The organism is Acinetobacter sp. COS3 (assembly GCF_000475335.1).
Taxonomy (GTDB): domain Bacteria; phylum Pseudomonadota; class Gammaproteobacteria; order Pseudomonadales; family Moraxellaceae; genus Acinetobacter; species Acinetobacter venetianus.
In genome coordinates, this window is sequence record NZ_AXCD01000001.1 from 115,343 (window position 1) to 173,013 (window position 57,671).

At 38.4% G+C, this 57,671-nt stretch carries 57 protein-coding genes and 3 tRNA genes (2 of these 60 running past the window's edge); 26 read left to right on the forward strand and 34 right to left on the reverse strand.

The window, feature by feature from the left end; translation table 11 throughout:
- Both IO68_RS17860 and IO68_RS17865 read left to right on the forward strand, forming a co-directional pair.
- On the forward strand, positions 1-961 hold the 3' portion of the coding sequence (locus IO68_RS17860; RefSeq protein WP_004880674.1) for a LysR family transcriptional regulator. 29 nt of this gene lie to the left of the window's left edge; the window shows 961 of its 990 coding nt (coding positions 30-990); its start codon lies beyond the left edge, outside the window; its stop codon occupies positions 959-961.
- A 154-nt stretch (positions 962-1,115) separates the two neighbouring features.
- The gene (locus IO68_RS17865) at positions 1,116-2,441 is read left to right on the forward strand and encodes a hemolysin family protein (RefSeq protein WP_023012392.1); all 1,326 of its coding nucleotides are present in this window, start codon (positions 1,116-1,118) and stop codon (positions 2,439-2,441) included.
- 30 nt (positions 2,442-2,471) lie between these two features.
- On the opposite strand, the gene IO68_RS17870 is transcribed toward IO68_RS17865, so the two are convergent.
- Both IO68_RS17870 and IO68_RS17875 read right to left on the reverse strand, forming a co-directional pair.
- Positions 2,472-2,735: a ribosomal protein L7/L12 gene (locus IO68_RS17870; RefSeq protein ID WP_004880678.1), complete on the reverse strand. Its 264-nt coding sequence runs from the start codon at positions 2,733-2,735 to the stop codon at positions 2,472-2,474.
- 61 nt (positions 2,736-2,796) lie between these two features.
- Positions 2,797-3,312, reverse strand: a complete 516-nt coding sequence (locus IO68_RS17875; protein ID WP_004880681.1) for a hypothetical protein — start codon at positions 3,310-3,312, stop codon at positions 2,797-2,799.
- Positions 3,313-3,541: 229 nt separating this feature from the next.
- On the opposite strand from IO68_RS17875, the gene IO68_RS17880 reads away from it, so the two are divergent.
- Positions 3,542-4,090, forward strand: a complete 549-nt coding sequence (locus IO68_RS17880; RefSeq protein ID WP_023012393.1) for a DUF2239 family protein — start codon at positions 3,542-3,544, stop codon at positions 4,088-4,090.
- Positions 4,091-4,139: 49 nt separating this feature from the next.
- On the opposite strand, the gene IO68_RS17885 is transcribed toward IO68_RS17880, so the two are convergent.
- The 6 genes from IO68_RS17885 to IO68_RS17910 form a co-directional block, all read right to left on the reverse strand.
- Positions 4,140-4,496: a hypothetical protein gene (locus tag IO68_RS17885; protein ID WP_023012394.1), complete on the reverse strand. Its 357-nt coding sequence runs from the start codon at positions 4,494-4,496 to the stop codon at positions 4,140-4,142.
- 91 nt (positions 4,497-4,587) lie between these two features.
- The gene (gene cysN, locus IO68_RS17890; protein ID WP_023012395.1) at positions 4,588-6,201 is read right to left on the reverse strand and encodes a sulfate adenylyltransferase subunit CysN; all 1,614 of its coding nucleotides are present in this window, start codon (positions 6,199-6,201) and stop codon (positions 4,588-4,590) included.
- A gap of 83 nt (positions 6,202-6,284) precedes the next feature.
- On the reverse strand, positions 6,285-7,193 hold the full coding sequence (gene cysD / locus IO68_RS17895) for a sulfate adenylyltransferase subunit CysD (RefSeq protein WP_004880687.1): 909 nt from the start codon (positions 7,191-7,193) through the stop codon (positions 6,285-6,287).
- A 317-nt stretch (positions 7,194-7,510) separates the two neighbouring features.
- Entirely contained in the window at positions 7,511-8,974 is a 1,464-nt protein-coding gene (locus IO68_RS17900) for a capsule assembly Wzi family protein (protein ID WP_023012396.1), read from the reverse strand.
- A gap of 151 nt (positions 8,975-9,125) precedes the next feature.
- Positions 9,126-10,652: a lysine--tRNA ligase gene (gene lysS / locus IO68_RS17905; RefSeq protein WP_023012397.1), complete on the reverse strand. Its 1,527-nt coding sequence runs from the start codon at positions 10,650-10,652 to the stop codon at positions 9,126-9,128.
- Between the two features lie 160 nt (positions 10,653-10,812).
- A complete protein-coding gene (locus IO68_RS17910; RefSeq protein WP_023012398.1) occupies positions 10,813-11,250 on the reverse strand; it encodes an SRPBCC family protein in 438 nt (145 codons plus the stop codon).
- Between the two features lie 348 nt (positions 11,251-11,598).
- Here IO68_RS17910 and rubA point away from each other — a divergent pair, with 348 nt between their 5' ends.
- The 4 genes from rubA (at position 11,599) to oxyR (ending at position 14,973) form a co-directional block, all read left to right on the forward strand.
- On the forward strand, positions 11,599-11,763 hold the full coding sequence (gene rubA, locus IO68_RS17915) for a rubredoxin RubA (RefSeq protein WP_004678010.1): 165 nt from the start codon (positions 11,599-11,601) through the stop codon (positions 11,761-11,763).
- Positions 11,764-11,845: 82 nt separating this feature from the next.
- A complete protein-coding gene (gene rubB / locus IO68_RS17920; RefSeq protein ID WP_004880696.1) occupies positions 11,846-13,027 on the forward strand; it encodes a rubredoxin reductase RubB in 1,182 nt (393 codons plus the stop codon).
- Positions 13,028-13,116: 89 nt separating this feature from the next.
- Entirely contained in the window at positions 13,117-14,061 is a 945-nt protein-coding gene (estB, locus tag IO68_RS17925; protein WP_004880698.1) for an esterase EstB, read from the forward strand.
- A 6-nt stretch (positions 14,062-14,067) separates the two neighbouring features.
- Complete coding sequence (gene oxyR, locus IO68_RS17930) at positions 14,068-14,973, forward strand: LysR family transcriptional regulator OxyR (RefSeq protein WP_004880701.1); 906 nt, start codon at positions 14,068-14,070, stop codon at positions 14,971-14,973.
- A 54-nt stretch (positions 14,974-15,027) separates the two neighbouring features.
- Here oxyR and dusB read toward each other — a convergent pair whose 3' ends face one another.
- Entirely contained in the window at positions 15,028-16,053 is a 1,026-nt protein-coding gene (dusB, locus tag IO68_RS17935; protein ID WP_004880703.1) for a tRNA dihydrouridine synthase DusB, read from the reverse strand.
- An 82-nt stretch (positions 16,054-16,135) separates the two neighbouring features.
- On the opposite strand from dusB, the gene IO68_RS17940 reads away from it, so the two are divergent.
- Both IO68_RS17940 and IO68_RS17945 read left to right on the forward strand, forming a co-directional pair.
- Positions 16,136-17,344, forward strand: coding sequence for a DUF1615 domain-containing protein (locus tag IO68_RS17940; protein WP_004880705.1), 1,209 nt, complete (start codon positions 16,136-16,138; stop codon positions 17,342-17,344).
- Positions 17,311-17,985, forward strand: a complete 675-nt coding sequence (locus IO68_RS17945) for an HAD family hydrolase (protein ID WP_023012399.1) — start codon at positions 17,311-17,313, stop codon at positions 17,983-17,985. Before IO68_RS17940 ends, IO68_RS17945 begins: the two co-directional genes overlap by 34 nt.
- A gap of 40 nt (positions 17,986-18,025) precedes the next feature.
- Here the strand turns inward: IO68_RS17945 and proB are convergent, their stop codons facing one another.
- The 5 genes from proB to IO68_RS17970 all read right to left on the reverse strand — a co-directional run bounded on the left by proB (position 18,026) and on the right by IO68_RS17970 (position 23,525).
- Positions 18,026-19,159 carry a glutamate 5-kinase gene (gene proB, locus IO68_RS17950; protein WP_004880712.1) on the reverse strand — a complete coding sequence of 378 codons (1,134 nt, stop codon included), beginning with the start codon at positions 19,157-19,159 and terminating at the stop codon, positions 18,026-18,028.
- 15 nt (positions 19,160-19,174) lie between these two features.
- Positions 19,175-20,392, reverse strand: a complete 1,218-nt coding sequence (gene cgtA, locus IO68_RS17955; RefSeq protein WP_007479946.1) for an Obg family GTPase CgtA — start codon at positions 20,390-20,392, stop codon at positions 19,175-19,177.
- A 113-nt stretch (positions 20,393-20,505) separates the two neighbouring features.
- Positions 20,506-21,186, reverse strand: a complete 681-nt coding sequence (locus tag IO68_RS17960) for a hypothetical protein (protein WP_004880717.1) — start codon at positions 21,184-21,186, stop codon at positions 20,506-20,508.
- Complete coding sequence (locus tag IO68_RS17965; RefSeq protein WP_023012400.1) at positions 21,186-21,929, reverse strand: hypothetical protein; 744 nt, start codon at positions 21,927-21,929, stop codon at positions 21,186-21,188. Before IO68_RS17965 ends, IO68_RS17960 begins: the two co-directional genes overlap by 1 nt.
- Positions 21,930-22,067: 138 nt before the next feature.
- Positions 22,068-23,525, reverse strand: coding sequence for a glyceraldehyde-3-phosphate dehydrogenase (locus IO68_RS17970; RefSeq protein ID WP_004880721.1), 1,458 nt, complete (start codon positions 23,523-23,525; stop codon positions 22,068-22,070).
- A gap of 382 nt (positions 23,526-23,907) precedes the next feature.
- On the opposite strand from IO68_RS17970, the gene IO68_RS17975 reads away from it, so the two are divergent.
- Positions 23,908-24,153, forward strand: a complete 246-nt coding sequence (locus tag IO68_RS17975; RefSeq protein ID WP_023012401.1) for a hypothetical protein — start codon at positions 23,908-23,910, stop codon at positions 24,151-24,153.
- A gap of 18 nt (positions 24,154-24,171) precedes the next feature.
- Here the strand turns inward: IO68_RS17975 and rarD are convergent, their stop codons facing one another.
- The 4 genes from rarD to IO68_RS17995 form a co-directional block, all read right to left on the reverse strand.
- Complete coding sequence (gene rarD / locus IO68_RS17980; protein ID WP_023012402.1) at positions 24,172-25,116, reverse strand: EamA family transporter RarD; 945 nt, start codon at positions 25,114-25,116, stop codon at positions 24,172-24,174.
- A gap of 104 nt (positions 25,117-25,220) precedes the next feature.
- Entirely contained in the window at positions 25,221-25,805 is a 585-nt protein-coding gene (locus IO68_RS17985) for a lipocalin family protein (RefSeq protein WP_007479933.1), read from the reverse strand.
- Between the two features lie 120 nt (positions 25,806-25,925).
- Positions 25,926-27,950 (reverse strand): excinuclease ABC subunit UvrB, encoded by a 2,025-nt coding sequence (gene uvrB / locus IO68_RS17990; protein ID WP_023012403.1) that lies wholly within the window; start codon positions 27,948-27,950, stop codon positions 25,926-25,928.
- 85 nt (positions 27,951-28,035) lie between these two features.
- Positions 28,036-28,728 carry an SDR family NAD(P)-dependent oxidoreductase gene (locus IO68_RS17995; RefSeq protein WP_023012404.1) on the reverse strand — a complete coding sequence of 231 codons (693 nt, stop codon included), beginning with the start codon at positions 28,726-28,728 and terminating at the stop codon, positions 28,036-28,038.
- A 223-nt stretch (positions 28,729-28,951) separates the two neighbouring features.
- Here IO68_RS17995 and IO68_RS18000 point away from each other — a divergent pair, with 223 nt between their 5' ends.
- A complete protein-coding gene (locus IO68_RS18000; protein ID WP_023012405.1) occupies positions 28,952-29,746 on the forward strand; it encodes a hypothetical protein in 795 nt (264 codons plus the stop codon).
- A 36-nt stretch (positions 29,747-29,782) separates the two neighbouring features.
- On the opposite strand, the gene IO68_RS18005 is transcribed toward IO68_RS18000, so the two are convergent.
- Positions 29,783-29,962: a hypothetical protein gene (locus tag IO68_RS18005; protein ID WP_004880736.1), complete on the reverse strand. Its 180-nt coding sequence runs from the start codon at positions 29,960-29,962 to the stop codon at positions 29,783-29,785.
- 199 nt (positions 29,963-30,161) lie between these two features.
- On the opposite strand from IO68_RS18005, the gene IO68_RS18010 reads away from it, so the two are divergent.
- The gene (locus IO68_RS18010; RefSeq protein ID WP_023012406.1) at positions 30,162-31,394 is read left to right on the forward strand and encodes a pyridoxal phosphate-dependent aminotransferase; all 1,233 of its coding nucleotides are present in this window, start codon (positions 30,162-30,164) and stop codon (positions 31,392-31,394) included.
- Positions 31,395-31,440: 46 nt separating this feature from the next.
- On the opposite strand, the gene IO68_RS18015 is transcribed toward IO68_RS18010, so the two are convergent.
- On the reverse strand, positions 31,441-31,866 hold the full coding sequence (locus tag IO68_RS18015; protein ID WP_004880740.1) for a hypothetical protein: 426 nt from the start codon (positions 31,864-31,866) through the stop codon (positions 31,441-31,443).
- Between the two features lie 234 nt (positions 31,867-32,100).
- Between IO68_RS18015 and IO68_RS18020 the strand changes: the two genes are divergently transcribed.
- From IO68_RS18020 to IO68_RS0116800, 3 genes are all read left to right on the forward strand, one after another.
- Positions 32,101-32,176: transfer RNA gene (locus IO68_RS18020), tRNA-Asn, on the forward strand.
- 170 nt (positions 32,177-32,346) lie between these two features.
- Positions 32,347-32,422, forward strand: a tRNA-Asn gene (locus IO68_RS18025).
- Positions 32,423-32,480: 58 nt separating this feature from the next.
- Complete coding sequence (locus IO68_RS0116800) at positions 32,481-32,921, forward strand: DUF2726 domain-containing protein (protein WP_031234638.1); 441 nt, start codon at positions 32,481-32,483, stop codon at positions 32,919-32,921.
- 9 nt (positions 32,922-32,930) lie between these two features.
- On the opposite strand, the gene IO68_RS18030 is transcribed toward IO68_RS0116800, so the two are convergent.
- The 5 genes from IO68_RS18030 to glnA form a co-directional block, all read right to left on the reverse strand.
- Entirely contained in the window at positions 32,931-33,140 is a 210-nt protein-coding gene (locus IO68_RS18030; protein ID WP_007479918.1) for a hypothetical protein, read from the reverse strand.
- Between the two features lie 108 nt (positions 33,141-33,248).
- Entirely contained in the window at positions 33,249-34,694 is a 1,446-nt protein-coding gene (locus tag IO68_RS18035; RefSeq protein WP_023012408.1) for an alpha/beta hydrolase family protein, read from the reverse strand.
- A gap of 111 nt (positions 34,695-34,805) precedes the next feature.
- Complete coding sequence (gene ubiA / locus IO68_RS18040) at positions 34,806-35,687, reverse strand: 4-hydroxybenzoate octaprenyltransferase (protein WP_023012409.1); 882 nt, start codon at positions 35,685-35,687, stop codon at positions 34,806-34,808.
- A 15-nt stretch (positions 35,688-35,702) separates the two neighbouring features.
- Positions 35,703-36,194, reverse strand: a complete 492-nt coding sequence (locus IO68_RS18045; RefSeq protein WP_019384948.1) for a chorismate--pyruvate lyase family protein — start codon at positions 36,192-36,194, stop codon at positions 35,703-35,705.
- A gap of 124 nt (positions 36,195-36,318) precedes the next feature.
- Positions 36,319-37,734 (reverse strand): type I glutamate--ammonia ligase, encoded by a 1,416-nt coding sequence (glnA, locus tag IO68_RS18050; protein WP_171054769.1) that lies wholly within the window; start codon positions 37,732-37,734, stop codon positions 36,319-36,321.
- Between the two features lie 610 nt (positions 37,735-38,344).
- Here glnA and IO68_RS18055 point away from each other — a divergent pair.
- Together IO68_RS18055 and IO68_RS18060 are read left to right on the forward strand one after the other, a co-directional pair.
- The gene (locus IO68_RS18055; protein WP_004880761.1) at positions 38,345-38,929 is read left to right on the forward strand and encodes an anthranilate synthase component II; all 585 of its coding nucleotides are present in this window, start codon (positions 38,345-38,347) and stop codon (positions 38,927-38,929) included.
- Positions 38,930-39,261: 332 nt separating this feature from the next.
- Complete coding sequence (locus IO68_RS18060; protein WP_023012410.1) at positions 39,262-40,623, forward strand: L-cystine transporter; 1,362 nt, start codon at positions 39,262-39,264, stop codon at positions 40,621-40,623.
- A 73-nt stretch (positions 40,624-40,696) separates the two neighbouring features.
- Here IO68_RS18060 and IO68_RS18065 read toward each other — a convergent pair whose 3' ends face one another.
- Positions 40,697-41,491: an MOSC domain-containing protein gene (locus tag IO68_RS18065; RefSeq protein WP_023012411.1), complete on the reverse strand. Its 795-nt coding sequence runs from the start codon at positions 41,489-41,491 to the stop codon at positions 40,697-40,699.
- A gap of 264 nt (positions 41,492-41,755) precedes the next feature.
- Here IO68_RS18065 and trpD point away from each other — a divergent pair, with 264 nt between their 5' ends.
- The 5 genes from trpD to IO68_RS18090 all read left to right on the forward strand — a co-directional run bounded on the left by trpD (position 41,756) and on the right by IO68_RS18090 (position 45,842).
- Positions 41,756-42,805, forward strand: coding sequence for an anthranilate phosphoribosyltransferase (trpD, locus tag IO68_RS18070; protein WP_081104360.1), 1,050 nt, complete (start codon positions 41,756-41,758; stop codon positions 42,803-42,805).
- Positions 42,806-42,814: 9 nt separating this feature from the next.
- Positions 42,815-43,621 (forward strand): indole-3-glycerol phosphate synthase TrpC, encoded by an 807-nt coding sequence (gene trpC / locus IO68_RS18075; RefSeq protein WP_023012413.1) that lies wholly within the window; start codon positions 42,815-42,817, stop codon positions 43,619-43,621.
- 376 nt (positions 43,622-43,997) lie between these two features.
- Complete coding sequence (locus IO68_RS18080; RefSeq protein ID WP_007482739.1) at positions 43,998-44,687, forward strand: Smr/MutS family protein; 690 nt, start codon at positions 43,998-44,000, stop codon at positions 44,685-44,687.
- 90 nt (positions 44,688-44,777) lie between these two features.
- Positions 44,778-45,326: a GTP cyclohydrolase I FolE gene (folE, locus tag IO68_RS18085; RefSeq protein WP_019384954.1), complete on the forward strand. Its 549-nt coding sequence runs from the start codon at positions 44,778-44,780 to the stop codon at positions 45,324-45,326.
- Positions 45,327-45,476: 150 nt separating this feature from the next.
- Positions 45,477-45,842, forward strand: a complete 366-nt coding sequence (locus IO68_RS18090) for a cupin domain-containing protein (protein WP_023012414.1) — start codon at positions 45,477-45,479, stop codon at positions 45,840-45,842.
- Between the two features lie 103 nt (positions 45,843-45,945).
- On the opposite strand, the gene IO68_RS18095 is transcribed toward IO68_RS18090, so the two are convergent.
- The 4 genes from IO68_RS18095 to hemE form a co-directional block, all read right to left on the reverse strand.
- Positions 45,946-47,826, reverse strand: a complete 1,881-nt coding sequence (locus IO68_RS18095) for a DUF4105 domain-containing protein (RefSeq protein WP_023012415.1) — start codon at positions 47,824-47,826, stop codon at positions 45,946-45,948.
- A gap of 154 nt (positions 47,827-47,980) precedes the next feature.
- A complete protein-coding gene (locus IO68_RS18100; RefSeq protein ID WP_023012416.1) occupies positions 47,981-48,451 on the reverse strand; it encodes a DUF3015 family protein in 471 nt (156 codons plus the stop codon).
- Between the two features lie 184 nt (positions 48,452-48,635).
- Positions 48,636-49,430: a DUF817 family protein gene (locus IO68_RS18105; RefSeq protein WP_023012417.1), complete on the reverse strand. Its 795-nt coding sequence runs from the start codon at positions 49,428-49,430 to the stop codon at positions 48,636-48,638.
- Between the two features lie 41 nt (positions 49,431-49,471).
- Complete coding sequence (gene hemE, locus IO68_RS18110) at positions 49,472-50,545, reverse strand: uroporphyrinogen decarboxylase (RefSeq protein ID WP_023012418.1); 1,074 nt, start codon at positions 50,543-50,545, stop codon at positions 49,472-49,474.
- 194 nt (positions 50,546-50,739) lie between these two features.
- On the opposite strand from hemE, the gene IO68_RS18115 reads away from it, so the two are divergent.
- Entirely contained in the window at positions 50,740-51,966 is a 1,227-nt protein-coding gene (locus IO68_RS18115) for a L,D-transpeptidase family protein (RefSeq protein ID WP_023012419.1), read from the forward strand.
- A gap of 51 nt (positions 51,967-52,017) precedes the next feature.
- Here the strand turns inward: IO68_RS18115 and IO68_RS18120 are convergent, their stop codons facing one another.
- A complete protein-coding gene (locus tag IO68_RS18120; protein ID WP_023012420.1) occupies positions 52,018-53,280 on the reverse strand; it encodes a diguanylate cyclase in 1,263 nt (420 codons plus the stop codon).
- Between the two features lie 162 nt (positions 53,281-53,442).
- Between IO68_RS18120 and pyrC the strand changes: the two genes are divergently transcribed.
- The 3 genes from pyrC to IO68_RS18135 all read left to right on the forward strand — a co-directional run bounded on the left by pyrC (position 53,443) and on the right by IO68_RS18135 (position 55,222).
- Complete coding sequence (gene pyrC / locus IO68_RS18125) at positions 53,443-54,477, forward strand: dihydroorotase (RefSeq protein ID WP_019384961.1); 1,035 nt, start codon at positions 53,443-53,445, stop codon at positions 54,475-54,477.
- Positions 54,462-55,127 carry a ribonuclease T gene (rnt, locus tag IO68_RS18130; RefSeq protein WP_026094137.1) on the forward strand — a complete coding sequence of 222 codons (666 nt, stop codon included), beginning with the start codon at positions 54,462-54,464 and terminating at the stop codon, positions 55,125-55,127. Before pyrC ends, rnt begins: the two co-directional genes overlap by 16 nt.
- A 19-nt stretch (positions 55,128-55,146) precedes the next feature.
- A tRNA-Glu gene (locus tag IO68_RS18135) sits at positions 55,147-55,222 on the forward strand.
- A gap of 64 nt (positions 55,223-55,286) precedes the next feature.
- Here IO68_RS18135 and IO68_RS18140 read toward each other — a convergent pair.
- The 3 genes from IO68_RS18140 to IO68_RS18150 form a co-directional block, all read right to left on the reverse strand.
- Entirely contained in the window at positions 55,287-55,835 is a 549-nt protein-coding gene (locus tag IO68_RS18140) for a DUF2726 domain-containing protein (protein WP_019384962.1), read from the reverse strand.
- Between the two features lie 147 nt (positions 55,836-55,982).
- A complete protein-coding gene (locus tag IO68_RS18145) occupies positions 55,983-57,227 on the reverse strand; it encodes an NADH:flavin oxidoreductase/NADH oxidase family protein (RefSeq protein ID WP_023012421.1) in 1,245 nt (414 codons plus the stop codon).
- A 111-nt stretch (positions 57,228-57,338) separates the two neighbouring features.
- Positions 57,339-57,671, reverse strand: partial view of a dipeptide ABC transporter ATP-binding protein gene (locus IO68_RS18150; RefSeq protein ID WP_023012422.1) — the 3' end only. The gene runs 1,251 nt beyond the window's last position; the window shows 333 of its 1,584 coding nt (coding positions 1,252-1,584); the start codon falls outside the window, past its right edge; the stop codon is at positions 57,339-57,341.

Here is a 57,671-nt window from a genome sequence, read left to right on the forward strand (position 1 = left end):
ATTAATTTATCTTGATGTACTTCTTCGGGAAAAAAATGTCACACGCGCAGCAGAACAATTAGGGGTTACTCAACCCGCGATGAGTAATATTTTACGTCGCTTGCGTAATTTGTTTAATGATCCCCTGCTTATTCGCTCATCTGAAGGCATGACGCCAACTGAACGTGCACTTGAATTACAACCTCGTATTCGTGATGCATTGTCAGACCTTTCCATGATTTTGGAACCGCGTACCGAATTTAGACCTTATACCAGTACTCGTGTGTTTCGTATCATGACTTCGGATTATGCCGAAGCTACCTTAGTGCCTCGCCTAGTCAAGGCATTGCGCTCGGAAGCGCCAAATGTCGTACTGGATTTCTTAACGCCGAGTGACGTGTCTTATCGAGATATGGAACAAGGTAAAGTTGATCTCGCCATTAACCGCTTTAATGAAATTCCGCAAAGTTTTCATCAAGTCCTAGTTTGGCGTGATAGCTTTAGTTGTATTTTGAATGACAAACATCCAGCAGTTACTCACTTAAATTTGAAAAGCTATTTAGATGCTCAACACATTTGGGTCTCTAAAACAGGTATGGGTGTTGGATTTGGTGTAAATCCAGATAAACAAGCAGGTTTAGGTTGGATTGATCAAGCACTAGAACGTATTGGCCAACGTCGTAAAATCTCTGTATTTACACGCCATTATCAAATGCCAGCGTTGTTGGCTCAAAATGTTGATTTGATTGCAACATTACCTACCCGAATGGCACGCTTACAAACACAGAATCCAAAACTTGTGATCAAAGATCCTCCATTTTATATTCCAGAATTTGAATTAAAAATGGCATGGTGTCCGTTGCTCCATCATCATCCTGCACATCGTTGGTTAAGACAATTAATCCTCTTTGTTGCAAGACAAATGATCGAAGAAGAGAATCGTGAGTTTTTTATAAATAATTCTCAATTTTCACAATACTAAAATATCCAATTGTAAAAACCCTTAGAATTTGTTGAAATATCAGCAAATTCTACTCCCTTCCGAATAGATTGTTACACTGCGGTAAGGATTTAGTTACCTCCGTACTTTTTTGTGTTACAACATATTCATAATAATGATGAACCACAGGTGATGTGTGAGTCTCTTCCAAAATATTATAGTAATTATTCTGCTGATTTCAGCGGCAGGTTTTTTATCACTTACAGAAATTGCATTAGCTGGCGCACGTAAAGTTAAATTAAAAATTTTAGCGGAATCTGGTGAAACTCGTGCTCAAAAAGTTTTAGATCTACAAGAGCAATCTGCTGATTTTTTCGCAGCATCTCAAATTGGTTTAAATGCTGTCGCAATCTTGGGTGGTATCCTCGGTGAGGCTGCGTTCCGTCCGTTTTTCGTTGAAATGATCAAACAGTTTTATGCAGGCCCTTGGCTAGAAACCATTGGTTTTGCACTGTCATTTACATTGGTAACATCACTCTTCATTTTATTTGCTGATCTCATGCCAAAACGCTTGGCAATGATCGCCCCTGAAAAAATTGCTATTAGTGTCATTGAACCTATTCAAGTTTTTATCAAAATTTGTAAGCCACTTGCATGGGGAATTAATGCAATTGCGAACCTGTTATTTCGTCTGTTTAAGGTTAATACAATTCGTGATGATAATATTACCTTTGATGATATTTCCGCGGTGATGGATGCAGGTGCTCAAGCTGGTGTTCTGCAAAAACAAGAACATCATTTTATTGAAAATGTATTTGAGCTTGAAGAAAGAACTGTTCCATCTAGTATGACAACACGTGAAAATGTTGTGTTCTTTACCTTGACCGAACCAGAGGAAAGCATCCGTCAAAAGCTTGCCGAATATCCTTATTCAAAGTTTTTAGTCTGTAACGAACATATTGATCAAGTGATTGGCTATGTCGATGCCAAAGATATTTTAATTCGTATTTTGAATAATCAATCATTTACCCAGTTAAATGAATCAACGATTCGTAATGTTCTGATCATTCCAGATACGTTGACTTTATCCGAGTTACTGGATCGTTTCCGTTCAACTAAAGAGAAATTCGCTGTTGTTATCAATGAATACGCTTTAGTTGTCGGTGTAATTACGCTGAGTGACATCATGATTACCGTGATGGGTGACTGGGTCACACCAATGGATGAAGAGCAACAGATCATTAAACGTGATAATCATTCGTGGCTAATTGATGGTAGTACGCCTATTGAAGATGTAAAACATGTTTTAGAAATCGAAGAATTCCCTGAAAATGAAAACTATGAAACCATCGCAGGTTTTATCATGTATCGTCTTCGCAAAATTCCTCGTCCAGCAGATGCTGTAGAATATGCTGGCTTTAAATTTGAGGTTGTCGATATTGATCATTATAAAATTGACCAATTGCTTGTTACTCAGATTTTACCGAGTCAAGAAACCGAAACAACACCCCCATCTGAATAAATAAAAAGCCCAATTAAATTGGGCTTTTTATTACTTCCATATCATCCAAGCGATAATCGCAATCAACAAGAACATAAACACAGCGAACTTAAGCCCACCCCGACTACGTTGCGCCAATTGTTCTTGTAAATGTGATTGTTCATTAGGATGATCATTTAAATATTGATCAACTAAATCTTTTGACTCTTTTAAACCAAGTCCTGTTTTTTCACGAGTTATTTTAATTGCCTCTATCAACTGCCCCGATCGCAATGCTTGTAACGCCTCTTGCGGTAATTCTAATTGTTGATTCATAAAGCCAACATCCTTGTTATTTTAATGATTTGATTTACATCATTCTAAACTTGAATAGAAATTAATTTCCACCATATAAAGCAATAAGCTGATCTAAAGTTGCTTGGTAGTGGATCGAAATGTCTTCAGCCAAAATTTTATAGGCATTATCAAACTGCACCATCGGCCAGCCTTCTTTCCAAAATGGAAAAATATTGTGTAAGCCTTCTGTCACAATTGCATCTTCACGCGTAATTGCCTGTGCAATTTGAGACAATACTTGTGCCGTTTCCGCACCATCAATCGCAAGATAATCAATACCACGTACTTTCAAGATACGAACACGATCTTTCTTATAACGTATTTTTTTCGCCTGCCCCGCATTTAATCCCAAAGCAAGGGTCACAGCTTCAACAAATTTCTCTTCGAAACTTGTATTTAGCGCTACTAAAGCTTGTTTGTGTGATTCTTGACGCCCAGCTTTCCCACCATTACGAATTATCTCTTTTGCTTCACTATCAAGCACATCTTTTTTCATAGACTGTAAAATGTCTAAAACTTCGATATCGCTTAAAGATTCTGGAGAATAATCAGTCATGGGAGTCCAAATACAAAAAATATGAAACGATATTGTCTCATAAAAGCCCTATCAAAGCAGAATAAAAATTTAAAATTGCATCTTTCGCTTACTAACTTTCAATCTGTTCATTTGCTCTATTCATCATAAAAAAAATAATATGAATGGCGTCTATCCTACAGTAGGATTTGCAAAAATATTTTTACCCTGATAATATTATTTTACCCGTATAAAATTAGATTTTTAGAATATGAATAGTTCAACAACCTATACCGCTTTTTCAGGTGATCGCTATCTTGCAAGTGGTGAAATGATGGAACTCATCTTAAAGATTAAACAACTTCAAGAAACGACTGAAAATATTTTGATTTTTAATGATCAAAATGGCAGGCAAATTGATTTTGATTACACTGGCTCTGAACAAGAAATTCGTGAGCGATATGCTGAACCTGAACCAACTAAAAAAGTTGGACGCCCGAAACTTGGGGTAATTTCTCGAGAAATCACCTTACAGAAAAAGCACTGGGATTGGCTAGACCAGCAGAGTGCCAGTGCTTCTGCGATTATTCGCAAACTGATCGATAAAGAACTGGATGATCCAAACTCTGAAAGCAATAAGATGCTGGCAAAACAAGCCACTGATCGCTTTATGTCTGCAATGTTAGGCGATATGCCGAATTATGAAGAAGCAACACGCGCTTTGTATCAAGGTGATCGAGAATTTTTTTTGAAGATGATTCAAGATTATCCTAAAGATATAAAAGAGTATTTGATTCAGAAAACCCAAAATATTTTTTAATTTTTTTGATTGTTCCAGCTTCTTGATGAGCGGAACAATCAGACATAATCTATAAATCATCTTCATCATTTATTGATGATGTCATTTTCATATCAATATTTTTATAATCAATTCCCTGCAAACAACTTAGGCATCTCTGTTTCAGTTCATCAATCATTTGCTGTTGCTTTATCTCTCCACCGTCAAAGCTAGATAAAACATCAATCTCATCAAAACATGCGATTACATATTTCAAATCATCAGAAATCATTTTGGATTTTAAGACTTCATTAGAAAAGCTTGGCCTTGCTAAAAACCATATTCCAGCTTCAGGAGAAAGAATTCCCTGTCTCATTCCCTCTAAAACTCCTAGAGCTAGTGAAGCGATATAGAATTCAGCATTTTTATTAAGGGTTTCAAGTTTCATCTACTAGGAATATAGTTATATAAAAATATAAAGTATACACAATACAATAAAAAACCCGCCTAAGCGGGTTTTTTTCAATTGACTCAATCAATTAAAGACGGACCAATTCCACCACTTTTTCAGCGGCTTCATCAACCGTTTCAGCGGTAATTTCCGTATCTGTACCTTCAACAGTTGTGGTAATAATCACTACACCTGTTTCACGTAACAATGCAATTTGCTCAGCCGTTAAATTGGCTTTTGCAATCGCAACCACACCTTGTTGAATCAATAAGCTTTCTAAAGCTTGAGCTTTCTCGATCAACGATGCAGACACACCAATCACCGCAGGCTTTTGCCCTAAACGAGCAGCACGATCTTCCGCAGTCACAGGATTACTGTGTGCAGTCCATTCTACTGCTGCTTCAACCATACCGGCACCGACAGTCACGTTGCTTAAACGATCAATAAAGATAAATGAGCCTGTGTAACGACTGTCTTGATATCGGTCGAATACAACTGGTGCATCGAACTCAACCACAACATCAGCAATCGCATTCAGTTCAAGTTCTTCAACCTGAGTGTGCTCAAGTGTATTAACATTGACTCGAAAATTAATCGCAGTGACTTTAGCAGGAACCGTTTGCGTACCAATTTTTACGTTGTACAACTTCCCTTTTACTAAAGGATGCTCATTCATCCAAACCACTGAAGCACGCACACTACGTGAAATCAAAGGTTGCTCACCAGCACGCACAAGTACGTTGCCGCGAGAAATATCAATTTCATCATTGAGCGTTAAGGTAACAGCTTGACCCGCAGCAGCTTGTTCAAGATTTCCATCAAAAGTAACAATTTCTTTTACTGTTGATTTCTTGCCTGATGGTAATGCAACGATTTCATCGCCAACACGAATTTCGCCTAGTGCAATTGTTCCAGCAAAACCACGGAAATCAAGGTTAGGACGGTTCACATATTGAACAGGGAAACGGAATTCCTGTTTGTTCGATTCACGCTTAATTTCCACTGATTCAAGAATGCTCATCAAGGTTTCACCCTTGTACCACGGCGTACTTGCTGATGGATTAACGACGTTATCACCATTCAGTGCAGAAATTGGAACAAATAAAATATTTTCAGGACGACGATCGCCAAGTTGATTCACAAATGCATCATATTCAACTTGAATTTCATTGAAACGCGCTTCTGAGAACTCGACCAAATCCATTTTATTGATCGCAACAACGATATTTTTAATACCTAACAAGCTTGCAATAAATGAATGACGACGTGTTTGTGTTTGGACACCATAACGCGCGTCAATCAAGATAATCGCAAGATCAGCAGTCGATGCGCCTGTTGCCATGTTACGCGTGTACTGCTCATGCCCTGGTGTATCAGCAATAATGAACTTACGCTTTTCAGTTGAGAAATAACGATAAGCAACATCAATGGTAATACCTTGCTCACGTTCAGCTTGTAAACCATCTACAAGTAAAGCAAGGTCAGGTGCATCACCAGTGGTACCGACCTTCTTACTGTCGCGGGTAACCGCTTGCAATTGATCTTCATAGATCAGTTTAGAATCATAAAGAAGACGACCAATTAAAGTACTTTTACCATCATCTACATTACCGCATGTTAAAAAGCGCAATAAGTCTTTATTTTCATGCTGGTTTAAATACGCCAAGATGTCTTGGCTAATAAGATCTGATTGATGAGACATTGCTCAAAACTCCACATATTCTTTAGAAATCGGTTTTCATCTCCCTAACTCCCTCTTTTAAAAGAGGGGTTCGCTTAAGGAAATTAGAAATAACCTTCCTGCTTTTTCTTTTCCATTGAGCCAGCCTCATCATGATCAATCATTCGACCTTGACGCTCTGAACTTGTTGCTAAAAGCATTTCTTGGATAATTTCAGGCAATGTATCCGCTTCAGACTCAACTGCACCTGTTAATGGGTAGCAACCAAGAGTACGGAAACGTACTGATTTCATTTGTGGAACTTCACCCTCTTTCAAACGCATACGTTCATCATCTACCATGATCAACGTACCGCTACGCTCAACCACTGGACGTACAGCAGAGAAATAAAGAGGGACAATTTGAATATTTTCTAAATAGATATACTGCCAAATATCTAACTCAGTCCAGTTAGACAAAGGGAATACACGAATACTTTCGCCTTTGTTTACTTTACCGTTATAAAGATTCCAAAGTTCTGGTCGCTGATTTTTAGGATCCCAACGGTGTTTGCTATCACGGAATGAATAAACACGTTCTTTAGCACGTGATTTTTCTTCATCACGACGAGCACCACCAAATGCAGCATCAAACTGATATTTGTCCAAAGCTTGCTTTAAGCCTTGTGTTTTCATGATATCTGTATATTTAGAGCTACCATGATCAAATGGATTAATACCCGCTTCGCGGCCTTCAACATTTTGATGTACGATCAAATCAAAGCCATGTGTTTTCGCCATGTTGTCACGAAATGCAATCATGTCTTTGAACTTCCAACCTGTATCAACATGCAATAAAGGAAATGGAAGTTTTGCTGGATAGAATGCTTTTAATGCAAGATGTAACATGACCGCAGAATCTTTACCGATTGAGTAAAGCATTACTGGATTTTCAAACTCAGCTGCTACTTCACGAATGATGTGAATACTTTCTGCCTCAAGTTGTTTGAGGTGAGTTAATCTATTTTCAGTCATGTAGGCTTCCTCCTTTATTCATGTTACCCATAAAATCTATAAGTGGTCTTACACCACCACTTGGAAGACCGTGTGGAGGAACGAGTGCCATAACAACTCCAATTTTTCGTGATATCAATGTTCTTACTAGAAGTTAATGAATAATCCAGTAAAGGTTATTCATTATAATAATTTAGACGGACTTCTTTAGCTTGTTTTTTCATATAAATATGCAAAATTATGATATGCATCTTTATGATGAGATAAAATTTACATCTTATTTCACATGATTTAAGACAATAAAAAAGAAGCCTTCAGGCTTCTTTTTTATTCATATCTTAGAATCGGAACATATTACGTTCTAATGGAATTTCAACACCGACAGAAACACCGCCATCATTGCCATTTACATCCGAGTCACTTACCCAACCATTAATTTTCAATGGAATCGTAGGTTTTAAATAATGTGTCCACGTAACATCTAAACCTTTAATTGTATCTGCTTGTGGGAATGCAGCATTATTATCTTCAACTCGTTGAGTCTGACTTACTTTTGCATACATCACTCTTCCGCTAAGACGATTCATTACATCAAAACGAATATCACCACCAACAGAATACATCTGACCATCACCACCCATCGCATGTCCTAACGGGAAACCATGCTGATAATAACCATCCGTATATTGATGATGGTTATAGGAAATACCTTGAGCTTTTCCGTTAGTACGGGTATCAGCCCACTCAGCATAAAGTTGATATGGCATATTTTTATAGCTAGAAGAAAAATCTGCACCGCCTAGATACATATATTTAGCAGGTAATCCTCCTGCTTCATCTTCACCTACAAATTGAGTATACAAACTTACAGGGACATTTAATAATGGTTGAAGCAATAGACGACCGTCAAAACCAGCTATCTGATTTGATGCATTTTGGTCACCCGTACACCCACTATTATCACAGCCATTATCTTTACCAATCATCGCATTCCAATAAGCTTTAAAACTATTAGGCTGTCCTTCACCACCGATTTGAAATGCACGGGAAGCCCCTAATTCTAGATAAGGCAAAGGTTGCGCGGTCAAACGTAAACCTATTAACTTTGTATCAGGAACAGCTTTGTAGTCATCTAATTGACCAGCAAATACTTGGTACTGCCATGGTCCAATCCAAGACAACCACTTTGTTTCAAAGGCATTTTGTACAGCACGCTGAACTGTCACCCCATAAACAGGACGACTTGCATCACCACGAATCAAGCTACCATCATGCCCAGGACCCCAGTAAGTTGGGATTTGACCAGCAACAACCCACTGATTCCAAAGTTTTCCAGCGATATATGAACCTTCAACATTGACATCATGCCCATTGTCAACTAGTGGATCTTTTTCACCATTGACACGGATCTTAGCATCCCAATTCTCACCACCAGCATTGAATTCAACTGCTGCTTGGTATTGAGATTTTTGATTATCGCCAAATGCTTGAGGTACTGTCTTTAGATCAGTTCCAGCATGTAACCCAACTTTCACAGTTGCGTTATCTGCTTGCAAGGTATTGAGTACTGAATTCACAACCTTTTGTTGCGTGTTATTGCTCACTTGTGCTTGAGACAATGCTCTTTGGATTTCATCACCACTTAAAGGCCAAGTCGAAGTACTGATTTGAATCACACCTTGTTGATTTAACCAGTTTAAATCGGTACGTAAATTTTCATCGTTGAGCACTAAACCTTGCGCAAATATCATCGATGAAAAAGAAGCAAATAATGCGATGCAAAGCGATTTTTTTAGAAACATATCCAAACTGTTCTCAAGTTTATTTATGAGCACATAATCGTTTTTTTGAACATGAATTTCAATCCTCAAACCAAACAATTACATTTCTTAACCTAAGAAACAAAAAAGCCACTTCTAAAAAGTGGCTTTTTCAATGTTAAACAACGACAAATTAGTCTTTACGACGCATATGAGGGAATAACAATACATCACGAATACTTGGTGCATTGGCAAAAAGCATCACTAAACGATCAATACCAATACCCTCACCCGCTGTTGGCGGTAAGCCATATTCAAGCGCTTCAATAAAGTCAGCATCATAATGCATTGCTTCATCGTCGCCTGCATCTTTTTCTGCGACTTGAGCTTGGAATCGTTCAGCTTGATCAATTGGATCATTTAATTCCGAGAAGCCATTTGCCAACTCTCGGCCACCAATGAAGAATTCAAAACGATCCGTAATATGCGGATTATCATCATTACGACGTGCAAGTGGTGAAGTTTCCGCAGGGTATTCAGTAATGAATGTTGGTTGACGGAGTTTCGTCTCAACTGTTTCTTCAAACACGATCGTTTGTAATTTACCTAAACCAAAGCCCGGCTTAACCTGCTCTTTTAATACGTCTTGAGTAAATTTAGCCAAGAACTCACGATCATTTACATTTTCAGGTGTGAAATCAGGGTTATGTTCAAGAATCGCATCAAACATCGAGATCTTCTTGAATGGGCCTTTGAAGCTATAAACTTCATCACCATAAGGTACATCTGTTGAACCTAAGATATCTACAGCAAGTTTCTCAAGCATATTTTCAGTCAATGCCATCAAATCTTTATAATCAGCATACGCTTGGTAGAATTCAATCATCGTAAATTCAGGATTATGGCGCGTTGAAACACCTTCATTACGGAAGTTACGGTTAATTTCAAAAACACGCTCAAAACCACCAACCACTAAACGCTTCAAATAAAGCTCAGGTGCAATACGCAAGTAAAGCTCCATATCTAATGCATTGTGATGGGTTACGAATGGTTTTGCTGAAGCACCACCAGGAATCACATGCATCATTGGCGTTTCAACTTCCATGAAACGCTCATTACTTAAAAATGCACGAATCCCCGCCACAACTTGAGCACGAATTTCAAATGTCTTTCTTGTTTCTTCGTTTACGATTAAATCTAAATAGCGTTTACGGTACTTCGCTTCAGTATCCGTTAAACCATGAAACTTATCTGGTAAAGGACGTAGAGACTTTGTCAAAAGTTCAAAGCCTTCAAGGTGGACATATAAGTCACCTTTACCTGAACGGCCAATATAACCTTCAGCAGCAATAATATCACCAAGATCTAAACTTTTGATCGTTTCTAAAACATCAGCTGGTAAACCCTTACGGTCTACATAAAGTTGAATACGACCTGTCATATCTTGGATCACAATAAATGATCCACGGTTGAGCATGACACGACCAGCAACTTTTACATAAACTTTTTCAGCACCTTCGATTTGTGCTTTGTCTTGATCTTTAAATTGTTCTTGTAGGTCAGCAGTATAATGCTCACGCTTAAATGTATTTGGCCAAGGACTCTTGCCGTTTTGTTTGGCAGTCTCTTGGATTTGCTTTAATTTGGCATGACGCTGTGCGATTAAATCGTTTTCGGAAAGAGTTTGTTCAGAAGTCGATTGAGCGTTTTGTTGCGTCATCTCTGCCTCGAGCTAAGTAAAAATGAAGTCGCATAGGATAGCAGATAACAACCGATTTTCGTATCGTTTCAGCTAGACAATTGAGAAAAAAAACAAATCATTATCAACTCCCAAAGGTTATAGGCTCGTTTTACTCCATCAAAAATTAACAGACTCTTTATTATTTTTCAGCCAAATGCTTAACCATGGCAAGCCCTTGATCAAAGCATTTATTTATAAATTCTGCATATTCAGGCTGTATATCAACTTCAACATGAAGTTGTGTAATACCATCCAAATCGAATAATAAATACTTTTCCAAAGCTCCTGACCAAGCTTTAACCTCATCACTTTCAGTATCCTCTTTACCGTCTTTGATCATTCCCAAATGTTTGAATATCACTTCTTGTGGTTCGTTTAAGCTTTCTATCGTCGAAATCATCCCATCACCTTCTCCACTATAGAAATAAGTTATTCCACCTTCTTTCCAGTCTGATTGCATCGTCGAGTTGCAAGCAAAAAATTTTGTCCAAGTTTCATAGCTCTCAGGTGTCCATAAAACATCCCAAACTTTCTGTCTGGAGGCATAGATTTTTATATTAAAAGATAAAGTTTCCATGTATTACATTCCTTAATTATTCTAATACCCCATGATAATACAGTTTCAAATGTTTATTTTTTATTCATACTATATCTATACGTTTACTGATTTTTTTAAGATATAGCAAAAATTATTTTACAAAAAATTAGAGTAATTGCTCAAATAACAAGAGTTTCAGCTGAAATTGCCATATCACTTTTTACATAAATGATTAAACTCTTGCATTTGCTTTACTTAAATGTCGTTCTGCGTAAAAATCTAACTCCTGATCAACACAAGTTAGTTCTATTGCTGCGATCATAACGACATTATGGAATAGTTTTACTGAAAGGCAACTTGAGCATACCTATCAGTTTGGAGAGTCACATGAAAAAATATCAATGTATCGTTTGTGGGTGGATTTACGACGAAGCAGAAGGTTGGCCACAAGACGGCATTGCAGCAGGTACTAAATGGGAAGATATCCCTGATGATTGGACTTGCCCAGATTGCGGCGTTTCAAAAGCTGATTTTGAAATGGTCGAAATCTAAATCATTCTAAAAGACCATGATAATGATCATGGTCTTTTTTCTTATCATTTGTTTTATTAATGGAAAAATATTGGAGAATATCATGCATCCTATCGTCATTATCGGATCAGGTATGGCTGGTTATACCGTTGCAAGAGAATTTCGCAAACTCAGCCCTGAACAAGAACTTGTTATGATCTGTGCGGATGATGCGGTAAATTATGCAAAACCAACATTATCCAATGCTTTTGCCGGAAATAAAGCGCCTGAACAAATTGCTTTAGGTGACTCAGCAAAAATGGCAACCCAGTTAAATATGCGTATCGAAGCAGAAACGTGGGTAAAAGAAATCAAAGCTGAAAGCCATGAGCTGATATTAGAAAAAAATGGTGAGACAATCACTCAACCCTATTCAAAACTTGTTTTGGCTGTAGGCGCTAACCCAATTCGTCTTGCGATTGCGGGTGATGGCAGTGATGATATTCATGTTGTGAACTCATTGATTGACTATCGTGCTTTCCGAGAAAATCTTGCAAAACGTAAAGATAAGCGTGTCGTTATTTTAGGTGCTGGTTTAATTGGTTGCGAATTTGCCAATGATTTATTGCATAGTGACTATGATGTGACTGTCATTGACTTAGCACCACAACCATTAGGTCGTTTATTACCAAACCACGTTGCAGAGGCATTTCAAACCAACTTAGAACAAGCAGGCATTAAATTTGCCCTTTCTACAACAGTTGAAAAAGTAACTAAAATTAATGATGGTGAAGACTACGCTGTAACATTGGCAAACGGTCAAACTTTAGTTGCAGATATCGTACTTTCAGCCATTGGTTTACAACCAAATACAGCATTAGCAAAATCAGCAGATATTCAAACTAGCCGCGGCATCATTACTAATACGCTATTAGAAACCAATCAACCTGATATCTATGCAGTTGGTGACTGTGCTGAAGTCAATGGAACATTACTTCCATTTGTGATGCCAATCATGCAACAAGCACGAGCATTAGCAAAAACACTTAGCGGACAAAGTACCGCTGTACACTACCCTGCTATGCCAGTTGCAGTGAAAACACCAGCGGCACCATTAACCGTTCTACCAGCACCATTAGATGTAGATGTTAACTGGGAAACTGAAGAATTTGATGATGGTATGATTGCGAAAGCGGCTGATGCTGCTGGTACATTGAGAGGTTTTGTTCTGTTAGGGGCAACGGCAGGGAAACAACGTTTAACGTTGACCAAACTTGTACCTGACTTGATTCCTGCTCAAATTTAAGGTTTAAATACGAGAGTTTATTGTAAAATGACTTCCAATAAACTCTCTAAATATTGTTTATAAAAATAATTCAACTTGGAATGAATGCCATGAACAGTGCCCTACAATTCAACGTGTCACCATATGCTCCATTTATGCAAGAAACTAAAGTTACCTTGGGTAATGGCATTGAATTACATGTAGAAATGGGTGGAAATCCTGAACATCCAACAATCTTATTGATTATGGGTTTAGGTGCTCAGATGCTGTTTTGGCCAGATTTCTTTTGTAAATCGTTAATTGATCAAGGTTTTCGCGTTATTCGCTTTGATAACCGTGATATCGGCTTATCTTCAAAAGTTCGCCATAAAGGTCAAAGACTCAATACCATGAAATTAATGAGTCGCTTTATGTTTGGTCTTGCGAATCAAGGTGCACCTTATACACTGTATGACATGGCAGATGATGTTGCCATGTTAATTGATCAGCTTGGCCTAGAAAAAACCTATATTCTAGGTGCTTCAATGGGTGGGATGATTTCTCAAATCGTTGCTGCAAAATATCCAGAAAAAGTAGAAAAAATAGGTCTGTTATTTACAAGCAATAACCAACCCTTACTCCCTCCTCCGTTTCCTAAGCAGTTATTTAGCTTATTGGGTAAGCCTGAAGCGCATGATGAAGATTCAATTGTAAATCATAGTTTAAAAGTATTTCACATCATTGGCTCTCCTGGTTATGTGAACCAAGTAGAAGCAATTCAAACTATTCGCAAATTATATCGCCGTAGTTTTTATCCAGCGGGTGTACTTCAACAGTTTTTAGCAATATTATGTACAGGTTCATTATTACCATTGAACAAGAATATTATTCAACCGACCTTGGTGGTACATGGCTCTAAAGACCGATTGTTACCGCCGAGTCACGGGAAAGCGGTTGCAAAAGCGATTTCTGGTGCTAAGTTTGAATTAATTCAAGGAATGGGGCATGATATTCCTGCTCATTTCATTCCACAACTTAGCGGTTTGTTTGCTCATCATTTTAGATCATCACACTAGGACACTATGGCTGCATTACCCTCATTAAGACAGCTATCATATTTAGTTACGTTGTCAGAAACTTTACATTTTACTGAAGCAGCGCGCCGTTCATTTGTCACCCAATCGACGTTATCGGGCGGCATTATGGAGTTAGAGCGTCTATTAGGTGGCGTCCTAGTTGAACGTGATCGTCAAAACGTCCGCTTAACCCCACTCGGTGAGCAAGTTGTAGCTCGAGCACGCGTATTACTTGCGGATGCTCAAGACTTAATGCGTTTGAGTCGAGAGATGAGCGAACCTCTCACAGGTGATTTGCATCTTGGGATTATTCCAACGATTGCACCATTTATTCTGACTCAGCTTCTTGATGAAGTTCATCAACAGTTACCTAAAATTCAATTACATCTACATGAAGCACAAAGTGAAAAGATTGTAGAAAAGCTTGAACACGGTAATTTAGATATGATCGTTCTTGCGCTCCCTTTTGATACACGTAGTTTGAAAGTTGAAGAAATTGCCAAAGAACATTTATTTCTTGTTTACAATAAAAAAGACACGAATGCAGCAAATGCCAATTCGCTCGATGATCTTGATTTAACGCGTTTGATGTTACTTGAAGAAGGTCATTGTTTACGTGATCACGCGCTAAGTGCATGTCCTGTTGGCGAACGTAAAAATGATCATCGCTTAAAAGCAAGTTCGCTTCCAACCCTCGTTGAAATGGTGTCTTCTGATTTAGGCTTTACCCTACTTCCAGAAATTGCACTAAAAAACAGTATGATTCATTTCAATGAAGATATTGCTGTGAAATCGATTGAAGATGCACCAAGCCGTACATTGGCATTGGTAACACGGAAAAGTACCCCACTCCAAAGTGAGTTTGATGTGATCCTGCAAATTTTGCAGAAAATTACCTCTCACTTAGAGTAAGAAAAAAGCCTGCAATCAAAATTGCAGGCTTTTTTAATGATAAATAAAAATAGATTATTTAATTTCTAATAAGTTAACTTGCTCAACTTGTACATCACTCATACGTTGACCTTGATCAAGCAACTGATCAAAGTAAGCCTCAACAACTTTAGCCTGATCGACTGTACTCTCAACTTTATACATACTTTGGCGAAACTCATTGCTAGAACGCAAGCCCTTGGTGTACCAAGCAATATGTTTACGTGCAATACGACATCCAGAATATTCACCATAAAACTGATATAACTCAGCCAAATGGCCTAACAAAACATCTTTCACTTCAGCAATATCTGGTGCAGCTAAATGCTCACCTGTTTTCAAATAATGTGCAATTTCTCGGAAAATCCAAGGTCGTCCCTGCGCTGCGCGCCCAATCATAATGGCATCTGCACCCGTGTAATCTAAAACATATTTAGCTTTTTCAGGACTATCAATATCGCCATTCGCAATTAAAGGAATATGAATCGTTTCTTTAACCTGTTTGATTAACTCATAACGCGCGGTATTTAAATACATGTCTTCACGAGTACGGCCATGCAAAGCTAATGCGGCAATACCTGCCTGTTCTGCACGCTTTGCGACTCGTAGAATATTTTCATGTCCGTTTAAAAAACCTAACCGCGTTTTTAACGTTACAGGGACATCAACAGCTGCAACAACCGTATCTAAAATTCGAGCGACTAAATCTTCATCTTGTAACAACGCAGATCCTGCAAGCTTATTACAAACTTTCTTGGCAGGACATCCCATATTGATATCAACAATTTGGGCACCATTTGCAACTTGATAACGTGCGGCTTCAGCAAGTTGTTCAGGATCAGAACCCGCTATTTGTGCTGATATAGGTGCAAGTTCACCATCAAAATTTGCCCGATATAGGCTCTTTTTACTCATACGCAAGGTTTTGTCCGCAGTCATCATTTCACTAACCGCATGACCAGCACCAAAGTATTTACATAACGAGCGAAATGGACGGTCAGTAACACCTGCCATTGGAGCAACAATCAAATTATTTGACAGTTGATATGAACCAATATACATATATTTTCTTACAAATTCTGATCAACATAGTATACTTCATTCGCCCATTCAGCTCATCTTTTTATGCGGTGCTGTCCAGATTATGAACAAACCCTCTTCTGCTCGTCCATTCATCAAAACACTTAGCATGCTTACTGCTTGTATCAGTTTAGTGGCTTGTGGAGATAGTTCATGGTGGTCAAATAATAAAGAACCTGAAATGGAAGCTGAACAAATTCAGAAAGTCATTCCACCTCGCGTTCATGGTCGTCAGTCTTGGTCACAGGACATCTTCGACATTATGGAACAACTCAAAATTCCAAAAACCAAACAAAATGTATGCAGTATTGTTGCTGTGGTTGACCAAGAGTCGAACTTTGTTGCTGATCCAACAGTTCCAGGTTTAGGTGAAAAAGCTGTTCAAGAGATCAACACACGCTTAAATGAAAAGTTTGAAGCAAAATTAGGCGAAATGATTGGGGGAACTGTTGCTGGTTATTTTGAAGATGTTCTCAAAAACCAACCAACACCAGAAAATAATTACATGAGCCAAATGCGTAAAGTAAAAACTGAGCGCGAACTTGATCTACTTTATCGTGAAATTTTTGACTACATGTCTCAGCACTATCATGTGAGTGCACTCACAGGTGCAGCTAAGCTGGTTGGTCAAGACATTGGCGAAAAGATGAATCCAATTACCACTCTGGGTTCTATGCAAGTCCATATTAACTACGCAAAAGAACATAAACGCCAAAGTGGAAACATTGCTGAATTGCGTAATGATCTTTATACCCAATATGGCGGCTTATATTATGGTATTCATCGCCTGATGGAATACCCAGCAGATTACGACAAAGCAATCTATCGTTTTGCTGATTATAACTCAGGCATGTATTCCAGCCGTAATGCTGCGTTTCAGTCTATGTTAAATGCACTCACGGATACTGAAATTAGTTTGGATGGTGACTTATTACTGTACAACAAAGACGGCGGCATCAAAGCAACACAAAGCCAAACTGAAAAAGAGCTAATCGCTGCATTTGCACAAAACAACGTGCTCGTTACACCAAGACAAATTCGCTCTGACTTGAAAAAAGAAAAGGAAAAGAAATTTGAAGATACGCAAACTTATTTAGCTCTACAAAAACTTTATCAGAATAAAACCAATAAAGAACCAATGTATGCGGTGATGCCGCAAGTCGTCATTTCAGGGCCTAAATTAAGCCGTGACTACAATACAAATTGGTTTGCTAGCCGTGTAAATGGAAGATATGAATCATGCATGCAAAGAGCGAAACGAATAAAACTATAAATCTTGCTTTATTTGATTTCGATGGAACACTTTATCCCAAAGACAGCTTTACTGGGTTTATTTTCTATACCCTTTCAAAACGTCATATTGTAAAAAATGGGCTGAAAATCCTCCCTTGGATTCAAGCCTATTATTTAAAGCTATATCCAGCACATGCGATGAGACCACGTTTATATCAAAGCATGTTTAAAGATATACCTTTAGATTTTGTGGATAAACTAGCCCAAGAATATGCGCAAAAATTAATTAAAAAACTTGATCCTGATTTGCTGCATCAGCTAAAACGCCACCAACAACGTGGAGACAGAGTTGTTTTAGTTTCGGCATCAATTGATCTTTATTTAACTCATATCTGCAAATATTTAAATATTGAATTAATTTGCACTAAAACAGAATATAAAAATGGATTATTAACAGGCTTTTATCGATCAGAAGATTGTAGCTGTGAGCAAAAAAAGCTCCGAATCATGCAGCAATATCAACTATCTGATTATCAATTTATCTATGCCTATGGCAATAGCGAAGAAGATTTAGAAATGTTATCGATTGCAGATTATCCATATATGGTAGGCGAAGAAAAAGCTTTACCAAAATTAAAACCACAGGCACTCAAGATTTGGGAAAACATGAGTGAAATATAAAAAAAGCTCGCTGAATGCGAGCTTTTTTCTTTTCAGCAATTTAATAAATCGCCATATGATCGCGGTGAATCATTTCTAAAGAACGTGCTTCACCTAAAACTTGATAGACTTTTTCAGAAGATAAACCTTTGATTCGCTCGGCTGAAGTTGAACTAAAATTAACTCGACCAACAGCGACACGACTACCACGCTGATCAATACATTCAACCACGTCACCACGCGCAAAATGCCCTTGAATGTCTTTCACACCGACAGGCAATAAACTACGATGTTTGAGCTTAATTGCCTCAACTGCCCCATCGTCAATCACTAAACGACCAGCAGTTTGTAGATGTGCTGCCAACCATTGCTGATGCGCTGTAACACGATCATTATCCGTGGTGAATAAAGTGCCTAACATTTCACCCGCCATTAGACGAGCTAAAACATTATCACTTTCACCGCTTGCGATTAGCGTCGGACAGCCAGACTTTGCAGCCAATCGTGCAGCACGGACTTTGGTTACCATACCGCCACGACCAAGCACACCGCCACCACCCGCCATTTCAAACAGAGTGTCATCTAAGGCACGAACAGCGGAGAACAACTTCGCATTTGGATTACTTCTTGGATCAGAATCAAACATACCCTGTTGATCAGTTAAAATAATCAACAACTCTGCATGAACTTGACCCGCAACCATAGCTGCTAACGTATCATTATCACCAAATCGAATTTCATCTGTAGAAACAGTATCATTTTCATTGATGACAGGAATAACACGCCAATCAATCAAATTTTGTAAGGCATCACATGAGTTCAGATAACGACGACGATCAGCAAGATCATCGTGCGTCAATAAGACTTGTGCTGTTTGGATACCATGCTGCTCTAATACACTAGACCAAGTATGAATCAAACCCATCTGTCCGATGGCTGCACAAGCTTGCAAACTGGGTAGATCGGTGGGTCGACTCGCAAGCTTCATGCGTACCATCCCTTCTGCTACTGCGCCTGAAGACACTAAAATAATCTCATGTCCAGCATTGTGTAGATCAGCAATTTGTTTCGCCCAATGCGAAATTGCATTTAGATCTAGACCTTGCCCATTTGCAGTAAGTAAAGATGATCCGATTTTAACAACGATTCGTTTACACGCATTGAGCTGACGTTGCCCATCGACCACTTCTATCATTTCTTCCTCGGTTTACTAGTCACGAACGTAGATGCTTTCTACGCCGCCATCATCTTCATCGTCATCAAAGTCTTCATCATCGTCAAAGTCAGCTTCACGCTGAGCTTTACGCATTGCACGATATGCTTCTTTTGCTGCGATGGTTTGTTCACGTGTCTCAGCTTCAAGCTGCTCACGGAATGCTTTAATCTCTGCCGCGTACTCTGGATCTTCAACTTCGCGTTCACGTTGTTGTTCAATTTGATCCATTAAGTAATAAACCACATCCTTGGTTCCTTCTGACATAAGACCAGAAGTTTTGAATACTGGACCAGTCCATTGCAACTCATCAAGAATGTGCTGACACCACTCTTCTCTTGACTCTTCAGGAATTTGATCAAGCTTATTTAATACAAGAACCACAGGAAGTTTTGCCAATGTCGGAGAGAATTTTAATAACTCACCTAAAATTGCTCTTGCATTGTGTGCTGGGTCAGAACCATCAATTGGTTGAACATCAACAATATGCAAAAGAATACGTGTACGAGCCAAGTGTTTAAGGAAACGAATCCCTAGACCTGCACCCTCTGCTGCACCTTCGATCAAGCCTGGAATATCAGCCATTACAAACGAACGATGGCGATCAGCATCGACCACACCTAAGTTTGGCACCATTGTCGTAAATGGATAATCAGCAACTTTCGGTTTTGCCGCACTGACTGCACGAATAAATGTTGATTTACCCGCATTTGGCATACCGAGTAAGCCGACATCAGCAAGTACTTTAAGTTCTAAACGTACTTCACGGTATTCACCTTTGATACCATGGGTACATTTACGTGGAGCACGGTTAGTCGATGATTTAAAGTGTGTGTTTCCTAAACCACCATCACCACCATTAGCAACTTTCACACGTTGACCATCAGCAACCAAGTCACCAATAATATCGCCTGATTCTGTATCAACAATGGTCGTACCTACAGGTACTTTTAAAATGACATCTTCACCGCCACGACCAGAACAATTCGCACCTGAACCATTTTTACCACGTTCAGCGCGGAATCGACGCGTATATCGGTAGTCTACGAGCGTGCTAGTGTCATCATCGGCTTGAATATAAATACTTCCGCCACGTCCACCATCACCACCATCTGGACCACCAAAAGGGACAAATTTTTCACGGCGAAAACTGGCTACGCCATTGCCACCGTCGCCAGCCTCTACGGTTATGACTGCTTCATCAACAAAGCGCATGTGCCAATCCTCTGAAATCTTAAAAGCGGACTATTTTGCCACATTTTAATAAATTTCTCGAATAGAATAATCAGCAAATACGTATCAAACATTAAAAAAGATTTTTATTCCTATTAAGGTTTCACATTCTTCAATGGCAACTCCATCTGCATATCTAAATTTGCTTTAGTTTGCTGAACTGAGTTAAACATCGTGGCATTAAAAGATGAGATATTAGTCATATTCACCGCATCATTCATATAAAAGCTTGGTTTAAACTGATGTTTCACAGGTAAATTTACTGATTCATCAAAACCAAAATGAACAGGTCCACTAAATACGATTTTTACAGGAACGGTATAAGTCCGCTTCAATTGAAACGGAATGTCGAGCTTTACGGGTACATTTAGTTTTAATGGAAATTTCGGTAATAATTTATTTTGGTAAATTAAGTCAGTACTCGTTTCAACAGGCATGACCTGATCAACTTTGAGCATCGTTTCATAGTTAATATTTACGGTAATCGGTGTTTCTACTTCAAAACTTAAATCCGCTAAATATTTACCTTTCAAAGGAAGTTGTAGAGTTCGATCAATATCCAAGGTTGTATTGAGTTGACCCTGTGATTTTACTCGTAAATGATCACCCACCTGAATTTGTGTAGCCAATGATTCAGGCAGGCGGATATCCGCCTGTTGTGCAGAAACAATCAAAGATGCTTGTATGTTCAAATACAACCAAAACAAGATTGCAACTAACGTTGTGAGTATTACAAAACTGATGACGAAGCTTTTAATCGATTTGGTGATATCCATTATTCACCTATTTTTACGTCACGAGGTTTTGCAGGCTCATCTACAGGTTGAGTTTTAACTCGATCCAAATACATCGTTGAAAGTGGAATTTTCAACTTCCCTTCAGCAATTTTAACTGGAAGCGTATTTTTTACGTCAACCGATGCATTTAGCTCAGATGTAATAGGTACATTTAATTTGCCTTGAATAGGAATATTGGCATTAAGTTGTGCTTTTAATGGGATATTTAAGTTTTCTTTTAAAACAGTACGAACTGGCGCATCAAATTTTAAATGAACTTTTTGATTTAAAGGAACTTGGATATTAATCGGCACATCCAGTTGCAAAGGAATAGACCCTTTCAAGGGTAAAGTGACATCTTTACCTAAAATTTTAACTTGGACTTTTGTATCGATTGGCAGACTTTGATTAACCTTAATCGTTTCATTGACAGGAATTGTGGTGCTGATCGGCACCAAATTATCAAAATACACCCGTGGTGTTAATGTTTGTGTCAACGGAACATTCAGTTGCTCATCTATTGGAATTTTTGCATCCACGCGGCCATCCACATCGACATTTAATGCATCTTTCACTTTTACACGAACTTGTAATGGCTCTTGTAAATCAATCGCAACATCTTGATTTTTGAGTGGGATATAAATATTAAAATGTTTAAATACCCACATGGCAATATAAACACCACACAGGTTAGCAACAATAATTAGGCCAAAAATCGCCAGCACACGTTTAAACTGCAACAATGAAGTATTCCTAACAAATCATTTCCCTTTGTGGTTATTCTCATCGATTTTTATGTTTTAATCTGCATAGATTCTGTACAGTCAATAAAAAAGCCCAGTTTAAACTGGGCTTTTATTGTATAGCTTTGCTAACAAATATTATGCATTTGTTTCAGCAGGAACTTTTGCATAGCTTACGCCACACATTTGTTCAGCGATACGTAATACTTGGCAGCTATAACCAACTTCGTTATCGTACCAAACATACGCAGTTAAACGGTTACCAGAAGTGATTGTTGCTTGTGCATCAAATACACCCGCTGTACGAGAACCGATAAAGTCGCTCGATACAACTTCTGTTGAGTTGGTATAACCAATTTGACCTTGTAACTTAGAGTTAATCGAAATTTGACGAATGTATTCGTTCACTTCTTCACGATCAACTTCTTTGTCTAAAGTTAAGTTCAAGATAGCAAGAGAAACGTTTGGTGTTGGAACACGTACTGAGTTACCAGTTAACTTACCTTTAAGTGCTGGTAATGCTTTTGCAACTGCTTTTGCCGCACCAGTTTCAGTAATAACCATGTTCAATGTTGCAGCACGACCGCGACGATCTGCTTTATGGTAGTTGTCGATTAAGTTCTGGTCATTTGTAAATGAATGAACTGTTTCAACATGACCATTTAACACTTTGTATTTGTCATCTAAAACTTTTAATACAGGTGTAATTGCATTTGTTGTACAGCTTGCAGCAGAGATGATTTTGTCTTCATCTAAGATGTCAGCTTGGTTCACACCAAATACAACGTTCTTCATGTCACCCTTACCAGGTGCAGTCAACACAACGCGAGCAACGCCAGCACATTGTAAATGCTGAGCTAAACCATCAACATCACGCCATTTACCAGTGTTGTCGATAAGAAGTGCATTATCAATGCCATATGCCGTGTAATCTACTTCGCTTGGGCTAGAAGCGTAAATTACTTTGATGAATTGACCATTTGCGATGATCGCTTCGTTTTCTTCATCAACAGAGATCGTACCGTCGAAAGTACCGTGAATAGAGTCACGACGTAATAACGAAGCACGCTTAGCTAAGTCACCATCAGATGATTTACGCACAACGATTGCTTTAAGGCTTAAACCACGACCCAAACCAGATTGGCTGATGATTAAGCGCGCTAAGATACGACCGATACGACCAAAACCGTAAAGAACAACATCTTTAGGCTCAGCAGCAGTTGAGTTACCTTGGATTGGAGCAACAGCTTGTGCAACAAATGCATCAACATCGCCACCTTGGTTCTTGTATTCAACAGCAAGTTTGCCGATATCAACTTCAGCTGAACCAATGTTTTCAACTTTCATTAACGCTTCTAAAATAGGGAACGTATTTACAACTGAAAGCTCAACATCAAGCATACGAGTACGACGGTGAGTTTTTAAAATTTGGATTACTGAACGGTTAATTAAAGAACGACCGTAAACAGAAACCACGATGTTTTTCTCACGGTACAATTGACCAATTAATGTAATCATACGTTCCGCGATTTCTTCACGGTTTTTCCAACGACCTTGGTGTTCTGCGTGTAGGGCAACGATAGTTTCTTTGCTCACAGTTACGTCCTCTAATTTATATATACTGGGCGTGAATTTTTAAAACGCCATTATTGTAATAGAATTATCATCAAGATTGAATCAAAAGCTGCTAAACGAGCTAAGATTTTGTACTAATTGACTATAAATTCATAAAATACCTATAATTATTTTTGTGAATTTTGGTGAATATTCATTTTCATGACCCGCTTGAGTTGATTTTTACTCATACGGATGATGAAGCTACTGATAAATATAGTTATCCTTTACACGATCCTAATAACTACAACAAACAGTAGGATCAAAAATTAAAATCACCAATCGAATAAAACCAACCTAATGAAATATAATAATAAAAATTATATTTCAACTCATTACAACACTTAACTAACTCAAGGTAAAAATGAATTTTAAAATATGGTTATTACTCATTAGCATTCCTCTCGCCTGTGAAGTCTCTATGGGCTTTATCGGATTATTTGGACTGCTACTCACAAATATTGTCTATTTTCCTATTTCTTGGATTGGTGATCCCTTTTTCAACTGCAACGGTGAGGTTGGTTGTCTGCCTAAGGAATATGGACGTATTTTAATGTTTCTCACCATTAACCTAATGTACTACTTATATGCGAAGTTTAAAGGTCTTTAGTTCAAAACTAGACTCATATTAATCTTGCTGATTGTCACTCAGCCGTTTTGAATATTGTTGTAAATTCAATTCCAAATGTTGTTTACGTAGTCTTTGTTGATACAGATGTATCGCCCCTTCGATCACTAAAACCAAGACGGCTAACCAAATCGGTATATAAGTAAGCCATTCTTCTGCACCTATTTTTTCTCCTAGCATTAAAGACACTAATGCTAATAAAACTGGCTCTAAATATCCCAACAACCCAAAAATAATCAGTGGTAAGTATCGACTTGCTAAAAGATAACATCCCAAACCAATCGCACTTAATGCGCCTAAGCCCATGACGATAAAGGTTAAACCTGGATGGTCAAAAAACTTCAAATAAGGTGTGATACCTGTTTGTGTCAAATAAATTGCAATAGGTAAAATCAATATAAGATCCCACCAAAATCCACCTAAATTATCAGTATTGATTTTTTTTCGAATCACAAAATAAGCTGCATAACCTATTGCGACCAAAGCCGTTTCCCACGCAATACTCCCCAAACGCCACATTTCGTGTCCTACACCAAACACTGCGAGTAACACAGCCAAACACTGTAACTTAGAAAGTTTTTCTCCATATAAAACACTTCCAGCGAGCACCAGTACAAGAGGTAATAGAAAATAACCAAGCGAAACCTGCAATCCCCTACCATGCATCGGCCCCCATAAAAAAAGCCATAATTGCGCAGAGGTTAGAACCGAGGTTAGTATTAACAAGAGGAGTAAACTCGGCTTTGCTAATACTCTTTGGAAAATAGTTTTGATATGAACCAAATCACCACTCAACCACATAAATAGAGTTAAAAATGGCAAGGTCGCAATGATACGCCAACCAAAGGTTTGCTCACTATCCAATGCACCTAAAAATTGGGTATAAAAATAAAGAACACCAAAGGTCACAGAAGCCAAAACTGAATACGCAATTCCCTTAAACATTTTGACCTCTGGATAGAAAAGTGGTTCAAGAAAAACTTGATTAATCCACTATATGAGAAATAAAAAACCATGCAAGCGCATGGTTTAAAAATAAAGTGCTGTTTCTAGCGATGTTCAGGGTAAATAATATCATTAATCTCATAGCCAAGGGACTTGGCATAATTTAGATATTCATGAATCACTTCTTTTTTCGGATTTGGTGTTCGTGAAAGCACCCATAAATATTTTCGCTTCGGCTCTCCGACTAATACTGTCTGATAATCTTCATCAAGTTTTAAAATCCAGTAATCCCCTCGCCCAACAGGAATCCAACGAACACCTTCAGGTAGGAAACTTACGCTTAATTTAGTATTAAAGGGTGCATTCACGACAAATGCTTCACCAAGACTTTGCTGAAGATTTCCATCAACGTCATAGCATTTATTATCGACAACAATATTGCCATTTTCATTTACGGTATACGTTGCTGAAACGTTATACGCACACTTACGTTCGAAATACATCGGCTTGCGAGCAACTTCGTACCAAACACCCAAATATTTATCTAACTCGACTTTCTCAACGGTTGGTAAAGGTTTGGCTTGTGCATAAGAGATTGTTGCTACAGCCAATCCAGTTAAAACAGCTCCACCCACTGCAATTTTTGCTAAACGCCAACTCGCTTTTGGAAAATTTTTAATAAAGGGCATCAGAAATCCTCAAAGCAGAAATTTGTTATAAATAGTCATATACTTAACTTAGAAACATAGCCTAATTTATAAACAAAAACTGTTGCGATATGTATCACTTTTGAGGATTTCTCAACTTATTTAAGACTGCAACATATGTGCTTTTAAACGCACGATTTCATCACGAAGTCGCGCTGCTTGCTCAAATTGTAGCTCTTTCGATGCTTTCAACATTTCCTTTTCCAACTTAGCAATATGTTTTGCAAATAACTTTGGATCAGAAAGCAAATGTTGTTCATCAGCACTAATTGACTGAGCTTGCTCAAGCACTTTTTCATCGATTTCATCATCGGTCAGCACTTCGCCCGTATCAATTTCTTTAATTGTTTGGCGAACTGCACTGCGTGGTGTAATTCCATGAAGTTCATTAAACTCAATTTGCTTATTACGACGGCGCTCAGTCTCATCCATCGCTTTACGCATAGAGTCTGTAATGCGATCAGCATATAAAATGGCCTTACCTTTCACATTACGCGCTGCACGCCCAATCGTTTGAATCAATGACCGTTCTGAGCGCAAGAAACCTTCTTTATCCGCATCCAAAATTGCAACTAGAGATACTTCTGGCATGTCCAAACCTTCACGCAGTAAGTTAATTCCTACCAAAACATCATGTACACCTGTACGTAACTCATGAATAATTTTGACACGCTCGACCGTATCAATATCGGAATGTAGATAAGCAACTTTAACCCCATACTCTTTGAGATATGATGTTAAATCCTCAGCCATACGTTTGGTCAACGTCGTCACAAGAACACGTTCATTCAACTGCTTACGAATATTAATTTCTGATAGCACATCATCGACTTGGGTCAGTACAGGTCTTACTTCAATTTCAGGATCAATCAATCCCGTTGGACGAACCACCTGCTCTACCACTTGCTCTGACTTTTCCAACTCATATTGCGCAGGTGTTGCACTGACAAATACGGTTGTTGGGACAATACGTTCCCACTCTTCAAACTTCATTGGACGGTTATCCAATGCACTTGGTAAACGGAATCCATAATTCACCAAATTTTCTTTACGCGAGCGGTCACCTTTGTACATCGCCCCAATTTGAGGAACGGTTACATGCGATTCATCAATAATCAATAACGCATCTTCAGGAATATAATCAAATAAGGTTGGAGGCGCTTCTCCAGCCGAACGCCCAGATAAATGACGTGAATAGTTTTCAATGCCATTGGTATACCCCAATTGCTGCATCATTTCTAAGTCATAACGGGTACGTTGCTCAATACGCTGTGCTTCGAGCAATTTGTCATTGTCTTTAAAAAATTTAAGTTGATCTTTGAGTTCATCTTTAATGGTATCAATCGCACGAGTCAAATGGTCTTTCGGCGTGACATAGTGGCTTTTTGGATAAATCGTCACACGCGGAACTTTCCGTACTAATTTCCCCGTCAATGGATCAAACCAACGAATCGAATCAACTTCATCGTCAAACAACTCTACCCGAATGGCATCTTTATCCGATTCTGCTGGGAAAATATCAATAATTTCACCACGGATACGATATGTACCACGTAAGAATTCTAATTCATTACGCGTATATTGCATTTCAACGAGACGGCGAATGATCTCATCTCGGCTCACTCGATCGCCTTGTACAATATGCAACAGCATTTGCATATAGGCATTTGGATCACCCAAGCCATAAATCGCTGAAACTGATGCAACGATAATGGCATCTCGACGCTCTAACAACGCACGCGTTGCAGAAAGTCGCATCTGATCAATGTGATCATTGATCGCTGAGTCTTTTTCGATGAAGGTATCTGAAGAAGGTACATAGGCTTCAGGTTGATAATAATCGTAATAACTAACGAAATACTCAACTGCATTGTTCGGGAAAAATGCTTTAAATTCACCATAGAGTTGTGCGGCTAACGTTTTATTATGCGCCATGATAATGGTTGGTCGCTGCGTCTGAGCAATCACATTTGCCATGGTATAGGTCTTCCCCGACCCCGTTACCCCAAGTAGCAACTGATTACGAAAACCTTGGTCAATTCCTTTGACTAATTTTTCAATTGCCTGTGGTTGATCACCCGCAGGTTGGTAATTTGTCACTAAATCGAAAGGTTGATTTTCGCTCACAAGTACACTCTTTGATAAAATTTAAACGATAGTTTAACAAATCAATTTGGGCGAATTGATACTTTTCAAGATTAGTTTCATTTAATTAATACGGTAACAGCTGCCCATCCCAATTTAAAAGCTTTCCATTTTGATGTGCTGTTAAATTCTGCATAATTGTTATCAATCGTTCAGCTGTTTGTTCAGCGCTATACAGTTTTTCTGGTGAAATATTGCGCTGAAATGGCTTGGATAATGCTGAATCAGTCGTTCCAGGATGCACGCTTGCGACAATAATGTTAGACGATTTACGTGACCATTCGATACTTAAATTTTTAATAAACATATTTAATGCTGTTTTGGTCATTCGATAACTGTACCACCCACCTAAGGCATTATCTTCAATAATTCCAACTTTGGCTGATAATGATAGCCATTTTAAATCATAGTTTTTGTTCAAAATAGGTGCTAAGGCTTGCGCTAGATGAACATGTGTCATAACGTTTTGTGATAACGACTTATAAACCCATTCATCATGAATTTGGCTTAAGCTCTTTTCAGGCATATAACCATTTTCATGTAAAACACCAGCACAACAATAAACCTCTGTGGGTTGAATATGACTTAAAAACTCCTGAATCAATTTGATTTGACTTGATTCAGATAAGTCAGCCTGTAAATCACAATCCCTTAGACGTTGTCGGCTAATACAAAATACCTTCTTCTGAGCCTGCTTATTTAACAACTCAAAAAGTGCTCGTCCTATTCCACCTGAAGCACCTGCGATAACAATACTCATATGCGTAGACTATATATTCACCACTTGAAAGTTTGAGCTTAAACAACAAGATGTGAATTCCGTGTTAGCTATATTTATTCTCTATGATACAAGTAGTTTTTCAAGCTAAAATTATGCTTAACAAATTGAAATTATTAACATAACAATTAAATATTTTTTTACTTGACCCTAGTACCAATCAATAGCAACATGAGTAGAACGATAACCTAAAATATGAATTCGAATGACTTACCAATACCATGATGAAACCATAGTAACGGAACTCCCTGAAGATACGGTCTTTGTATTTGGCAGTAATCTTGCTGGCATACACGATAGTGGTGCGGCTCGTGTTGCAGCACAGCATTTTGCTGCGGTAAAAGGTGTCGGTCGTGGTTGGGCTGGACAAAGTTTTGCGATTCCAACACTCAATGAACACATCCAACAAATGCCACTCTCTCAAATTGAGCATTATGTGGATGATTTTAAAATCTACGCAAAAAATCACCCAAAAATGAAATACTTTTTGACGGCTTTAGGGTGCGGTATTGCAGGCTATAAAGTTTCAGAAATCGCCCCATTATTTAAAGGCATTCACAGCAATGTTATCTTCCCAGAATCATTCCGCCCTTATATCGAAGAAGATGCAGTTTCTCAATTTCCAAATTTAACAGCAGCAACAGTACATGCGTTTATTAATGATGAAGTTATTTTTTACTTCAATCATGGTTATGAATCATTTGAAGAAGCATTAAACCAAACTCAATTATCTGCAGCTGAAAAAGCGATTGCTCTTGTTGTATTAAATGAAGAACTTTATCCGCGTGATCGTTATGGTCGGGGTAGAGAGCATGAGATCAAGGATATTCTAGGTAAATTGAATGGTAAGATTTTTAATTTCCAGAACAATTCTGAAGGTGCAATGATTTTTGTGAGTGTGATTATTGCCTTGATGGAACTCTATGACATTGATGAATATGATTTTATTAAACTTTGGCGTGGTGAACTAGAAATACAACATCCTCTAAACCGTCATTAGTAATAAAAAAGCCAATCATATCGATTGGCTTTTTTATTAACGTTTACCCATAGAACGGCGTGTCCCACGAGGTGGCATCCACGTACGATCAGCATATTGTTCAGGTTTTGGACGAACCTGATTATGCGTTGCATCATCATCGTCATTTTGCGCAGATGGCATCGGGAATGGTAATTTCACCAAAGCTTTCTTCGCTTTAGGATTTTCGGTACTCATTGAAATTCTCTCGAAATCTAAATTTCTAGTCGCTATTGTAATAGATTTTTGCGGTATTTATAAAAATAAAAAATGTAAAAAACACCTCTGTGTATTTGGTAACTTTTTATTCAAACACGGTAAGTTTCGACCACTTTTAAGTCTATTTAAGCTAAGATAGCTTGCTTTTATTTTTAATCCCATAAGAAGGAATAATGCCGTGGACGTACGTCTCTCTGATCGTGTCAATGCTATCAAACCGTCCCCTACACTTGCAGTAACAAACAAAGCTGCTGAGCTTAAAGCTGCTGGTAAGAACGTGATTGGTTTAGGTGCAGGCGAACCAGACTTTGATACCCCTCAACACATCAAAGATGCTGCAATTGAAGCGATTAATAATGGCTTTACAAAATACACAGCTGTAGACGGTACTCCAAGTTTAAAAAAAGCAATTATTGCGAAACTCAAACGCGATAACAATTTAGACTATCAAGCAAATCAAATTTTGGTTTCTTGTGGTGGTAAACAAAGTTTCTTTAACTTAGCACTTGCTTTGTTAAATAAAGGTGACGAGGTCATTATCCCTGCTCCATTCTGGGTAAGCTATCCAGATATGGTGATTATTGCTGAAGGTACACCAGTAATCGTGAAATGTGGCGAAGAGCAACGCTTCAAAATCACACCAGAACAATTAGAAGCGGCAATCACACCAAACACACGCTTGGTGGTATTAAACAGCCCGTCAAACCCAACAGGTATGATCTATACCAAAGCTGAACTCGAAGCTATAGCAGAAGTCTTGCGTCGCCATCCACAAGTTTTTGTTGCTTCTGATGACATGTATGAACCAATTCGTTGGGAAGATGAGTTCTACAACATCGCAACTGTTGCACCTGATTTATATGACCGTACCATCGTTCTCAATGGTGTCTCTAAAGCATATGCAATGACAGGCTGGCGTATCGGTTATGCTGCTGGTCCTGCAAAAATCATTGGTGCAATGAAAAAAATCCAATCGCAATCAACTTCAAACCCGACTTCAATTTCACAAGTCGCTGCTGAAGCTGCATTGAATGGTCCGCAAGATGTATTACAGCCAATGATCGAAGCATTTAAACGTCGTCACGATTTAGTGGTAAATGGCTTAAATGAAATCAATGGTATTTCTTGCTTACCAGCTGACGGTGCTTTTTACGCATACGCAAACATTCGTCCGCTTATTCGTGCAAAAGGTTTAAAATCTTGCACAGAGTTTTCTGAATGGTTACTTGAAGAAACAGGCGTTGCTGTTGTTCCTGGTGATGCGTTTGGTTTAGGTGGATTTATGCGTATTTCTTATGCAACTGCTGACGAAGTTTTAGTAGATGCTTTAGCGCGCATCAAAAAAGCTGCTGATTCAATTGAAGGTGTTGATGCTGCAATTGCATCAATCGAAGCAGAAAAAACAGCTTAACACCTAAAAAGATGTAAAAAGCCTGTTTCGACAGGCTTTTTTATTATCAAGAAAGACGCTGCGGACGAGATAAACTTAAGTAATGACAATAAAAGGGAAAACTTTCATTCAAACTTATTTTTTGAATCTTTTGCTCTAGTACATTCCACGCATAAGCATGCGCTTGTTTGAAAAGTCCTTGCTTCTCAAATGCAAATAAGAATAAAGCATTTTCCCTATTCTCTAAGTTTTTATTTGATAATAAATTTCGAGATTTTTCGAGAATTTGTAATTGATGTTCAGTCCACTTATCACCAAACCAAAGCTGTAATAAATCACCTAAATACAGCCGCTCATCACTGAAAGCAGCGAAATGTATATTGGCATTTTCAACAGATTGATAATATTGTGTAGGATTTTGAATGATATCTAAATAATTTTCTTGATAATAAGAAAGATTTGAAAAGATAGATTGAATACTGAGAATAGTCATTTTGACCTCCGATTTAGCCATTTTAGTGCTGGCAAGTAGGGTTAAATCCACACTGCTTAGATAGATATCTAAACGCTTTCTACCTCGAATCTAGCAATAGCATTTCCAAAGTTCAAGTTATTTTTTAAATTTCAAACTAATTGAGCAAATAAAAACCATACGATATAAAAATGAAGAAAACATGACACTTTTAACTTGACCGATTTCAAAAGCCCCCTATAATGGCATTCAGATTCTCCCATAGCTCAGTCGGTAGAGCGACGGACTGTTAATCCGCAGGTCCCTGGTTCGAGCCCAGGTGGGAGAGCCAAGATTCTAAAAGCCCTTATCATTGATAAGGGCTTTTTTAATGCTCAATTATTTTAATTATAAGAAATGTCTGAAAATGATGATAAAAAGTACAATTAAATCAATATTTAATTTTTTTCTTATGAATGACTTGACCATCCTCTACTTCATGCATAGAATGCATATCCAGATTCTCCCATAGCTCAGTCGGTAGAGCGACGGACTGTTAATCCGCAGGTCCCTGGTTCGAGCCCAGGTGGGAGAGCCAAGATTCTAAAAACCCACTCTTCATGAGTGGGTTTTTTTATTCACAGCTCAATAAGAATATGTTTCAATCCAGCCAAATTATTTTCATCCTTATTGGATGTATCAGTACAGCACTTCTTTTATATAGCTGCCTACCCGTTTTCTTTAGAAAACAAAAATTCTTCGCACGACCCGTTATTACCTCATTTGAATCACAAATGTTTCTACGATTACAACAAGCTTTTCCTAATGATCATGTATTGGTTCAGGTTGCATTTAGCGCACTCATAACAAGTGATCATTATAAATTAAGAAATAAGTTCAATCGAAAAGTGACTGATTTTGTGGTGTTAAATAGAGAGATGAAGGTTATTGCGATTGTTGAATTAGATGACCCAAGTCATATAGGTAAAGAGCTAGAAGACCAGCAGAGAGATCAAATGCTAAAAGAGGCAGGTTATTTCGTACAACGTTATACGCAAATTCCATCTGTAAAACAGCTACAGATGGATATTCGCTGAATTTGGTCTTTATGGTTGATTTTCTGCAACTTGCTCAGCATTTTTCTGCTGTTCAAATTTTTTAGCAATTTCGGCATGTTGCTGGTCATATTTACGCTTAGTTTCAGCATCACTCTTTGCAGCCAGAAATGCCATACCCACAATAAAAATTGGAATGAGTAAACCCAAACTCATTAACAACCAAGGAATACGTCTCTTTTCAGCAGCGTTCTGACTCATAAAGGATTCTGTCTCAAATTAAGCCTTAATAGAATGCAACAATATAACAAAAAAAGAGCCTCTATAAAGAGGCTCCTTGCTTAAAATTAAAATCACAGTTTTGTGGGGTTAAAATAATCCCGTACAGTGCGGACTTTGACTCGCATCTTTTTGCGCATCAGTTAGTACAATACCTGTACCCGCAGACATATTGGCTTGAATAAAATCTACAGCTTTGGCATTTTCACAAATGATTGCTTGAGTATGAGTCGCATTCGGAACAATCTTCAACTCATAACCATTTTCATAACCTGCTTGTGGGAAGAACTGTAAAGCCTTCGCTTTCATGTTGGCAAACATACTTTGTGTCACCACGGGGAGTACAGCTTGATCTTTCTCTCCCTGAAGCATCAATACAGGAGTTTTAATTACCTTTTCAGCTGTGGCATTTGTTGCCGGCTGAGTTGATTTTAAAAACTCTTGCACAACAGGATCTGTTTTAAACTTCGTCAGATCAATACCGTATCCTGACAGTTGATGTGTTGGATCGACTAAGTAAGCAACGATCCCTGCTTTGAATTTCTCATGTAAACCATTTGCAGCATCTTCACCAGAATAACTCAAACAAGCCCCATCATCACCATTACGCCCATAAGCTAACTCAGCAATATCAGCCGCACCTGATGTAAAGATTGTTTTCAAATCATAGTTTGGTTGCTCTGCTTTGATCCCCGCACTTGCTAAAGCAGCATAAGCTAACAATTCAGCATAACCATCTGCTATTTCTTCAATTTTTGCTTGACCTTGTGCAGGTGTAAGAAGGTTATTTGCAACTGCATAACGCACTTGTAACAAGCTCTCATCGAGCTTACTTACAGGCTTAGGTTGACCATTCGTATCAAGATTAAATTGCGGATCAATATAAATTTGGATAATAGTCCCTAAACTTGATGCTGGTGCGCCTGCTACTGCCCCTTTATAACTCACATCCGCATTAGCAAACTCTGCCGTACCCAATGATGCATGACCACCTTGTGATTGGCCAATCGACATCCACTCACCGTTCAACTGCGTGCCATAATGATCTTTTGCAGCTTTAACCGCAGCAAGTGCAGACTTCGCCTCACTAGACAAGTTTAAATATGGGTGAACTCCAGATGTACCCAAACCCTCATAATCTGGAGCAACGATCACATAACCTGCTGCCAACAAACTATCTGCCAGGATTCTAAATCGAGGATTAATTAGATTATTACTTGGTGCACAGCTATCACCCACCCCAACCGTCCCATGCTCCCAAATAACAACTCTATAGCCATCTTTCGGTTGGATCGCTTTTGGAAATATCACCATTGCCGTAGCTTCCGCTGTTTTCCCCTGAACATTCGTCATATTGTAGGTCATGACTTTGATCGAAGAAGCATTATCTATACTGTCCTTAGCATAGTTACTTTCATACAAATATGTCTTGTCGGAATCAGCACGCTTATTGTCATCTCCATTATCATTACATGCTGATAAAAACAGTGCTGAAATTGAGAACGTCATTGCCAATGCAATTTTTGACCGTTTCATAAAATATCCTTTTAGTCTTTGTCTTTTTTTTAAGCATGAAACTACATGCACTGTTATTAATACATAAAAAAAGTGCCCTTGTATAGGACACTTTTCAACTATTCAGTCAGATTAAGATATTAATTCTAAAAAAATTCCTGCAAAAATAATCATTCCAACCCATCGATTGTGACGGAATGCCCAAAAACAGATTTGTGGATCACGTTCTTTGGTTTTTATTGCTTGATAAATAAAATCTAATCCTACGAATATCAATGCGATTAACCCAAATGGCAGCAAAAGATTTTCTAAATATAGTGCAGTGCCTATTAAGCCTAAACTAACAATTTGCAGTAATCCTATAATTTGAATATCAAATCGCCCAAACAAAATTGCGGTAGATTTCACACCAATTTTTAAATCGTATTCACGATCAGTAATTGCATATTGAGTATCGTAGGCAACAGTCCACGCTAAATTACCAAAATATAATAACCAACATGTCAAATCAGGTGTTTTCCCTACTGCTGCATAAGCCATAGGGATTGACCACGAAAATGCCGCACCTAAAAACACTTGTGGCAGATGCGTATAGCGTTTCATAAAAGGATAAATAAAGGCTAAAAATAGCGCCCCAAATGACCAATAAAACGCTTCAATTGGTAAGAAAAATAATAAGCATGCGCTTGCTATAACTAAGCCCAAAAATACGAATACAGCTTCTCTTGCCTTAATCACACCTGTTGCTAAAGGGCGATTCTTAGTCCGTTCAACATGGGCATCAACTTTTCGGTCAGCAAAATCATTAATTGCACAACCAGCCGCTCTCATAAAAAAACAGCCTAAAACCATGATTACAAGTACTTTTAAATCAGGAATACCCTTTGAAGCAATCCATAATGCCCACATTGTCGGCCACAAAACCAGTTCTGTACCAATTGGTTTATCAAAACGACATAAATAGTAATAGGCTTCTAAACGCTGCCGCCAAGAGATATGTTGCACTGTTTCCATGAAGAATCCTTAGAGTCAATGCTGTCGAATAAACTGTTCAAAAGCTGGCAAGAAAGTTTCTTGCACAATGAATTTACAACCGTGCCACGTATAACAACTTTGCCTAGTCCAACCCTCTGCAAGATAGATCACACGTCGCTCACACTTAGGGTCTGTACGTTGAAATAAGAACCACCCAATCGGTTTGTTCCCGATATGCTTAAATATACGCGCTTTTTTTTGCAAACTTAGAATCGGAAAAATACTTTTGGCTTTTACCCAAGCTTCGGACTCACTACCATAAAGATTGGTTTCTCTTACCCATGCGATATGCTGATAAGGCATCCGCATCCACTGGCTGTCCGTAAAAGTTAGACGTTGATAATGTTCTTTTATTCGCTCTACATGAAACTCACCATCACCTAGATCGGTGAGCTGCTGTGTTAGTGAACCTGACGCATACAACCATTTTTTTAATTCAGCTGGGATCTCTTTGCCTTTTATTCTGTTTGGTCGTAAATTTCGCATGCGTTGCCCACTAAAAACATCGCGTTTAGTTTACATGAATTTTTCAGTAAATATGTACAATCTTCCAATCTATTAATGACATAAAAAAAGCTCGCCGAAGCGAGCTTTTCTGAATAACAATGTATTACAAGCTGTAGTACATGTCGAATTCAACTGGGTGAGTAGTCGTGTTAAGACGACGTACATCTTCAGTTTTAAGTTCGATATATGCTTCAAGCATTTCTTTAGTGAACACGCCACCTTTTAACAAGAACTCGTGATCAGCTTGAAGTGCTTCAATCGCCATTTCCAAGTTGTGAGCAACTGTTGGGATTTTTGCTTCTTCTTCAGGAGGAAGATCGTACAAGTTCTTGTCAGCTGCTTCACCTGGATGGATCTTGTTCTGGATACCATCAAGACCAGCCATCAACAATGCAGCAAAACCTAAGTATGGGTTCATCATTGGATCTGGGAAACGAGCTTCGATACGCTTGCCTTTAGGGCTAGAAACATATGGAATACGGATTGACGCAGAACGGTTACGTGCTGAGTAAGCAAGCATAATTGGCGCTTCATAGTGAGGAACCAAACGCTTATAAGAGTTCGTAGATGGGTTAGTAATCGCATTTAATGCACGCGCGTGCTTGATTACACCACCAATGAAGAATAATGCCATTTCAGATAAACCAGCATATTCATCACCAGCAAACAAGTTCTTGCCATCTTTAGAGATAGACATGTGAACATGCATACCTGAACCGTTATCACCCACCATTGGCTTAGGCATGAATGTTGCTGTTTTGCCATATTGGTGAGCAACGTTCCAAACAGCATATTTGAACTGTTGTACTTCGTCAGCTTTGCGAACCATTGTATTGAAGCTCACACCAATTTCTAATTGGCAAGAAGCAACTTCGTGGTGATGTACTTCTACGCGGCCAGGGCCCATGATGTCTTCGATACGAGCACACATTTCAGCACGCATATCTTGGTGAGAATCAACTGGAGGAACTGGGAAATAACCACCTTTAACACGCGGACGGTGACCAGAGTTACCAGCTTCGTAATCTTTACCAGTAGACCAAGCAGCTTCTTCAGCGATTAATGTATGGCGAGCGCCAGACATATCGATGTCCCATTTTACTTCGTCAAATACGAAGAATTCTGGTTCTGGACCAAAGAATGCAGTATCACCGATACCTGTAGATTTTAAATATTCTTCAGCACGACGAGCAATCGAACGTGGGTCACGCTCGTAACCTTGACCAGTAGATGGCTCGATTACGTCACAAGTTACAACAACTGTAGGCTCAGCAAAGAACGGGTCAAGAAAACCTGTTTCAGCATCTGGACGTAAGATCATGTCAGAAGCTTCAATGCCTTTCCAACCAGCGATTGAAGAACCATCAAACATTTTACCGTCTTCAAATGTATCTTCATCAATCGTGTCAGCTGGGTAAGTTACGTGTTGCTCTTTACCCTTAGTATCAGTAAAGCGAAAATCGACCCATTTTGCGCCACTTTCTTTGATGAGTTGAAGGACCTTGTTCGCCATGCTCATTTGCTCCAATGAAATTTATATGCACTTGTTAAGTGCGTGTTAGTTGTTGGGATATAATTAGCAATTATCATACCAACAATTATAAAGCATACCTAAAACATTGAAATTCTTTACAGAAAAAATGCTTTAAGCTCCATATCCTATGTCCACTATAATGTTTATATTCGCAAATGCACCATATTCACACATTTCTATTTTAGCGCGTCCCCAAAAAAGACATTATGAACCAAAATAGTGCAGAACATATGATAAAGAACCAATGTAGTGCCAATTACGCCATCATTTGTTAGCATAAATTGGCTTTTTATATCATTCTTTTCAGCTTGATTCCAATCAATTCATTTAGACTTTAGATTCACTTTGTGTTTATTTTATCAAGTCTTTCAATTACAAAACTTTATTCTTCATTTTTTGTCGTTTTTTTGCTGAACAAAGTTTATAAACATTCAGACTCATTCTTGCGATTTCACTCACATTGATTCTTTGTTTTTGTTATGATGACTCTCCTCTATGATTCTATCATTTCTTGTTTTTTCAAATTTTAGAATTTAGAGTGAATCCACAAAGTCGAAAACACAATTAAAGTGTATATTTTCAAAAGGTTATAATCATGCTTCTAATGATTGACAATTATGACTCATTTACTTACAACATCGTTCAATATTTTGGCGAGTTAAATCAAGAAGTAAAAGTTGTTCGTAATGATCAAGTTACATTAGAGGACATCGAACGATGGCAGCCCAAATACCTTGTGATTGGCCCTGGCCCTTGTTCTCCAACTGAAGCTGGTATCTCAATTCCTGCAATTAATCATTTCGCAGGTAAAATTCCTCTACTCGGCGTATGTTTAGGGCATCAGTCTATTGGCCAAGCTTTTGGTGGCAATATCATTCGCGCCAAAACTGTGATGCACGGTCGATTATCGGATATGTACCATAGCGATAAAGGTATTTTCAGTAATTTACCATCACCTTTTTCTGCAACACGCTATCATTCACTTGTAATTGAACAAGAGACACTTCCTGATTGTCTAGAAGTCACCTGTTGGACCAATCAAGCAGATGGAACAATTGAAGAAATTATGGGTGTAAAACATAAAACTCTTCCTGTGGAAGGTGTTCAATTCCACCCTGAATCAATTCTCAGTGAACATGGGCATCAAATCTTTAAAAATTTCTTAGAAATTTATGCATAAGTCAGTCTAAATTTAAAATATACAGCCCTCTAAACAATGGGCTGTTATTATTTTGAGCATCTAAAAGTTACTTTTCAAATCTATTTCTCCAAATGATTAGGTGGATAGAAAAATATATAATCCACATAAATTTTAAATAATGATTCAATTTCAACAACTAAAAGATCTTTCAACTAATTAAAGTAATGTAAAACACTTACACGAAGCTTCTTTTTAGTTTTTATGATTAAGCTTATGAGTAGGAATGATTAAGCCAAAAACTGCTTAAATGCTAGAATTTATAACTTAAATAACTCTCCCTCCTCCCTGAGCCATCTATCAGGACATTTATTGTGAATGCTCTCGTATTATTGAATATTCTCGTTTTTATTTTGCTTTTAGCAGGATTATTTTTTAGTTATCGCCAAGACTGGAGCCTCTCAAAGAAAGTTTTGATTGGTATGGTTGTCGGTATCGTTTTTGGGCTTGCATTAAAAACCATTTACGGTGATAACCCCATCATCGAACAATCTATTGCTTGGTTTAATATTGTCGGAAATGGCTATGTTCAGCTCTTACAAATGGTGATCATGCCGCTTATTTTTATTTCGATTTTAAGTGCTGTTGTAAAGTTACATCAAACAACTTCTCTTGGTAAAATAAGTGTACTCACCATTGGAATCTTGCTATTCACCACTGCAATTGCTGCCATAGTCGGGATTAGCGTGACCAATCTATTCGGCTTAACTGCTGAAGGTCTTGTTCAAGGAACCAAAGAAGCCGCTCGCCTCGCCACAATTGAAAGCCAATATATCGGTCAAGTTTCTGATCTCAATATTCCACAATTATTGCTGTCACTTTTTCCACAAAATCCTTTTGCGGATTTAACAGGCATTCGCCCGACAGCGATTATTAGCGTCGTTATTTTCTCAGCTTTCTTAGGCGTTGCAGCATTACAGCTTATGGCAAAAGATGCTGTAAATGGTGAAAGAATCAGACAAGGAATTGAGGCATTACAAGCACTCATTATAAGTTTAGTTCGTTTAGTGATGCAGTTTACGCCTTATGGTGTACTGGCACTCATGACGAAAATGGTCGCAAGCGCAAACCTAGCTGATATTGTGAAATTAGGTGAATTCGTTGCAGCATCCTACTTGGGCCTTGCAATCATGTTTATCGTTCATGGACTGATTTTATTATTTGTTCGTGTTAATCCGATCGACTTTTTCAAGAAAGTATTTCCTGTTTTAACCTTCGCTTTTACCAGTCGTTCCAGCGCAGCAAGCATTCCATTAAACATCGAAACACAAACCAAACAGCTTGGCGTACCTGAAGGAATCGCAAGCTTCTCAGCTTCGTTTGGTGCAACGATCGGTCAAAATGGTTGTGCTGGCTTATACCCAGCAATGCTTGCCGTAATGGTCGCCCCTACTGTTGGAATTAATCCTTTAGATCCACTTTGGATAGCGCAACTGGTTGTGATTGTAACACTTAGTTCTATTGGTGTTGCCGGTGTTGGCGGCGGTGCAACCTTTGCAGCCCTCATCGTACTGCCGGCTATGGGACTTCCTGTCACTTTAGTGGCATTACTCATTTCAATTGAACCTTTAATTGACATGGGACGAACTGCACTTAACGTCAATGGTTCAATGACGGCAGGAACAGCAACAAGTCAATTATTAGGTGTTAGAAATCCAGACCATGAGATAGCTTAATCAAACTAATTTCCATATATAAAAGCCAATTCATTGAAATGAATTGGCTTTTCATAAAAACTAAGAATTAAACTCAACGAATAATTTTTACTTCCTGCCCAATTGTAATATGCCCTTCTCCACGATGTAATGCATTCTGCCCCATCATGACTTTAGTACCCTGTTTTCTATATTTGAGCATTGCTTGCATGATTTCTGGTTGCTTTTGACTTGTTTTCAAATCAATTGTTGGAATCACACATCGAGAGCACTGTTTAACAAGATCAAAGACAATATCTCCAATTTGTATCTGTCTCCATTGATCTTCAGCAAATGCATCACACCCCGACACCACAATATTGGGTCTAAAACGCTGTACATCCAGCGGATAACCTACTTTCTCAGCTAGAAACTCAACAGATGCTTCACTAATAATCAAGAATGGAAAGCCATCCGCAAATCCTACGCGATCACCTAACTGTGCGTACTCTAAATCTACTTGGCGAATTGTCTCTTGTGGCATATAAATCAACTGTGCCTCTCGTCCAAGTTTTTGGCTCAACCAAGCATTAACAGGATGATGAATACGATTCCCCGAAAGTTTATCTTGCCAAACTGTCACTAAGCGCTCATCTTTCTGACCTTGCGCTTCGATCATACTGAGCTCGATCTTCTCTGACTGATAATCAAAACATACGCGATCAGATGAAACCGTAACACCAATTTGTCCCATTTCTGCGACTTGCCTTTGGGTGATAAACCGCCCATCAGGATCAACAATCATCCAACGTCGATCCCAATTAGGACCAAAACCATCAATATCCATTGTCGAAAGTTTATTTCCTTTACAGGACTTCACTGGATAATTAAAAAGCTGGCTGATCTGCATATTCTTGTTTCCATAAAGACAGAATTATGTATTGATGAAATTATTTATTCACTGATTATAATAGTTGAAAAATATAGCAATATGTCTAATTTTGAAGCACAAGATAGTTTTTATTTAAAGCGTATAAAATCTACATTATTTTCTGATAACATAACTGGCTAGCTTTTAGATCATGTATCACACTCAAGTCATACCGAACCAATTGCGATCAATCTATTTAATTCTGAAATTTTTTAATCAATCATAATGCTGTAACTCATGACTATGAATATCCAACAGGCTCTCAATCACATTACTAAAAACATTCATCTTACCCAACCGCAAATGGAAGATGTAATGCGCAGTATTATGCAAGGTGAAGCGACAGATGCTCAAATCGGCGCGCTGATGATGGGTCTGCGTATGAAAGGTGAAAGCATAGATGAAATTACTGCTGCTGCACGGATCATGCGTGAATTTGCAATTAAGATTGATGTTAGCGACATTCCACACCTCGTCGATATCGTCGGAACGGGTGGTGATGGACAAAATTTATTTAATGTTTCAACTGCCTCAAGTTTTGTGATCGCCGCTGCTGGTGCAACAATTGCAAAACATGGTAATCGTGGCGTTTCAAGCAAATCTGGCTCTTCTGATGTGCTTGAGCAAATGGGTATCCAACTTGATCTCGATATGAAGCAAACTGAACGTTGCATCCGTGAAATTGGTGTAGGTTTTCTATTTGCACCTAATCACCACAAAGCAATGAAATATGCGGTTGCACCACGTCGTGAGTTAGGTATTCGTAGTATTTTTAATTTATTAGGACCACTCACCAATCCTGCTGGCGTGAACCGTTTTGTCATTGGTGTATTCTCAGATGAACTTTGCCGCCCAATTGCAGAAGTACTGAAACAACTTGGTGCAGAGCATGTACTGGTTGTGCATTCTAAAGATGGTTTGGATGAAATTAGCCTTGCTGCGCCGACAGCTGTCGCTGAACTAAAGAATGGCGAAATTACGGAATGGACATTAAGTCCAGATGATGTTGGTATTCAATCTCAAACTCTATCAGGTCTAACAGTCAATAGTTCTGAAGAAAGCTTAAAACTGATTAAAGATGCACTCGGTCGAGATAAATCAGAGATTGGCGAAAAAGCTGCCAATATGATTGCACTGAACGCAGGTGCAGGCATCTATGTTGCAGGCATTACTAGCACCTACAAACAAGCTGTTGAACTTGCTCAAGATATTCTTTATGGCGGTCAAGCCACTGAAAAAATGAGTATCTTGGCTGAATTCACCAAAACATTGAAACAATATCAAGCAGACTAAGGACTTCTCATGATCAATATTCAAAATACCATTCTCGGTAAAATTGTTGACCGTAAACATGAGGAACTTGCAGCACGTTTAAAACAACGTAACCTGCATGATGTTGAAGAATGGGCAAAAGCAGCGACACCTGTACGTGGTTTCGCCAATGCCTTACAACACAAACGTCCTGCTGTGATTGCTGAAATTAAAAAAGCCTCTCCATCTAAAGGCGTGATTCGTGCAGACTTTAATCCTGCTGAAATTGCTCAACAGTACGAACAAGCTGGTGCAGCGTGTCTTTCTGTTCTAACAGATGTAGATTTCTTCCAAGGTACAGATGAAAATATTGCCATTGCACGTCAACATTGTGCCTTACCTGCTTTGCGTAAAGATTTCTTAGTTGATCCTTACAATGTTGTCGAAGCACGTGCATTACAAGCAGATTGTATTTTATTAATCGTGGCTTGCTTGTCCGATCAACAATTAGAAGAAATGTCTAAAACCGCATTTGAACATCAGCTCGATGTATTGGTTGAAGTACATGATGAATATGAGTTAGAGCGTGCATTAAAACTTTCTGAGCAATGTATTTTAGGCGTGAACAACCGTAATCTTAAAACCTTTGATGTTGATTTAGAGACATCCATTCGTTTGAAGAAATTACTCCCCGCATCTCGCTTGTTAGTCACTGAAAGTGGTATTGCCACACCTGACGATGTTGCAATGATGCAAGCCAATGATATTCATACGTTCCTTGTTGGCGAGAGTTTTATGAAACAGCCTAGACCTGATGTGGCATTTGGTGACTTGTTTGGTCAGCCAAAACAGGTTTAAATTTAAATTAGATGAAAAGCCCAATTCCTTATCATTGGGCTTTTTTATGCCTCATTTATTTTCTTGGAAAAATAATATGGGCTTCGAGTCAGTTAATATTTTACTATCTCTAACAAGAGAAAATTTAAAAGGAATTTATTTATTGGGATTTGAATTAGAGGGTGAAGTTATATTGAGTGGTGAATGTTTTATAAAATATAGGCTATATAAGCCCTCAATATAAACTACGATTTCATTTTAGATAATCAATTGTTATTTATCGCTAATTACTGAGTCCTCTTATCAAAGATCGCATGAATGCAATTCAGTTCAAATCATCACGGATTCAGACTATAATTTTACACTTCTCTCGTATCTTGCCTATTTTTCTAAAATTATGAGTAAACATGATTCATCGCTTTCTAAAGATCAGTTTAATTTACTGAAAGCCTTTAAAAAGCAAATCTCTAATCCACAATCCAGCGCGATTGCGAAGCAAGCCGAATCAAAAAAGGCGCAAGCTGCCGCTGAAGAATTGGAAGATACAGAACTTTTTAAAAAAGCCCTTCTTGGGGTCAAACCGATCGACAATAAAAATATTGCCGATACCAAAGTTATGCGTAGTAAAAAAGTCGATGCCCAAACTTTAGCAAAGCGCGCTGCTGCAGAAGGTGGTGCTGAGCAAGAACTTACTGAAATTTCAGATACGCAAGCCATTTTAAATCCTGTTGCCAGTCAAGCAGCATTGAGCTATCGCATTGCGACCCTACAACACAAAGTATTTGAAGATTTGAAAGCTGGTAAAATTCGTTGGTTCGAAGCAGTCGATTTGCATGGTTGTACAGTTGAACAAGCGCGCGCTGCAGTTTTACAAATCATTCAAATGGCCAAAGATGAAAATCAAAACGTCATTAAAATTGTTCATGGTAAAGGCCCAGAAGCAATTTTAAAAACCTATGTAAATGGCTGGCTCAGACAACATCGCGATGTTCTTGCTTTTGTCAGTGCGCCTGAAAATCAAGGCGGCACTGGTGCTGTTTTAGTCCTATTAAAACGAGCAGAAAAGAATCCAAAGTACAAACAATAATCGGCATTTGACTCAAAAGTAAGTTTTTGAATCGTTTTCTGATACAATTCCCGTTTTGTTCAACCCACCTAAGTGAACATTGTTATGTCTATGCAGCAATCGTACGCAAACATCTTAACTGCCGTTGGTGAAGATTTGAATCGCCCAGGCCTCAAAGATACGCCTATGCGTGCGGCTAAAGCTTTTTCTTTTTTAACTTCTGGTTATAGTAAAACGCTTGAAGAAGTTACAAATAGTGCGGTTTTCCCATCCGATAACCATGAAATGGTATTGGTTAAAAATATTGAATTTTATTCACTTTGTGAACACCACCTGCTCCCTTTTTATGGTCGTGTACACATTGCTTATTTACCAGAAGGTCAAGTCTTAGGTCTATCTAAATTTGCCCGTATTACAGAAATGTTTGCTCGCCGCTTGCAGATTCAAGAAAATCTAACCCAGCAAATTGCCGAAGCTGTTGCTGATGTAACGAAAGCACGTGGTGTTGCAGTGGTGATTGATTCAGCGCATATGTGCATGATGATGCGAGGCGTAGGTAAACAAGAATCTACGACTCGTACCGTTTCTTTTGTTGGTGATTTTAAGACTGATAAAGATGCACGTCGTGAATTTTTAAGTGCTGTACCAGAAAGTTACTAAGTAATATGGCTCTTAAAGCCTCAATTCAATTGAGGCTTTTTTATTTCTAATTTTTCTTAATCAAATTCATTTTGTCATTTTAGTAAGCTTAACTTAGACGTATAAAGATGCTTTATAATTAGCTTAATTTAAGCACGCCCATCATGAAATATGACAGCTACAGCATTATTACTCGATCCATTTAGTTTAGAGCAGACGAATGCAGCGATAGACTATCCTCGACCTGATCGACTCGTAACAGGTAATCCGCAACGTTTGACACACAGCCTCTATGAACATCCCAATATGAGTTGTGGCATTTGGCAATGCGAAGTGGGTGCGTGGAATATTGTATTTGCTGACAACAAACAAGAATTTTTCCAAGTCATCGAAGGAATTGTTCGCTTGCATGATACTGACAACAAGTCTTTTGTTGAAATATCAGCAGGTCAAGCGGGTATCATTCCGCCATCTTTTGTCGGTACATTTGAAGTCGTTGAGGCTGTAAAGAAATATTATGTCGTGGTTGAGGCATAGTATTAGTATTCTCTTTTATTCAAATAGATTATGACTAGACTTCTTTACCATAGAGGAACACAGTCCATTAGAAACAATGAACTCTCTAAGAGAAGTCTAAGATCTAGAAAAAACGAATATAACCTAAACCGACTTTATTCCAATCCCTGTGATCTTGTTGTTCAAAGTCCCAACTCAATCGCATAGCATTATTTGAATTTAAACTATATTGGAATTGAGAGCCCAGTTTTAGATTCCACTGATTCTGATCTTGCCAATACGGCAATTCAACTTGTAAGACGCTATTGATTCGACCTGTCCATCGATTCATACAACCCACCGTTGGCCCTATGCCAACGCGCCAACCTTTATCTAAGTTTTTTCCACCTTGCACATGCCCTTGTAATTGGGCGTAACATAGATGACGTCGATCATAATCTGCCAAACTATAGCCCGCCTGCATGTTTAAGTTCATTACACCATGCTGCTGATCTTCACTAAATTTGCCATCTTGAACCGCTTTTTGTTTCCAACCAAAATTAAAGCCCCAACTGATTGGTGATTTGAAGGGTTGAATCGGATTATAAGAATTCACCGAAAGTAAATCCAAATGCTCAAGTTTGAGTTGATCATCTCGATATTGAACACTTCCATCTAAAAATAAAAGCTGCGTACCTAAGCGATAGCCACCTTGAGGATCAATCAAATCATGGTAGGCTTGGCGATGTCCTAACTCAACAAATGCCTTGCCTTGTAATTCCCCTACATTGACTGAGATATTACGCGCATGATGTCCTTCAACAGGTTGCATCTTCGGGCGAGTCGGTTCTTGACGTTGTTTCTCAACTTCTATTTGACTACGCAATGCTAATAGTTGTCGTAATCGCGGTTGAGCAATTTCTGTTTCAACAACGCGACTGACAAATTGCAAATATAAGTCGTCGTATGTCATCTCTAAAATTTTAGCTTGATCTTGAATGTTATAAGCACTTAGAACAGCTTGAATTTGATCTGATGGTAGCAAAGCAACTTTGTGCGCAACTTTAGCCAAATGTGTCCCATGCTGCTTCGCCTGTGAAAGCAATTGAGTTTCAAGTGCTGGACGATAAACGACATCGTTCACTAAATTCTGATCATCAACTGCTTTTAATGTCTCAATTGGAATCGCAGCATAATTAAACTGTTTTTTTAAATTTAGCTCTGGCCGAACCAAATCAATCAGTCCTAACAAACGATAAGCACAGTTATCACTGACAAAATAATAAGGGAAACTCACATGCTGCATTTCCCAAATATGTTCCACCAAGAAGCGTGTTTCCTCGGGAGTTAAGTTGAGTTCATATTCCCATAAATCACGACTTTCAAAATCACCATATTCTTTGACTTTACGATAATAAGGCATTAAGGAATATTCACCAGGATATTGCCCTGTTAGCCCTTTCCAAGCATATGACCAGTTATCTTGACCATTTACAGTAGCAGCATAATTCACAGCATAAGAAACTAAATTAAGTTGTTTCTGATCTTTGGGGTCTAATCGCAAAAGTGTATGCCCAAACATCGAACTTGGATTACCCATAAAGTCAGTTGCATAAATCAAGGTTGCTTTATATGGCTTGATCTGATTAATCCACGTATCAAAGTCATCGCAGCCCACATTGGGAAGTTGTTGAGTTGGGATTTGCAACTGCTCGATCAACCAGCGGCTACGTGCAGGAAATTTACAGCGAATAGACTGATTATTTTCAGTTTGTTGAAACAAAGTTTGAATATCTGCATGAAGCTCATTTTTTATATTGGTTTTACCATCAAGCGCATAAAAATAGCCGTTATAATTCACCTCACTGGTTTGTGATTGATCAGCATACATCAATCGTTGCCACGTCATGTCTTGATCCAATTTTTTTTGTTCAGCTAGATTTATATAGTTTTGAATATCAGATGGAGCTACAGCATAAGCAGCTTGACAGAATATAGAAGCGACAATACAAGTAACAAATTTCATTCAGCAACAAACATTTTTAAGAATTATCAATCTGACAACAAATCACTTCTCTCATACATCAGCTTTTTATTGCGAACTAATAAAATGATCGAAGCAATCTACTATCGAATATAAGAAAACCCTGCCAAGTGACAGGGTTTCAAAGTATCAAAGATTAGACATAAGCTTTCAATACAGCATCTTTTGCCATAACACCTTGTAGAGAGTCTAAAACTTGAAGTGTATTTTGATTTTTGCTTGAGTAAATTTCAGCAAAGTTCGCTTTTGAAACTGCGAAGAAACGTGCTTTATCTTGAGCTTTAATCTGCATAAGCTCAGCAAGAACATTCAAGCTTTCACCTTGACCAACAGCCATATCACGCGCAAGAGCTTCCGCATTTTCATTGGTAAATGTCACCACTTGAGCAGTCACTGTACCACCTTGACGACATCCTAAAGTACCAAAAGTGATCCCTAATAATTGGTTTGTAAAAATACCATTTGTTGTAGCTGCAAGAATTTTAGGTACAACACCTTTTTGCCCAGCCCAAACTTGCGTACCAACACCACAACCAACATCATTGTCAGCCATTGCTACAGTTGAACCAGCTGCCAATAAAGCTGCTAATGCAATTTTTTTAAACATAGGAAAGATCTCCAGTATCAATTATTTATTGGTATTTGTTATCACTATCGTGCTGTGAATTTCACATTCATACACTTGCATTAAAATAACGAGGTTAACTAGTTTTAGCAAATAGATTTTGAAATAAAGTTGAAATATTTATAAACCGAGCTTTGTAATCATCATATTTATCTAAAAATACAGTTTATTTTAACTGCCACATTCCACTTTCATTGCGATTACCTAGAATTTTAAGTACCAATACCAGACTTAATAGTAATAATAAATACCATGAACCTAACTTGCCCCATCCCACCATATGCCATGCATCAACTTGGCTTGGATACAACCATATTTTATAAAATGTACTAATATTTTCTGCGATCCAAATCAAGAAAGCCAATAATAACAAAACAGGTAACATTGGAATTTTAAAATGCTTCTGCTGAAGCTGAAAATGTAGTTTTGTTTTCCAAAAAATGATGATACTCCAGATAAATAATGCAATACGGATATCTGGAATAAAAAACTTAGTCATGAAATTTAAATAAGATAAAACAGCGAGGCACAGCATATTACTGAATCTTGGTAAGTGCTCAAATGCAACTTGGTATAATCTAAGAGATCTCGCAAAAAAGCTACCTACAGCCGAATACATAAACCCAGCAAAAAGTGGCACTGTAAGTAATTTAAATACAGCAGGTTGCGGATACTGCCAAGAAGCAATTGCTGGATGTGTGAGAAAAATCTCCATCCCCATCGCCATGATATGAAACAAAGCAATGACTTTTGCTTCTGCCCATGACTCGAGCTTCAAATAGATCAGGCAAGCTTGAATGATCAAAGCATAAAAAAGCAGATAATCATAACGGAAGAAACCAAAATACTCATTGCTTCCCATCGGTGCTGTTAATGCAAAAGCAATTAAAAGTAATAATCCAAATAAGGCAGCCGAAGCTGCCTTAGCGATAAAATGTAGCGGTAAAACAATCAACTGCACAAGATTGATCCTAACATCAGATATTGATTAGAGTTTTTAAATCAACCTAAATATTTCGCACTATATTCATGAACGGTATCAACAAAGATTTTCGGCTGAGCAGGATCAACCCATTGCGTAATACCATGCCCTAAGTTAGCAACATAACCTGTTTTTTCGCCATTCGCATAAGCATCATCGAGCATTGCTTTTACTGATTTTTCAATGGATGCCGCTGAACCATACAGTACTGCTGGATCGAGATTGCCTTGTAATGCTGCGCGACCAGCAATCACATCTCTCGCTGTATATAATGGCGTGGTCCAATCCACCCCAAAAGCATCTGCACCAGTACCCACCATCGCTTCTAGCCATTGTCCACCACCTTTGGTAAAGACAATAATTGGAATACGACGACCATCTTTTTCACGTTGAAGACCTGCAATAATTTTCTTCATATAATTGAGTGAGAATTCAACATATTCTCGATGTGCTAATGCACCACCCCAGCTATCAAAAATTTGGATTGCTTGTGCACCAGCATCAATTTGTGCATTTAGATAATCAATAACGGAATCTGCAAGATGATCTAATAACGCATGCAATACTTCTGGCTGTGCATACATCATATTCTTCGTAAAACGGAACTCTTTACTTGAACCACCTTCAACCATATATGTTGCAAGTGTCCAAGGGCTACCAGAAAAACCAATTAAAGGTACTTGACCATTTAAAGCAGATCGAATGGTCGAAACTGCATTCATGACATATGCTAGATCCGACTTCGCATTTAACTTAGGCAAATTTGCAACATCTTGTTCAGTACGGACTATTTTATGAAACTTTGGTCCTTCGCCTGTTTCAAAATACAAACCTAAACCTAAAGCATCAGGAACTGTTAAAATATCTGAAAAAAGAATTGCGGCATCAAGCTCATAGCGACGTAATGGCTGTAAAGTCACTTCACAAGCAAAATCAGTATTTTTACACAAAGAAAGGAAATCACCTGCTTGAGCACGAGTTTCACGATATTCTGGTAAATAACGACCTGCCTGACGCATCATCCACACAGGTGTTGTATCAACAGGTTCACGTAATAAAGCTCGTAAAAAACGATCATTTTTCAACGTTGTCATTACCAATCTCTAAATTCTTTCATGTAGCGCGCATGATAGCAAAGTTAGCCTAGAAATTATAATTCCATACAAAAAATCTGCCTTGGGCTAAAAATTTCGCTTTGACACAAAACAGCTACTGCAACTCAGCTTATTTTCTGTAATACTTGCAACATCTTATATCTCAATATGAATAATTCTTAAGGTTGAATTACATGTTTGTTCGCTCATTACTCGCTATGAGTTTAAGTTGTATTATTGCTAATGTTGCTTTCGCTGCTCCAACAACTGAGCAACCTTTAAATCCAAAAATAATCTCAGCACCAGTCCAAGATCCAATAGATCCTTTGGCAATTGATCGTGCAACATCAAGTGTTGTAGCTCAACCAGCTTCACAACCTGTGATGAATACAAGCCCAGCTTCTGCTGTTGTGGCTCAACCAGCTTCACAGCCACAAGTAAATACTGCATCTGTCGTATCTCCGAACCTAGACAAAGCTCCAGATACTACAACAGCAGCTTTACCACCAGAAATTCCAAAGTCATGGAAAATGGATGCGATTAATAATGCTGAATGGCCTGAAGGCTTACCAAGAGGTAAGCACCCAGCCTATGCCCGCGCCCATGTTATGCTAAATAATGCGCACGCTTCACCAGGTGCAATTGATGGTTCAAGTGGTAAAAACACCTTAAAAGCGATTGCTTCATTCCAACAAATGAATGGCATTACACCAACAGGTGAGTTGACCAAAGAAACATGGGATGCATTAGTCGCAAAACAGACTAAACCTGCTTATGTTGAGTACACCATCACTGAAGATGACCTAAAAGGGCCATATGCAGATTCAATTCCTTCTGACTATGCTTTACAAGCAAAAATGAAAGGTCTTTATTACACTCGCGTAACAGAAATGTTAGGCGAAAAATTCCATATGGATGAAAATTTCCTAAAACAACTTAACCCTCGCGCGAACTTTAAAAAAGTGGGTGAAAAAATCGTTGTTGCGAATGTTCGCAACGATTTACCTGAAGACATTCACTTAATCGTTGCACACAAAGGCGCTAGACAACTTTATTTGTTCAACAGCCAAAACCAAATGATCGCCTCATTTCCTGCAACGATTGGCAGCACAGATACACCTTCACCAACAGGAACTTATAAAGTCACAGGTGTTGCTAAAAACCCTTGGTATAGCTATTCACCTTCTAACTTTGTACAAGGTAAGAATCTTAAACCTCTCTCGTTACCACCTGGTCCAAATGCTCCAGTCGGCAATATCTGGATTGGTTTAAGTAAAAAATCATTTGGTATTCATGGCACACCAAACCCATCTTTAATTTCTAAGACCGCATCACATGGTTGTATCCGTTTAACCAACTGGGATGCAAATGATTTAGGTGCTAAAGTCCGTTCAGGTGTTACAGTTAAATTCTTAGAATGATTTTGACAATCGAGCGACATAAAAACCGAATATAATTTATATTCGGTTTTTTTATTCTACGATCGGTAAGGGTTGATAATAAATCTGATTCCGACCCAATTGTTTAGCGCGATACAACGCTTTGTCAGCAGTATGAATCAAGACATCTTGGCTAATTTTAGGATTGCCATTAAATACTGTAATTCCTAAACTGATGGTCACATGATTGGATACTAAAGATTTTTCATGTGGGATCATAAGCCGATCAATGGCTTTATAGATATTGGTTGCAACGGCATAAGCGCCTTGTGCTGAGGTCTCAGGTAATAAAACAACAAACTCCTCTCCCCCATAGCGTGCAATAAAGTCCATATGTCGAATCGAACTTTTAATTGTTTTCGCAATTGCTGAAATTACTTGATCACCCATCTGATGACCATAGAAATCGTTATAGTTTTTAAAATAATCGATATCGATAAAAAGCACAGACATTGACTTGGTTTCACGACATGCCAAGTCATAATAATAACTAAACATCTCTTCGAAAGTACGTCGATTTGACACTTTGGTTAATTCATCATGCTGGCTTAAATGAAGTAACTCAGAAGCCTGTAAACGTAAAATTCTTTCATCTATTTCTGAAATTTTAGTTTTTAAAAATAACTTTCGTTCTTTAGATGTCAGCATCACACTAATAGAAAAACCTAAAAGTAAACTGCCAATAAATGTCCGCCCCAACATTAAAAAATCGCAGGGTATTTCTAGTAAATATAAAGAGACTAAAATACCAATAGCAGCGACTGATCCTAGCCATAACATATGTGTAGGTCGGATACCACTTAGGATAAATCCCAACATATATAAAAAGGCAATCATCACCATTGCCTGATTTTGCAGGACAACATTGGTGATACTCATCATAAATAACGATGGAAAAACGATCGTAGAAAATACGATGCAACAAACGGCAGGATAAAATAGTTTATTGAGCCTGCGAAAACGAGCAAATACCCAAAATAAAAATAATGCACCGCCTACTATGAGCAGGCTCAAAATACTATAAACAAAATCGGCAATAAAATTGGGACTAGAACGGATAACTAGAAAGTTTGAAGGCAATATGAGGAGAACAAAAATCGTATAAGTAATCACACCCTGACCAAAAAATTGGATTGAATTAATCCGCGTTCTATCAATATTAAATTGCCAGAACTCATTTTCTAGTTGAGACGGTAAAGTCTTTTGTGTTTTCTTCCCTTTAAAATGTTGAAAAACAAGCTGCTCTAACTCTTCTTTCGACCGCCTTAACTGTTCAAGATCATACTGATTTTCCATCCCTCTAACTCTTCTTATAATGCTGTATTCTTGTGCCGCATAAAAATAACACAATTTGTCATTTTGTCGTGCACTTTGATTAACCACTTATCCGTAATTGTAGTTACCATTTTCACACTTTATGCATTATTATTTGTATTATTTTTAAGTTTGAAGTGCACCTTGAACACGATTACCCTTTTACAACCAGATGATTGGCACGCCCACCTGCGTGATGGTTTAGCCTTAGAGCGTACTGTACCTGATTTAGCTAAACAATTTGCGCGCGCAATCTGTATGCCAAATCTAGTTCCACCTGTAAAAACGGTAGAAGAAGCTTTAGCTTACCGTGAACGTATTCTAACTCACGTACCTGAAGGTCTTCATTTCGATCCGCGCATGGTACTTTACTTTACTGACTTCACCTCACCTGATGAAGTTCGTAAAATTAAAGAATCTGAATTTGTTAATGCCATCAAACTTTATCCTGCTGGCGCAACAACCAATTCGGATAATGGCGTGAGTGATATTCGTAAAGTATATGCCGTAATCGAGCAATTAGAAGAACATCAAGTTCCATTACTCTTGCATGGTGAAGTCACTCATAATCATGTCGATATTTTCGATCGTGAAAAACGTTTCCTTGATGAAATTTTATCTCCACTGTTAAAGCAATTTCCAAAACTAAAAGTTGTTTTAGAACATATTACAACCAGTGATGCAGCTAACTTTGTTCTTGAACAAGATCGTAATGTTGCTGCAACAATCACACCGCAACATTTACTTTTCAATCGTAATGATTTATTGGTCGGTGGTGTTAAACCGCATTTCTACTGCCTGCCAATTTTAAAACGTCAAACGCATCAAACGACATTATTGGAAGTTGCAACAAGTGGTAATCCAAAATTTTTCTTGGGTACAGATAGTGCACCACATTCGCAAAATGCCAAAGAAAATGCATGTGGTTGTGCAGGTTGCTACAGCGCACCAAATGCAATTGAGCTTTATGCACAAGCATTTGATCAAGTGGGTAAAATTGAACGTTTAGAAGGTTTTGCAAGCATGTTTGGTGCAGATTTCTATGGTTTACCACGTAATACGTCTACAATTACTTTAGTTAAAGAAGATAATACCGTAGCTGAGTCGCTTGACTATCTTGATGGTCAAAAAATTATTCCACTTCATGCAGGTAAAACACTGCAATGGAGAAAAGTGTGACCCAAGAAGAAAACAAAGCTCCTGTCATTGGTCAGCGTTTTCGTGGATTTTTACCTGTTGTTGTCGATGTTGAAACAGCAGGTTTCAATTCGCAAACCGATGCTTTACTCGAAATTGCTTGTATTCCGATTGTCTATGATGAACAAGGACAATTTGTTCCAGGCCCTTCATTCCATGCACATATCAATCCATTTGAAGGCGCAAATTTAGATCGTCGGTCTTTAGATTTTATTGGTATCGATCCATCTAACCCAATGCGAATCGCAATGGCTGAAGATGAGCGAACAGCATTACGTCGTATATTTAAGTCATTGAATGAAGTTCGTAAGGCCCAGCATTGTACTCATGCGGTCTTAGTGGGTCATAATGCTCACTTTGACTTGGGTTTCTTACAAGCTGCGATTGCACGTTCTGGCACAAAAAATCAGAATCCATTTCACAGCTTTTCAGTCTTTGATACAGTGACGCTAAGTGCAGTGATGTTTGGTCAAACTGTCTTAGCTCGCGCATGTATTCAAGCTGGTATTGAGTTCGACGGTAAAGAAGCGCACTCTGCTTTGTATGATACTCAGAAGACAGCTGAACTGTTTTGCTATATTTTGAACAAACTGTCTCCTCACCTTCTTGACACTTTGGTGACAGAACCCTAATATACACCCACCTCAAGAAGTCCCTATCGTCTAGAGGCCTAGGACATCGCCCTTTCACGGCGGTAACCGGGGTTCGAATCCCCGTAGGGACGCCAAATTCAAAAAAGCCACTGCATCTTTCAGACAGTGGCTTTTTTATTTTGAGTATCAAAATAAAATTTAAGATATTTTTTGCTCATTGGTATCTGTTTCAACAATAAATGCATCTGATACTAAATGTGTTTTTGGTTCAGCCAAAGGTTCTTCAACGAGTTCAGCAACTTTAATAATTCCAAAATCTTTTTGTACTTGCTCTAGGTCAGGCGTTCTTTTATAACGGATCACACGATAACCAGCCTCAGCAATTAATGCATCTCGGTCAGCATCTTTTTCTTCCTTACCTTTATGTGAAGCATCATCGAGTTCAACAATCGCAACTACATTAAATTGTTTATCTAAGACAACAAAATCAGCAACTTTACGATTAAATAAATTACGTGTTGCATATCCTTTTGCTGTCATAAATGCACTAAAAGCAACTTGTGCTAAAACAATATGCTCAGGCAAAGCTTCTCGTAATCTTAAAAAAGTTGGTTGTTCATTCATTGTGATGATGCGTTTACCTTTGATTGGGTTGCGCTCACCTCTATTACCTTTAGCCTTATTCACATTCGCTAAAAAGAATAAAATGACTGCAAAAACAGCAATCAAAATAATAATCATGGTCATCTATTTCCCCTACTTATAAAAATTATTGTAAATGAAGTTATTGAAACTCTAAGCTCAAACGACTTTATCAGCAACATATTCTATAGGGTATGAATGATTTTTTATTTTTATTCGAAATAAAAAGGACGCCGAAGCGTCCTTAAAATATTATGCTGACTTTCGAGAATTAACACGCCCTTTGACAACCGCTTTAATATTTCCTTTCGCATAATTTAAGAACACAATTAGAGGTGATAATTTTGGATTTGGTTTCTTCCCCTGACCAATCGCCTTAAATTGTGCCGCATACCAAATGATTTCCATGATTGCCATTTTATCAACAAAAGGAATTCCTGTTTTAATCTGGTTTACTGCATAACGTACATCATTGCCTGCGATTAAACGATCAGTTAAGTCCGTTTCCACAGCAAGTGGGCGAGCAATACCAATGAAATCACATGCCCCACTTTCAAGCGCGGCATTCATACCAGCAACAGTACGGAAGCCACCTGTCACCATCAATTTACATGATACATGCTGACGAATCTTTTCAGCGAACTCAAGGAAATACGCTTCTCGTGCAATCGTACTTGCCTTACGTGACTCGGCCTTTGCTCCAGCCATTGCAGGTGCTTCATAAGTGCCACCAGAGATTTCGATAATATCAATCCCCGCCTCATCAATGGTTTTAAACACGGTAATCACATCTTCTTCAGTGATTCCACCACGTTGGAAATCAGCAGAGTTTAATTTTACTGAAATGATGAAGTTTTCTGAGGTTGCAGCACGAACTGCTTTATAAATTTCCAATAAAAAACGCGTACGATTTTCAATTGAACCACCCCATTGATCGGTACGCTTATTGGTCAATGGTGACAAAAATTGGCTGATCAAATAGCCATGCGCACCATGTAATTGGACACCTTCAAATCCTGCCTTTTCACAAACGGCTGCGGCTGTTGCAAAACGTTGGATAATATCGAGGATTTCATCATGTGTTAGCTCACGCGGTGTACCAAACATGGTTGCAAGCATTGGACTAAAAGGGACAGCAGATGGTGCGACCGTTTCTTTGTTTAACCCTTTCGGGCATTGGCGTCCAGGATGAGACAACTGAATAAGTTGCACCATACCGTATTTCTTACCAACTGCGGCCCATTGTTGCAATTTAGCTAAATCACGTTCGGTTTCAATCGCAACCACACCAGGTTCATTTTTAGCAGCAATATTCACCATGACATTGCCTGTGATCGCACAGCCCAAGCCACCTTTTGCCCAAGCTTCATACAAACCAATATGCAATTCATTTGGCTGCCCTTCGTGATTGGCGAGCGCCTCACTCATTGCTCCTTTGATAATGCGATTTTTAAAAATGGTATTGCGAATTTGGATACTGTCTGCAATCTGACTCATGGTCATCCTCTGCTATAATTAGAGTATTTACTCTAATTTAATCTGATTATTGTTGGTGTCAAGATATCTTCCGATAAATTGACAATAACATATGTCAATTTAATTACAATGCTAATATTCGCTAGCAGAAATCAGCTGGCGCGTATATTCAGTTTGAGGAGATGAAAATAACAATGCCGTGTCTTGATATTCCAATACTTTGCCCTGCCGCATTACCATTATTTTTTGACAAAGCGCTTTAATGACTTGTAAGTCATGACTGATGAACAAATAACTCATTTTATCTTGTTGTTGTAACCGACGTAGCAGTTGAATCATAGCCCTTTGCGTCGACCGATCAAGTGCTGATGTGGGTTCATCTAAAATGATGAGTTTAGGCTGTAAAACCAAAGCTCGAGCCAATGCAACGCGCTGTCGTTGCCCACCAGAAAGTTCATGTGGATA

Bases quoted from the DNA above. Each gene is read 5' to 3' on its own strand.
- IO68_RS17870 (WP_004880678.1), bottom strand. From the start codon at position 2,735: ATGAATCAACAATTAGAATTACCGCAAGAGGCGTTACAAGCATTGCGA.
- IO68_RS17875 (WP_004880681.1), bottom strand. From the start codon at position 3,312: ATGACTGATTATTCTCCAGAATCTTTAAGCGATATCGAAGTTTTAGAC.
- IO68_RS17880 (WP_023012393.1), top strand. From the start codon at position 3,542: ATGAATAGTTCAACAACCTATACCGCTTTTTCAGGTGATCGCTATCTT.
- IO68_RS17885 (WP_023012394.1), bottom strand. From the start codon at position 4,496: ATGAAACTTGAAACCCTTAATAAAAATGCTGAATTCTATATCGCTTCA.
- cysN (WP_023012395.1), bottom strand. From the start codon at position 6,201: ATGTCTCATCAATCAGATCTTATTAGCCAAGACATCTTGGCGTATTTA.
- cysD (WP_004880687.1), bottom strand. From the start codon at position 7,193: ATGACTGAAAATAGATTAACTCACCTCAAACAACTTGAGGCAGAAAGT.
- IO68_RS17900 (WP_023012396.1), bottom strand. From the start codon at position 8,974: ATGTTTCTAAAAAAATCGCTTTGCATCGCATTATTTGCTTCTTTTTCA.
- lysS (WP_023012397.1), bottom strand. From the start codon at position 10,652: ATGACGCAACAAAACGCTCAATCGACTTCTGAACAAACTCTTTCCGAA.
- IO68_RS17910 (WP_023012398.1), bottom strand. From the start codon at position 11,250: ATGGAAACTTTATCTTTTAATATAAAAATCTATGCCTCCAGACAGAAA.
- rubA (WP_004678010.1), top strand. From the start codon at position 11,599: ATGAAAAAATATCAATGTATCGTTTGTGGGTGGATTTACGACGAAGCA.
- rubB (WP_004880696.1), top strand. From the start codon at position 11,846: ATGCATCCTATCGTCATTATCGGATCAGGTATGGCTGGTTATACCGTT.
- estB (WP_004880698.1), top strand. From the start codon at position 13,117: ATGAACAGTGCCCTACAATTCAACGTGTCACCATATGCTCCATTTATG.
- oxyR (WP_004880701.1), top strand. From the start codon at position 14,068: ATGGCTGCATTACCCTCATTAAGACAGCTATCATATTTAGTTACGTTG.
- dusB (WP_004880703.1), bottom strand. From the start codon at position 16,053: ATGTATATTGGTTCATATCAACTGTCAAATAATTTGATTGTTGCTCCA.
- IO68_RS17940 (WP_004880705.1), top strand. From the start codon at position 16,136: ATGAACAAACCCTCTTCTGCTCGTCCATTCATCAAAACACTTAGCATG.
- IO68_RS17945 (WP_023012399.1), top strand. From the start codon at position 17,311: ATGCATGCAAAGAGCGAAACGAATAAAACTATAAATCTTGCTTTATTT.
- proB (WP_004880712.1), bottom strand. From the start codon at position 19,159: ATGATAGAAGTGGTCGATGGGCAACGTCAGCTCAATGCGTGTAAACGA.
- cgtA (WP_007479946.1), bottom strand. From the start codon at position 20,392: ATGCGCTTTGTTGATGAAGCAGTCATAACCGTAGAGGCTGGCGACGGT.
- IO68_RS17960 (WP_004880717.1), bottom strand. From the start codon at position 21,186: ATGGATATCACCAAATCGATTAAAAGCTTCGTCATCAGTTTTGTAATA.
- IO68_RS17975 (WP_023012401.1), top strand. From the start codon at position 23,908: ATGAATTTTAAAATATGGTTATTACTCATTAGCATTCCTCTCGCCTGT.
- rarD (WP_023012402.1), bottom strand. From the start codon at position 25,116: ATGTTTAAGGGAATTGCGTATTCAGTTTTGGCTTCTGTGACCTTTGGT.
- IO68_RS17985 (WP_007479933.1), bottom strand. From the start codon at position 25,805: ATGCCCTTTATTAAAAATTTTCCAAAAGCGAGTTGGCGTTTAGCAAAA.
- IO68_RS17995 (WP_023012404.1), bottom strand. From the start codon at position 28,728: ATGAGTATTGTTATCGCAGGTGCTTCAGGTGGAATAGGACGAGCACTT.
- IO68_RS18000 (WP_023012405.1), top strand. From the start codon at position 28,952: ATGACTTACCAATACCATGATGAAACCATAGTAACGGAACTCCCTGAA.
- IO68_RS18005 (WP_004880736.1), bottom strand. From the start codon at position 29,962: ATGAGTACCGAAAATCCTAAAGCGAAGAAAGCTTTGGTGAAATTACCA.
- IO68_RS18015 (WP_004880740.1), bottom strand. From the start codon at position 31,866: ATGACTATTCTCAGTATTCAATCTATCTTTTCAAATCTTTCTTATTAT.
- IO68_RS0116800 (WP_031234638.1), top strand. From the start codon at position 32,481: ATGTTTCAATCCAGCCAAATTATTTTCATCCTTATTGGATGTATCAGT.
- IO68_RS18030 (WP_007479918.1), bottom strand. From the start codon at position 33,140: ATGAGTCAGAACGCTGCTGAAAAGAGACGTATTCCTTGGTTGTTAATG.
- IO68_RS18035 (WP_023012408.1), bottom strand. From the start codon at position 34,694: ATGAAACGGTCAAAAATTGCATTGGCAATGACGTTCTCAATTTCAGCA.
- ubiA (WP_023012409.1), bottom strand. From the start codon at position 35,687: ATGGAAACAGTGCAACATATCTCTTGGCGGCAGCGTTTAGAAGCCTAT.
- IO68_RS18045 (WP_019384948.1), bottom strand. From the start codon at position 36,194: ATGCGAAATTTACGACCAAACAGAATAAAAGGCAAAGAGATCCCAGCT.
- glnA (WP_171054769.1), bottom strand. From the start codon at position 37,734: ATGAGCATGGCGAACAAGGTCCTTCAACTCATCAAAGAAAGTGGCGCA.
- IO68_RS18055 (WP_004880761.1), top strand. From the start codon at position 38,345: ATGCTTCTAATGATTGACAATTATGACTCATTTACTTACAACATCGTT.
- IO68_RS18065 (WP_023012411.1), bottom strand. From the start codon at position 41,491: ATGCAGATCAGCCAGCTTTTTAATTATCCAGTGAAGTCCTGTAAAGGA.
- trpD (WP_081104360.1), top strand. From the start codon at position 41,756: ATGAATATCCAACAGGCTCTCAATCACATTACTAAAAACATTCATCTT.
- trpC (WP_023012413.1), top strand. From the start codon at position 42,815: ATGATCAATATTCAAAATACCATTCTCGGTAAAATTGTTGACCGTAAA.
- IO68_RS18080 (WP_007482739.1), top strand. From the start codon at position 43,998: ATGAGTAAACATGATTCATCGCTTTCTAAAGATCAGTTTAATTTACTG.
- folE (WP_019384954.1), top strand. From the start codon at position 44,778: ATGCAGCAATCGTACGCAAACATCTTAACTGCCGTTGGTGAAGATTTG.
- IO68_RS18090 (WP_023012414.1), top strand. From the start codon at position 45,477: ATGACAGCTACAGCATTATTACTCGATCCATTTAGTTTAGAGCAGACG.
- IO68_RS18095 (WP_023012415.1), bottom strand. From the start codon at position 47,826: ATGAAATTTGTTACTTGTATTGTCGCTTCTATATTCTGTCAAGCTGCT.
- IO68_RS18100 (WP_023012416.1), bottom strand. From the start codon at position 48,451: ATGTTTAAAAAAATTGCATTAGCAGCTTTATTGGCAGCTGGTTCAACT.
- hemE (WP_023012418.1), bottom strand. From the start codon at position 50,545: ATGACAACGTTGAAAAATGATCGTTTTTTACGAGCTTTATTACGTGAA.
- IO68_RS18115 (WP_023012419.1), top strand. From the start codon at position 50,740: ATGTTTGTTCGCTCATTACTCGCTATGAGTTTAAGTTGTATTATTGCT.
- IO68_RS18120 (WP_023012420.1), bottom strand. From the start codon at position 53,280: ATGGAAAATCAGTATGATCTTGAACAGTTAAGGCGGTCGAAAGAAGAG.
- rnt (WP_026094137.1), top strand. From the start codon at position 54,462: ATGGAGAAAAGTGTGACCCAAGAAGAAAACAAAGCTCCTGTCATTGGT.
- IO68_RS18140 (WP_019384962.1), bottom strand. From the start codon at position 55,835: ATGACCATGATTATTATTTTGATTGCTGTTTTTGCAGTCATTTTATTC.
- IO68_RS18145 (WP_023012421.1), bottom strand. From the start codon at position 57,227: ATGAGTCAGATTGCAGACAGTATCCAAATTCGCAATACCATTTTTAAA.